Below are 57671 nucleotides of genomic sequence, written 5' to 3'. Positions count from 1 at the left end.
TGCTGCAAACTCAGATTCACGATGTGTTCCAGATCGGCAAATGACTTCGGCTTGCGTTTTTTCATCTGCTCGCGTATCCGGTCAAATGTAACAATCGTATCATTTATCGAGTAACCGATTATGGTGAGAATAGCGGCGATAAAGGTTACGTCAACCTCCAGCCTTGTAATGCTGAAAAACGCGACGATAAAGAAAGCGTCATACAGCAGGGATACAATTGCGGCGATAGCCATTCTGTACTCGAAACGTATTGATACGTAAATAATGATGCCGATTGATGCAATGGCGACAGCATATAAAGCATTACGGGCCAGTTCTTTTCCGACTGTCGGCGATACCGTGCTGACGTTCGGTTCAGATCCGTATTTGTCCTTAAAGTACGTTTTGATTTCAGCGATCTTTTCTTTAGATGGCTCTCCGACAAACCTGGCCGCGGCAACATGGTTCTCTTTACCCGAGAGCACGATGTTTTCCGGATCCATGCCGAGAGAGTCAAAGTCTTTTTCAACCTGCTGCGCCGTCAATGCATGATTGCTCTGCACGTCAATCCGCGCACCGCTTGCAAAATCGATTCCCAGGTTGAGCTTAAAGACCAGCAAGATGATAATTCCCGCAATGGTTACAGCGCTTGAGAAAATAAAGAAATATTTTCGCTTGCTCGTGAAATCCCATTTTTGGAATGCCGTATGCGGTTCAGTATTTTCATCCGTTTTTTGAATGTCCATAATATGTTTTTTCTTGACGCCGAACCAGCCTTTTTTCCGGTCAAGCCATCTGCTTTCCACGAGAAGGGAGAGCAGGAATCTTGAAAGGAAGACAGCTGTAATAAAGCTTGTCAGAATTGACAGAATCAGCATCGTCGCAAACCCTTTTACAGAGCTTGTCCCGAAAATAAAGAGCACGACCGCTGCGATGATCGTTGTGATGTTCGCATCGAAAATCGTCGCGAATGACCGTCTGTTCCCTGAACGGAAAGCTGAGCGTACGGATTTGCCGAGTTTCAGTTCTTCTTTTATCCGTTCATAGGTGATGATGTTGGCGTCAACCGCCATCCCGACACCCAAAATGAGAGCCGCAATACCCGGAAGCGTCAGCACCGCCTGCATCCAGTCAAACACTTGAAGCGTAATATACACGTATACAGAAAGCGTAATGACCGCTATGAGTCCAGGCAGTCTGTAATAAAGCAGCATAAATAAGAAAACAATTGCAATACCGATGATGCCGGCCTCTACCGTATCATGCAAAGCCTGCTGTCCGAATTGCGCCCCTACTGAAGTAGAGTATTTTTCGGTCAGTTTCACAGGCAGCGCGCCCGCGTTTAAAATATTGGCCAAGTCCTTCGCTTTTTGAACGGTGAACTGGCCTTCAATCGTGACATCCTTCGTGTTTAATTCCTGGCTCACATTCGGAGCGGATACATATTTCGGATGTTTTTTACCGACTTCTTTTTTAAATGAATCGCCTTTTTGGTAATCAAGCCAGATCACAAGCTGATTATTTGGCGCCATTTTCTTGACTTTTTTCGTCACTTCTCCGAACTTATCCGCATCCTTCAGCTTAACGCTGACAATCGGTTCGTTCGTCGTCGGATCAAAGGTTTGCTTCGCGCCGTTTTCCACGAGATCAGAGCCGTTTAACAGCTCTTTATCATTCGTATCCCTGAACGAGAGCTGCGCTTCCGTTGACAGAATTTCGCGCGCCCTGTTCTGGTTCGTGACGCCAGCCAGCTGAACGCGGATACGGTTATTTCCTTCAATCTGAATGTTCGGCTCGCTTACGCCGAGAACGTTAGCCCGGCGGTTCAGCGCCTGCACCGTGCTGACGAGCACGTCTTTTGTGATTTTATCGCCTTTTTTGACGGGCTGCACATCGTACAGAACTTCAAACCCGCCGCGTAAATCCAATCCTAACGTAATATTATCGGCAGCCGGTTTTGTAAAATACCCCAGCCCTGTGCCGATCAATAATACGATCAGGAAAAACGCAATCAAGCGTCCTTTTTTCATTATGTATTTCCTCCTTAAACCTATGCCGTCAAATCATTATCTCAGCAGTTCATCCAAAGCTTCCTGACCCTCATCGCTTTCCAGCCAATTAGACGACTTAAAAGCTTCAACGGTTGCATAGTTCATAAAATCGCCAATTTTAACTGATAAAATATGACCGGCCAATTCATGCAGCGGCAGTTCCTTTTTCTGTTTCCACTTTTTATGTATTAAGTATGACCATAAACTCTCGTGCTCAACATCATCGTATCCGAGGATTTTGAACTCTTCAAGTTTACTGTACAAGAAAGGCCGCAAATGATCTTTGTACATTTCGGCGGGATGTTTCTCCACTGGGCGCTCGCTCCTTTTTCCATTTTTCTCGAAGACTTGTCATGCTCGGACGACATCGGCGCATATCTTTATTGTATATGATTCCAGGTAGTTTGAGAAGGCAGGGGTTTATAAAATGGCAAAACAGACTTTTTTAAGGGGCACTCTTATTCTCATCGCAGCCGGGATGATTACGAGAATGCTCGGCTTTGTCAACCGGGTGGTTATCGCCCGGTTTATCGGTGAAGAAGGGGTCGGTTTATACATGATGGCTGCCCCGACATTTTTCTTGGCCACCACTTTGACTCAATTCGGCCTCCCCGTTGCCATCAGCAAACTTGTCGCTGAAGCAAGCGCGCGGGGGGACCGGCAGAAAATGAAACACATTTTAGTGATGTCGCTTACCGTCACCGGGATATTAAGTCTCATCTTCACGCCGCTGTTTTTATGCTTTGCGCCGATTATGTCCGAAACGATGCTGACGGATCAGCGCACGGTTTACCCGCTTCTGGCGATTACGCCCGTCGTGCCGATTATCGCGATCTCCAGCGTGCTCCGCGGTTACTTTCAGGGCAGACAGAATATGAACCCGCTGGCGTTTTCCCAAGTGCTTGAGCAGATCGTGCGGATTTCACTTGTCGCAGTCTGCACGACGGTGTTTCTGCCGTACGGGATTGAATATGCCGCAGCAGGAGCCATGATTTCGTCTGTCATCGGGGAGCTTGCCTCTCTTATTTATTTATTCATTTGTTTTAAAGCAAATAAAACAATCAGAATCAGAAAACAATTTTTCAAGTCGATCGCAAATGGAAAAGAAACCTTCCGCCAGCTGATGAGCGTGTCGCTCCCGACAACCGGAAGCCGCTTCATCGGAAATTTATCTTGGTTTTTTGAACCTATTGTCGTCGCGCAGAGCCTTGCGATTGCAGGAGTGGCCACCGCTGCCGCCACCAGCCAGTACGGAGAGCTGACCGGATTTGCCATGACGGTTTTGACGCTGCCCAGCTTTATAACCTATTCTCTGTCAACAGCGCTTGTTCCTGCGATCAGTGAAGGAATGGAGCAAAAAAAGCTGCAAGTTGTCGAATACCGTCTGGAACAGGCGATGAGGCTGTGTCTTTTAAGCGGAGGCATTTCGGTGGTTATTTTATTCTCTTTCGCTGATGAACTGATGTCCGTCATGTACGGATCAACTAATGCGGCGGTATTTGTTAAAGTGATGGCGCCGTTTTTTCTGCTTTACTATTTTCAGGGGCCCCTTCAGGCGGTGCTGCAGGCTCTCAATTTAGCCGGGGCCGCCATGATGAACAGTTTTATCGGCGCCGCTGTCAAAACCGGCCTAATTTTTGTTTTGGCGACCAGGCCTTCCTTGGGCATCATGGGCGCCGCACTTGCGATTGTAACGGGGATGGTCCTTGTCACCCTGCTGCATGCGGCCACCGTAAGCAAGGTGCTTCCGATCAGCATTAAAATAAAAGAATACGCGCTCTGTTTTGCCGTCATATTCATTTGCGGTTATGTCAGCCGCATCATCAAGCACGCCGTTCATTTTTCAGGATCAGAGGCTGTTAATCTCACAGGCTGGATTGCAATGACCTCGATTTTGTACATTGCGCTTCTTCTGTTATTCAGGCTGATTAAAAGGGAAGAGCTGATCCGGATTCCGGTCATCGGCAAGTTCGTGACGCGGTGAAACCGATTTATGGCTCCCCTTTTTCATCTTTAAGATCAATAAAAAAAGCGCCGTCCGTAAACGTGCAGAATGATATAACCGAAAGATCGCGATATCCTCTTTTTGCTAAATTTTTTTCAAGCCAGTGTTTATCTTTCCCGATTCTGTCCAGATGCTCGTTCTGAATGACCCCGTCAACGATAAGCGATGTTTCCATCTGCTTATCCTTATTGTTTTTCTTTTTGACGATTGACAGTTTGCCCGAAGACTCCAAAATGGCGTACGACACGTCAGAGATTCTATCGATGTTATTCTCCCTCAGCTGCATAAGAAGATCGTCAAAATTGTAGCGCTGCGATCTCATCGCTCGTTCATCAATTTTTCCCTGTTTTATAATAATGGTGGGTTTTCCGTCAAGCAGCTGCCGTATTTTTTGGCTTTTGAGCGAAATAAAAGCAAGGCTTACTTGAATAATCATTAAAACGACAATCGGCACTATTGTGTGCAAAAGCTTATCTTTTACATTTTCAATTGCCAATACGGCAATCTCGGCAATCATAATGGAGACGACAAGGTCTAAAATGCTCAGTTCTCCGATTTCCCGTTTTCCCATCAGTCTGAAAATCACAAGAATGATAAAATAAAGCACAATCGTACGAAACGTAATAATGAAAATATCTTCCATATCGCACCTCCAACGGTCATAGCATTTGCCATCGGCTCTGAATTATGTAATAAACGGGCTGAACATCATGCATTTACGTCTAATTCGAACATTCAGAGAATACATTTAGAAAAAGACGGGCTCCGGCTTGTCATATATCAGGCCGCAGTGCGGAGAGGAGATAAAAATGGAAGAAACGAAACAAGTGGGAAGAGGCGTTTTGTACGGTTTAGTGGCTATTTTTGCGGTGATGCTTCTTACAAGTTTGGCGATTTCGCTTTTACTGACGGTTACCTCAATGGAAGAATCATCTTTCAGCTGGCTGATCACCGCGCTTTCTTTTCTTTCTTTATTTGCGGGAGGTTTTATATCGGGCGGCAAAGCGAAGGAAAAAGGCTGGATGATCGGAGCGTTAACCGCCGTCTGTTTTTCATTAATCATCTTGCTGTTTCAATATTTAGGGTTCGGAAAAACGTTTACATCCGGTCAGCTTTTGTTTCATCTCGGCTTTTTGGGAGTCAGTATGCTGGGCGGCATTTTCGGAGTGAATTTGAAAGGAAGCAGATCAGCGTAATAAAAAAAGAGCGGATTCTCCGCTCTTTTTTTGTATGTATGAGCTTCGCTGTTATTCAGCGGAAGCTTCTCTGATTGCGCGGCGGTCAAATGTTAAACGGGTGTTATCACCTGTTTTAATGACGACCTTGCTTTCATCAATTGAATCAACAGTGCCGTGCAATCCTCCGATTGTCACCACTGAATCCCCTTTTTTCAGCTCTTCCTGCATCTGGCGTACGGCCTTCTGCTGCTTTTGCTGCGGACGGATGAGCAGGAAATAAAGCACTGCAAACATTAAAATAATAGGAACGATTGTGCCTAAAGTACCCATCTGTTTCCCTCCTTTCAAGAATGGTTTTATTTAGAAGCTTTTCGCATTTGGCTTATTATAGCCGTAACGCTCAAAGAACTCTTCTCGGAAATCACCAAGACGATCCTCCCGGATGGCTTGTCTGACCTGCTCCATTAAGTGTAACAGAAAATGAAGGTTATGGTAAGTTGTTAATCGAATTCCAAACGTTTCATTACAGCGGATCAAATGTCTGATGTAAGCGCGGGAGTAATTTTTGCATGTATGGCAGCTGCACTCTTCGTCAATCGGACGGAAATCACGCTCATATTTGGCGTTTTTCATATTCAGACGCCCTTCATTCGTAAACACCGTGCCGTTTCGGGCAATCCGGGTCGGCAGTACGCAGTCAAACATATCCACGCCGCGGATGGCGCCGTCAATTAAGGCATCCGGTGAACCCACACCCATTAAATATCTCGGCTTGTCCTTCGGTAAAAGCGGAGTTGTAAACTCAAGCACTCGGTTCATGACGTGCTTCGGCTCGCCGACAGATAATCCGCCTATGGCATAACCCGGAAAATCAAGCGAAACCAAGTCTTTTGCACTTTGTGTCCGCAGGTCTTCGTATTCTCCGCCCTGTACGATCCCGAACAGACCCTGCTCATCTGAGCGCCCGTGCGCCTCCAGGCAGCGTTCCGCCCAGCGGCTGGTCCGTTCCACAGAGCGTTTCATGTAATCATACTCTGCCGGATACGGCGGACACTCATCAAACGCCATCATGATATCAGAGCCGAGGGCGTTTTGAATTTCCATCGCTTTTTCCGGAGATAAAAACAGCTTGTCTCCGTTTAAGTGATTGCGGAAATGAACGCCTTCTTCTTCTATATTACGAAACTTGCTCAATGAAAAGACCTGAAAACCGCCGGAATCTGTTAAAATCGCGCGGTCCCAGTTCATAAACTTATGAAGCCCGCCCGCTTCTTTTACAATATCGTGTCCCGGACGGAGCCATAAATGGTACGTATTGCTTAAAATAATGCCCGCATCCATAGATTTCAGCTCATCCGGAGACATCGTCTTTACCGTAGCAAGCGTGCCGACCGGCATAAATACAGGCGTCTCAAAGGAGCCGTGGGGCGTATGAACTCTGCCCAGCCGCGCTCCCGTTTGTTTGCATTCCTTTATAAATTCATAACGTATCGGTTGTTCAGCCACTTTGTATGAGGCCTCCTGTCATTCAAATTAGATAATCAGCATGGCGTCGCCAAAGCTGAAGAAACGGTATTCCTCTTCTACCGCATGACGGTAGGCGGAAAGAACATGCTCTCTGCCGGCAAGCGCAGAAACGAGCATGATAAGGGAAGATTTCGGCAGATGAAAATTGGTGATCATGCCGTCAATCGCTTTAAATTCATATCCCGGATAAATGAAGATGGACGTCCAGCCGCTTGAAGCGGTAAATACGCCGTCATGCTCGCCGGCAATGGTTTCCAGGGTGCGCGTTGATGTCGTCCCGACCGACACGATGCGCCCTCCCGCCTTTCTGACCTCGTTTAAAGAGGCGGCGGTTTCTTCCGTCATTTCATAAAATTCCGCGTGCATGTTATGCTCTTCCACATCATCCGCACTGACTGGGCGGAATGTGCCGAGTCCCACATGAAGTGTGATAAATTCAATCCGCACACCCTTTTGCTTCAGCTCGTCCAGAATCTCTTCCGTAAAATGAAGTCCGGCCGTCGGAGCTGCGGCAGATCCGATTTCTTTTGAAAAGACGGTCTGATACCGTTCTTTATCATCAAGCTGCTCTTTAATATAAGGAGGCAGCGGCATTTCACCGAGTGATTCAAGCACTTCGTAAAAAATCCCGTCATACCGGAATTCTATTTTTCTGCCTCCGTGATCAAGCTCCTCCGTGCAGACCGCTGTCAGCCGGCCGTCGCCAAATGTCAGGACCGTTCCTTTTTTTACGCGTTTCGCCGGCTTTACGAGCGTTTCCCATGTGTCATTTTCTTCCTGTTTTAATAACAGAAGCTCCACTTTCGCTCCCGTATCTTCTTTTGTGCCGAATAATCTTGCAGGCAGCACACGGGTATTGTTCAAGACGAGACAATCCCCTTCATTAAAAAAGCTTACAATCTCTTTAAATGAACTGTCCGTCAGCCCGCCCGTCTGTTTGTCGAGCACCATCAGCCGCGATGCGTCACGCTCTTTCAGCGGCACTTGGGCAATGAGGCGTTCAGGCAGTTCAAAATCAAATAAATCGACTTTCATCATTTCACCTTTATTCTGTCTATTGTTATTTCATTCTGCCGAAAAAATTAAGCAGAATGGATAGTATCACACTGATCACAATACAAGTGACAACAGGAAAGAAAAATGTAACATTTCCCTTCTTAACGAAAATATCTCCGGGCAGCCTTCCGACAAAGTGCCAGACTGCGCCGGCAATAAGCAAAACGGCACCAAGAACCATGAGAACCTTCGGAAAGTCAGTCACGGGCGGGCGCCTCCAATCGAAAATGTTCATACACAGCCGGAGTCACGACCCGTCCCCTCGGCGTCCTCTGGAGAAATCCGATCTGCAGCAGATACGGTTCGTACACATCCTCTATTGTATGCGGTTCTTCGCCGATTGTCGCGGAAATCGTATCAAGGCCGACGGGACCGCCGCTGAATTTTTCGATCATGCCCATCAGCAGCTTATGGTCGATATGGTCAAGGCCGAGCGCATCGACTTGAAGACGTTCGAGCGCGTCGTGAGCGATTTCTTCCGTGATGCGGCTGTCGCCGAGCACCTGGGCAAAATCTCTCACCCTTCTGAGAAGCCGGTTTGCAACCCGCGGCGTTCCCCTTGACCGTCTGGCGATCTCCAGAGCCGGAGCTTCTTCGATATCCACTTCAAAAACGTCAGCCGTTCTTGACACGATATCTGTCAGCTCTTCCTGCGTATAGTATTCAAGGCGCGACAGCACCCCGAACCGGTCTCTGAGAGGTGCGGTCAATAATCCGACCCTTGTCGTCGCTCCTACAAGCGTAAAAGGGGGAAGGTCGAGACGGACGGAGCGGGCGGACGGGCCTTTTCCAATGACGATATCAAGGCAGAAATCCTCCATCGCCGGGTACAGCACTTCCTCAATCGAGCGGTTCAGCCTGTGAATTTCGTCTATAAACAGCACATCCCCTGGTTCGAGCGCCGTCAAGATGGCTGCCAAATCTCCCGGTCTTTCGATGGCGGGACCTGACGTCGTCCGCATCTCCACCCCCATCTCATTGGCCACGATAGACGCAAGCGTTGTTTTCCCGAGACCCGGAGGCCCGTATAAAAGAACGTGGTCCAGCGTTTCCTGCCTCATTTTCGCCGCATCGATAAACACGCGCAGATTTTCTTTCACCTTCTTTTGGCCGATATACTGGGCGAGATTCTGCGGCCTGAGGCTTTGCTCGATTATTGATTCATGGCTGTCTGCTTCACTTGAAACGAGCCGTTCATCCATGAACATCACCTTACTTTAATAATTTTTGCAATGCTTTTTTCACATATTGATCTGTTGAAAGCGCCGTTTCCTCTTTTAAGTGAGGAAGCACTTTTTTAATTTCTTTTTCGGCGTAGCCGAGAACCCTAAGCGCTTCAAGCGCCTCGTCAAGCGCCGTTTCAGCCTCTTGTTTTTCAATGCGCGCTTCATGATTGAACAGGTTGTCAATCATTTCAGGCACGACGTCGGCCAGTTTGCCTTTCAAATCAAGAATAATCTGCCGCGCCGTTTTTTTGCCCACACCCGGAAATTTCACCAAAAAGGCTTCATCTTCCTGTTCGATCGCTTCGATGACGGCTCCGGGGTCACCGGAACCGAGGATGGCGAGGGCCCCTTTCGGCCCGATGCCGGTGACGTTCAGCAGCTTTGTGAAAAGCGCTTTTTCTTCCCGGGTTGAAAAACCGTACAAAGAAAAGGCGTCTTCTTTTATATGATGATACGTAAAAATGGTCTCTTGATTGCTTACCTTATAAATAAACGGGTTCGGAGTGAAGACCTGATAGCCGATTCCGCCGTTTTCAATCACGATGTATTGGGGAGATACATAATCAATCGTCCCCTTCACGAATTCAATCACACCTATTCACCTCTTTGACTGCTTATCATTGTAACACAAAAACAGCCAAAGTCTTATAGAAAAGTTAACGTATGTTCGCTTTGACACCTTCCATTCAGAAAAAAAAAGACATGTGTCACATGTCTTGCGTCAAAGTCAGCCGCTGTAAGTCTTAATATGATCGATCACGCTCTCAAACTCCGCTTTTGTCCTGTACGGTATGCCGTGTTCCAAGTGCTTTTGCAATCGGCTTTCCAGCCTTTCTATATCAATCTGGAAGAAAGATTGAATCGGCTCGGCCAGCGATCCGGGACGGCCGTGAAAAGTGGAGATGACGCCTCCGTCCGTGACGCCGATATAACCGTTAACCTTACTGAGCGGAGAAATGTCATCAACATGCTTACGGAAAAGGACGAAGCCTTTTTTCTGCTCAACGAGCGTCCAGCCCGCATATGCGGCCCAAAAATCCTCCATCGCCAAAACGGTTTCATCCGTATGTTCGATGCCGACATCACCGTCCAGATAGACCTTTTCCAGCTGGACGTGCACCCGAAGCGGCCCGTAATGCTCAACCTCCGCCCCGTATGCGCCTTTTCCTCCGCAAATCAGGACTGCAGCCGATAAGATAAGCATAAACAATAGACGAGCACCGCAAATTCGTTTCACCAATAACACCTCTTTATTCAATCAAACTCTTGATGCTAGTTTGACCAAAGATGCCGGTGCTTAACCGTTTTCTTTCATTTGTCTGTTTCAGCCGAAAAAAAGCAGCCTCTATATGAGGGCTGCCCCGATGATTATGCCCGGCCGGCTGAAATCAGTTTCATTTGTCCGGGCGTCAGTTTGAGCCGGTATCCCCTTACGGTCAGATACACAGTTTTTGCTCCGCGGCTTTTGTCATGCTCCGTTTTTTTCATTCCGGCCCCTCCGTTACGTTTTATTACTTTTATGTTACCACCGCAACATAAAGAGCGTTTTAAGAATATGTAAAGAAATGATGAAGCTTTATCCATAAAAATACTGCCGGATGAAATCATCCGGCAGTCCCGTTTAACGGCTGTTTCTGTTCATGTCTTGCAGCTTTGTAAAAGTAGCGTTGTCGGTAAACACTTGAATTGTACGGCCGTCCGCAAATTTTTTGGCCGCATGTTTGACATGTTTATCATCATTTTTCGTAAAAGGATGATTTGTTCTGACGGCAATGACGACTCTCGTGTCAGTCACGATGACCTGACTATCCTGTACGCCTTTTACTTTTTTCACGCGGTTTGCAACTTTTGCCGCCAGCCTGATGTTTTCGGCGTTGTCATACCCATTATAAGACATTGCTGCCGGCGGCGTATTGACATTTCGGCCGTTATATGTGCCGTCCGTCGTTAACGGAACCCCGTCATTAGGCGCATACTGGTCGGACACGTTTGTCGTATTATGACGGCCGTTTCGGTTTTCCATCATTTCAGAAACGGGTCCTTGATGGTCCATTCCGTACTGGCGTCTGCCGTTATCATTATCATTCGAATAATATCCGACCGGACGTGTTGACTGATTGTAGCGTCCGTCATTCATGGCATTATTTGCTCCGCATGCCGTTAAGCTTGCCGTCACGGCTAAAACGCCTGCGATCGTCATCAGTTTTTTACCCAATGGAAAAACCCCCCGTGGATTCATCGCTGTTTGAGCGTTTTCCGCTCATGTTTAGGATGTGCGGCCGACGGCGGGTTTAAGCTTGTCAGTTATGTCCATTCCTCAGTTGGACATAAAAAAAGGAACGACATACATCGTCCCGAAACATTAATCTTCTTCTTCCTCCGGCCGTCCGAATACTTGATTTGGACTCGGCTGATTCGGCGCGGCATTAGGATTTGTTCCGCCGTAAGGCATAAAATATCCGGCGTTTGCACCCACATTCGGATACGGCTGCACAGGCACATTTGCGTGATGGTGATGTGAACCGTGGTGATGATGGTGGTGGTGATGTGAATCATGGCAGCCGCAATCATCATCCTTATATTTTCCATCATGATGAGGCGCGTTTGCGTAATGTGACGAATATCCGCCGTAATACGGCATTTGACCGTACGGAGCACCGCCGAAACCTGATGCAGAACCATCATAATGCTCTGCATTTTCATGGGCCTGGTTCTCATATTCACCGTAACCCGCCTGCGGCCCAAATCCCGGATGATGGAATCCGTACGGTAACGGCATCGGCATTACCGGAAAGCCTCCAAAACCTCCTCCAAAACCGCCGAAACCTCCGCCTACCGGGAAGCACGGATGGCATAGTCCCGAACCCGGCAGCATCGGTGTCACCGGAACCGGACAAGGACAAGGCATGCACGGCATCGGGTAATGCATAAAAGGCGGTTCAACGGCCGGCATATTCGGAAACGGGACATTCGGAATGTTTGGCATGTTCGGCAGATGATAAGCGGCGTTTTCTTCTTCCATCTTACCGGCTTCAGGCGCCTTCGGCATATTCGGGTAATTCGCGTTTTCCATGTTGATCATTTCCTCCTGTTGTGGAATGTTATTGTCATGCTCTTTTTCTTTCGGCTCGACAAAATGTGTCACCGGTTCCTCCGGCTTAGGAGGCGACCACGGCTGAAACAGCTGATTGGACGGATAATATTGGTTCATATCAGCTTCCGGCAGCACATTTTCATGCTTTTCAGGGATTGGCGGCACATACGGAATTGACGGCTTCGGTTCTTCCGGTATGGTGTCTTCAATGTCCACAACTGATTTCGGTTTTTCTTTGGCATATGGATGCTCATGCTTATGCGCAGACGTTCCGAAGCCGGCCTTGGGCTCTTTTCTGACCGGAACGGCTTCTGAAGGCACCTTTATCTTCATTCCAGGCATAATTAAGTCTGGATTGCTAAGCTGATGATTCAGTTTTTTTAACTCTTCAAGATCAACTCCGTATTTTTCAGCTATTTTCCAGAGCGAATCGCCTTTTTGAACGATATGAATTTTCAACGTTTTCCCCTCCTATGCACAAAACGTGAACGGTACATTTGTCATTACAATACGTTTCTTCACACTATATGCCGGTGGACTGGGCATGATGATAAAAAATTTGGGAAGGAGGGGAAATTTTTATGATTACGTATGACTCAGCATTCTGTTCAAAGCACGAAGCGCTTCTGTCCGAACCGCTTCCGGAACTTTAATGACACCCTTCGGCTCGCCTTTTTCAAGCTGCTCAAGCGACCACAATAAATGCGGCAGGTCGATTCTGTTCATTGTCAGACACGGACACATATCGGGATTCAATGATTCAATCTGTTTATCCGGGTGCGAGTGAATGAGGCGCTGAACAAGATTCATTTCCGTGCCGATCGCCCACTTGCTTCCCGGTTCTGCCTGTTCAATCGTATCAATAATATATTTGGTAGACCCGCTGTCGTCACTGAGCGAGACCACTTCCCGCGAACATTCCGGATGAACGATAATGCGGATGCCGGAATCCCGCTGCCGCAGCTGAGAAATATTTTCCGCTGTAAACTTTTCGTGTACGGAGCAATGCCCTTTCCAAAGGATGACTTTAATGTTTTCCGGATGGTCAGTAAGCAATCGGTTCTGCCCCGGGTCCCATACAGCCATTTCTGTCAGCGGAATGCCGAGGTCATAGGCCGTATTTCTGCCTAAATGCTGATCCGGCAAAAATAAAATTCTTTCTTTTTGTTTAAAAGCCCATTTCAGCACACTCCGGGCATTCGAAGAGGTGACGGTCGCTCCTCCGTGCCGTCCGACGAATGCTTTAATTTCCGCCGTCGAGTTAACATATGTTAACGGAATGATGGTGTTACCGTACAGTTCTTGAAGCTCTTGCCATGCTTTGTCCGTCTGCTGAATATCTGCCATATCAGCCATCGAGCATCCGGCGCGCATGTCGGGCAAAATGACGGTTTGGTTATCATCAGTCAGCATATCAGCGGTTTCCGCCATAAAATGCACGCCGCAAAACACAATATATTCCGCCTCTTTATTTTTTTCTGCCACTTGAGCAAGCTGCAGGGAGTCACCTGCCGTATCGGCGAATTGTATCACTTCGTCTTTTTGATAGTGATGCCCCGGAATGAATAAGCGCTTTCCGAAAGCCCGTTTAATGGCGGCGACACGCTTTTCCATTTCTCCGGTGCTCATGTCTTTATAATGGCTCGGCATCATTTCGGCTGATGCAGTTAACACGTCAAAAATAGACATCTTATAAATCCCCCTGTTCCGCAGCCTCAACATCCATGCTGATGTCGGCGCTTTTTACTGAATGAGTCAGAAATCCGAGTGAAATATATTGGACGCCCGTCCCTTTATAAGCGGGCAATGTATCGAGTGTTATGCCTCCGGATGCTTCCGTTTTGATATGACCCGGTGTCATGCCTGCAAAACGCCGGACGGACTCAGGCGGACAGTTGTCAAACATAATAATGTCTGCGCCCGCTTCTATTGCCTCGAGCAGCTGCTGTTCGGATTCGATTTCGACTTCCACCGCAAGCATCTGCCCCGCCGTTTTTCTTGCCCGCTCCACAGCTGCCTTTATCGATCCGCAGGCGGCAATATGATTATCTTTAATCATGATGCCGTCATATAAGCCGAAGCGATGATTAAAGCCGCCTCCGATGCGCACAGCGTATTTTTCCAGCATTCTGAGCCCGGGTGTCGTTTTTCTCGTATCACAAAGCTTGATGGACGGATCATCAAGACGCCTTTTGGCCTCATCCGTCATGGTCGCAATGCCTGACATTCTTTGTATGAGATTCAGAATGACCCGCTCCCCCGTAAGAAGAGCTGCCGCCCGGCCTTCCATTTCAGCGAGCACGTCTCCTCTTTTCATCCGTTCTCCGTCTTTTTTCAGGGAGCGGATGCGGATATCATCGTGTAAAAGCTTCCATCCTTCACGGATAACGTCTTCTCCGGCAAACACGCCGTCTGTTTTTGCGATGATCCGCGCTTTACATTGCTGATCAGAAAAAATCGCTTGTGACGTCGCATCACCCGTTCCGATATCTTCCTGAAAAAAATGAGTCAGCATTTGTTTCAGCTGCAGAATGTCCATAGTTCCCCAATCCTTTCGTTTTTTCTGATAACCGTTCCAGATGTTGAATGAATGATTTGTTTTCCGTGCCAATCATTCTCCGTCCCGGGAAAATCAGTGCGAAAATGAGCGCCTCTGCTTTCTTCACGAATAAGGGCTGAGGTGACAACAAGTTGCGCAGTCTTCCATAGGCAGGATAGCTCGGCTTGTTCCATTGTGATATCCTTCACATTTATATGACGCACAGATACGTTGTTAAGCCAGGATGCCAGCGCCTGCAGGTTTTCTTTATCCCTGACGATGCCCGCTCCGGTTGTCATTTTGGCTTGGAGCACATGAAGCGTTGTGTCCGGCACTTGTAAGATGACATCAGATTTCTTCGGGGTTTTTTTATATCTTCCGTTTAACGGCGTTTGAGTGATATGTTCAGCACATCGTTGCCCGCTTGCCAGCGCTTCCAGCAGTGAGTTGCTCGCAAGGCGGTTCGCCCCGTGCAATCCTGTGCAGGCTGTCTCGCCTATAGCGTACAAATCAGGCACGGACGTTTTCCCCCAGGTATCGGCTTTTACTCCGCCCATTAAAAAATGCATTCCGGGTGCTACAGGAATCCCGCTCTCAAGATCAACGCCGGCTGTTTGACAAATTTCTGTTATGGTCGGAAAACGTTTGTTAAAATCGGCTATTCGGCTGCAATTTATAAAAACAGGATTTTCTTTCATCATTTCTTCATAAATCGCCCGTGAAACCACATCCCGGGGCGCCAAATCCTCAAGCGCGTGTCTGCCAGCCATGATCCTGCGCCCGAAGCGATCCGCTAAATATCCGCCTTCTCCTCTCACTGCTTCAGAAATCAGGCCGTACACAGTCCCGTTTTTCACAAGGAGGGTCGGGTGGAACTGGGTGAACTCCATATCCGTGATCTCAGCTCCCGCGCGGAAGGCAAGAGCGATGCCGTCTCCTGTTATGGCGGAATCATTTGTGTGATATTGGTACAGACTGCCGCAGCCGCCTGAAGCAAGCACTACACAATCCGCTCTTCTGTAAGAAACGGCGCCTGAAGCATCCTTTACGGCAACGCCTGCGCATCGCCCGTGTTCAATCAGCAGATCAACAACCGTCTCGTGTTCAATGATCCGAATGCCGTCCCTCAGCTGCTGAACCAGAAACTCAACCAGCATCCGTCCGGTCGCATCTCCCCCGGCGTGCAGAATCCTCCTTTTGGAATGAGCGCCTTCCCTGCCGAGACAAAAGGTTCCATCCGACTTCGTATCAAAAGGGAAACGGCCTTCTATCAGCCTGTTTATCATGCTCTGTCCGCTTTTCAGCAAATGCCGCACGGCTGTCACGTCATTGTGTCCGCATCCCGCATACAGTGTATCGTTCACATGGGATTCTATAGAGTCATCTTTTGCGTATGAAACAGCAATCCCGCCTTGAGCATAATGCGAATTGCTGTTCGTTACGTTTCTCTTTGTAATGACGGTCACTTGGTATGACGGAGGAAATGAGGAAGCACAGGCAAGGGCCGCCGTCCCCGAACCAATGACGATAATTGTTTTTTCAGACATACATCACCCTCCCATTATATTTACACCTGTCTTGACACCTATATTTACACAACGATAAAATAAACTCAAGCTTTTTTTAACATAAACGGATAGGAGACGGGCTGTATGATTTATCTTGATTACGCGGCGGGAACGCCTTTAAGCAAAGAAGCCGCGAAAGTCTTTCAGCATCTCAGCACAGAGGTATACGGCAATGCAAGCAGCCTTCATGACGCCGGAGGAAGAGCGGCGGACGTGCTGGAATATTGCAGACATTCTGCAGGAAAATTGATCGGCGGAGCGGCAGACGGCATTTACTTTACAAGCGGCGGAACGGAAGCGAACATCTTGGCCGTCCAATCGTTGCTGCACGGTCTGCCCGACCACAAAAAACATTTTATTACGACCGCAATGGAACACCACTCGATCCATAATGCCGCGGCGTTTTTAGCTGACCGGGGAATTGATGTCACCATCATATATCCCGACGAAAACGGCCTTATAACCGAGGACATACTGGCGGCTCATATCCGTCCTGACACGGGGCTCGTATCCATACAGCACGCCAATTCAGAAACCGGCCTCATCCAGCCTGTGAATCGTCTGGCCGCTTTTCTTCACCAGAGAAACATTTTACTGCATTGCGATTGTGTTCAAAGTTTCGGCAAACTGCCGATTGATGCGGATCAGGCGGGAATCGACGCCCTTTCCGTCTCCGGTCATAAAGTATACGGCCCGAAAGGCACCGGGGCTGTTTACATTCGGCCGGGTGTCAGCTGGAATCCGGTTTATCCGCATACCGTGCATGAAAACGGGTTCAGGCCCGGTACGGTGAATGTGCCGGCCATCGGCGCTTTTACCGCTGCTGCGGAGTATGCAGTGAAACATATGGAGGAACACCGTGAGCATGCTGACAGGCTGAGGAATTATTTGTATGACCAAATTCGGCGTCAAGGCCTCCCCATTTCATTTTCAGAGGAAGAAACTGACGGTGAATGCCTGCCCCACATTGTCGGGTGTTTTTTTCACTCCTTTGAAGGACAATATATTATGTTAGAATGTAATCGTAACGATATTTGCATCTCAACCGGGAGCGCATGTTCCGCCGGCAGCCACGGCCCTTCTTCAGCTATGAAGGCGCTGAGAAAAACCGAACGGGAAGCACGGCAGTTTTTCCGGATCTCATTCGGAAACGAAACAACATGTGAACAGCTCGATATGCTGATACATACATTTACGGCGCTGTGGGAGCAAAAGAAAGGAGAATCAGCAATTTGACAGAAGGAACGAAGCTTACTGGGGCGAAAAGACGCGACATGCTGCTTCATTGGCTGAAAGAAGCCGGCTCGCCATTAACAGGAGGCGAATTGGCCAAAAAAGCAAATGTTTCAAGACAGGTGATCGTGCAGGACATATCGCTCTTGAAAGCAAAAAGCGAACCGATTATCGCGACGAGCCAAGGCTATTTATACATCAGCATGAATGCCGGCGGCGAAAAAAACGCCGAACGGATTGTCGCCTGTCTGCACGGCCCGGAGCGGACGGAAGAAGAGCTTGAACTCATTGTCGATGAAGGCGTCACCATAAAGGACGTCATTATTGAACACCCCGTATACGGCGATTTAACCGCCGCCATAAGAGTCAGCACACGGAAAGAAGTCAAACAATTCATGGATCACATTAACTCGACAAATGCCGCTTACCTTTCACAGCTGACCGGAGGCGTGCATCTCCATACGTTAAGCGCCCCGACAAAAGAGCGGATTGACCAAGCCTGTCAAGCGCTGGACGACGCGGGTATTTTAATAAAAGATTAAAAAAAAAGCCCCCTGAAGGGGAGCTTTTTTTATATCGAATAGGATTGATATGTTCCCAGAAGCTTGACCCGGCAGCCGAGGGCTTCCATCTCTTGAACGGCACCGGGAATGAGAACCTGATCCATCGCCTGTTCAATATCAATAATAAAGAAATAGTTGCCGAGACCCGTTTTGGTCGGGCGCGATTCGATCTTTGATAAATTCAGGTTTCTCCATGAAAAAGCGGACAGCACCCTGTGCAGCGCGCCTGATTGGTCATCTTGGGGAAGCGTTACCATCATCGTCGTTTTCGGCCGTGAAGACAGTTTCGCATTCACTTCGAATGAGACGTCTTTTTCAGGCGAAAGAATGACAAATCTCGTGTGGTTGTCCTGATAATCCTGAATATCCCGCTTCACGATGCTCAATCCGTATGTAGCGGCCGCCATTTCATTTGCAATCACGCCGATCGGAAGGTCCGAATGCTCACTGACATACTTGGCAGCCGCACCTGTTGACTTCGCATACTCATAAGGAACGGACGAAAAATGCCGGTGAAGAAATTTGTGACATTGCGCAATCGCATGGGAATGAGAATAAATTTTCTCAAGCTTTTTCCACTCATTTTCTCTCGAAGGGTGAACGAGCAGATGCTGGTGAATCGGCAGCGTCATTTCCCCCACGATCGCAAGAGGCTGCTCATGAATCAAGTAGTCAATCGTTAAGTTAACCGAGCCCTCCAGCGCGTTTTCCAAAGGAACAAATGCAAGATCAACTTCTCCCGCAACCGCCGCATCCATGCATGCCGGTATTGTTTGATAAGGTGCTTGTGTCACGCTGTTTTGAAAGCAGGAACTGACTGCTAGATGTGTAAATGTGGCTTCTGGCCCTAAATAACCGACTTTCATGTCTCTTCTCTCCTTACGCGCCTGACCCTAAGATCTCAACTTTTTCTATAAAATCAAATTTTCTCAGTTTATTCATTAACGTATGAATGTTTTCTTCCATTGCGGACGTACTGATTGAGAGCGTGACATTCGCCCTGCCCTGAAGCGGAATCGTCTGGTGAATGGAAAGCACGTTGCTTCCTGAGTCAGCCACCGCCTGCAAAAGCTGGGATAACGCGCCTGACCGATCCTCCAAATGAAAGAAAAGTGTGATTATTTGTTCTTTAACCATCGTGTAAAAAGGGAAAACCGCATCTCGGTATTTGTAAAAAGCGCTTCTGCTTAAATCAACTTTCTGCACGGCATCTGCAACCGATTCAGCCTTTTTTCTGTCGAGCAGCTTTTTGACTTCAAGGGTTTTCCGCATCGCATCAGGCAGAACGTCTTCACGCACTAAATAAAATGTCTCTTCTTTCACCTGCACCCCTCCCTTTTACATCAGAGAGCCTGCATTGCAAGCTCTCCGTCTTTTTAATCAATAAATTCAAATTCAAATTCCAGCAGCCGGATGATATCGCCGTCTTTAGCACCGCGTTCTCTGAGCGCTTCATCAACGCCCATACCGCGCATCTGTCTTGCAAAACGCTTGACGGATTCGTCACGGGAGAAGTCAGTCATTTTAAAGAGACGTTCCAGACTGTCACCTGAAAGCACAAACGCGCCGTCCGGATCACGGGTAATGTCAAATGGAATTTCTTCATCTTCCATCGTGTACATTACACGGTTTTCCGCCAGTTCTTCTTCATCATACAGCGGGAATTCAGGCGTTGTTTCCAGCTGGTTGGCGACTTCAAACAGAAGATCGCGGAGTCCTTCTCTCGTCACCGCGCTGATCGGGAAGACAGGATGGTCATCCTGAAGCTTTTCTTTAAACGCTTTTAGATTTTCAGCCGCTTCGGGCATGTCCATTTTATTCGCAACGATAATTTGCGGACGCTCCGTCAGCCGCAGATTATATTCACTGAGCTCCTGATTAATGGTCACATAATCCTCATACGGATCACGGCCTTCCATCGCTGACATGTCAATGACGTGAACGATGACGCGCGTCCGTTCGATATGGCGGAGAAATTGGTGGCCTAAGCCGACTCCTTCGTGCGCTCCTTCAATCAAACCGGGCAGATCCGCCATGACGAAGCTTCTTCCGTCATCCGTTTCCACCATGCCCAGATTCGGAACAAGCGTTGTAAAATGATAATCGGCGATTTTCGGCTTTGCCGATGAAACGACAGACAGAAGCGTAGATTTTCCGACGCTCGGGAAGCCGACGAGACCTACGTCTGCAAGCACTTTCAGTTCAAGCACGATATAGCGCTCTTTTCCGGGCTCTCCGTGCTCTGACAGCTGCGGTGCCGGGTTGGCCGGTGTCGCAAAGCGGGTATTTCCGCGTCCGCCGCGTCCGCCTTTTGCGATGACGGCGCGCTGCCCGTGCTCAGTCAGATCGGCAATGACCTGTTTTGTATCGTCATCCGTTACGACTGTGCCGGGCGGAACTTTAACAACCATATCGTCCGCATTTCTGCCGTGCTGGTTTTTAGACATGCCGTGCTCGCCGCGTATCGCTTTGAAATGGCGCTGGTACCGGAAGTCCATAAGCGTGCGCAGTCCTTCATCAACCTCAAAAACGACGTCGCCTCCATTACCTCCGTCACCGCCGGCAGGCCCGCCTTTCGGCACATATTTTTCACGGCGGAACGCAACCATTCCGTTACCGCCGTCGCCGCCTTTTACATATACTTTCACCTGATCTACAAACATAATATCCTCCGTTCTAAACCGTAAAAAACCGCTAGTTCATTCCAATTTCGGCCACACATTCATGGCCGGTCAGCTCAAATTGCATGACATCAAAGTCCTCATACCGCGATTTGCGAAATTCATCAAACACATCTGCATTTGCAATCGTTCCATGAAAATCGAGATATACAATAAGCTGTCTGTCAGGGTGATCTGTCTGCAGCGATACGGTCAGATGATTTTCACTTTCATTGCTTACCGCCAGACCGAACAGATGAAACAGTTTTCTCATCAGGTTCGACAGCTTTTGATCATATGCCGATAAATCTTTAATTTCTCCGAGCACTTCGTATTCGAGCCTCATATAACGGGACTTCCAATTAAATGTCAGAAAGTCAAACGCCAAGTGCGGGGTTTTCAGGTTTGAGAGCTTTGATTCGTGCTTTGCATCTATGACCATTTCGTCAATAATTTCAACGACCCTGTCATACTTCTGCAAACTTAAGTTTCCTTTTATCAGCTGCAGCTTATTCATCCAATCATGACGGAAATGGCCCATTAATTGGATCAGTTCATTGATCAGAGCCGCATCGCTTACAGGTTCTTCTTGTTTCTTCGATACATCCTTCATTTTCGCACTCCCAATCGTTTAATTTCTTTTTAGGAGTCTTGATAAGTGTGTACTATGAATTATAACAGAGAAGGCTTTGTTAAAAAAACACTTGTTTTTCCTGGTTCATCATGTTCCTTTTTCGGATCGCATACAATGCGGATGCCAGGCAGAAACATTTTTGGTATCACTGCTTGGGGAACATATCCAGTGGGTATGAGAAGCTGATGTCCTCATTCAAGGCGGGGTTCACTCACGCATCCTCTGCTTTTCATTCTTGATGTTACTCCGCTTACTGCAAAAAAAACTCCAGTCAACGACCGGAGTTTTTTGTGTCATTATTGAGCTACAGGATATACGCTCACTTTTTTGCGGTCACGGCCGAAACGTTCGAATTTAACAGTTCCGTCGATTTTAGCAAAAAGAGTGTCATCTCCTCCGCGGCCCACGTTTTCACCTGGGTAGATTTTCGTTCCGCGTTGACGGTAAAGGATAGATCCGCCTGTTACGAATTGACCGTCTGCACGTTTAGCGCCTAAACGTTTAGATTCAGAGTCACGTCCGTTCTTTGTAGAACCTACACCTTTTTTAGAAGCGAAAAACTGAAGATCTAATCTAAGCATGTAACTCACCTCCTATATTTGGTTTGCAGTCAACCGTAAGTGTTCACTGTAATCCCGCTCGATCGTTTCAAGAGAAACAATCATGCCTTCAATCAGCAGCTGCGCTTTTTGCAAAGCTTCCTGATCAGCGGCTTCAGGGAATTCAAAGTAGAAATAACCCCCGTCCTCGCCTATATCAAGAATCGGTTCGAGAGGAGCCAGCGCGATAACCGCATTGACCGCTCCGAAAACGACAGCCGTGACCCCGGCGCAAACGAGATCTCGTCCATGTTCAGCAAAATCGGCATGTCCCGTCATTTCAAAGGACAAAATGCCCCCGTCATCCCGGGATCTTCGAATTGTTGCCTCAATCATGCTTACGCGTTGATTTTTTCGATTGTCAATTTAGTATAAGGCTGACGATGACCTTGTTTTTTATGAACATTTTTCTTTGGCTTGTAACGGAAAACAGTGATTTTTTTCGCACGGCCTTGTTTTTCAACTTTAGCTGTAACTGTCGCGCCTGCAACTGTTGGGTTGCCGACTTTCACGCTGTCTCCGCCAACAAACAATACGTCTTCAAACGTCACTGTTTCACCTGCTTCAGCAGCAAGTTTTTCGATGTAAACAGTTTGACCTTCTTCAACTTTGATTTGTTTTCCGCCTGTTTTAATGATTGCGTACATTCTCTGCACCTCCTATTAGACTAAGACTCGCCAGCAACAGGGGGCTTTAAAGCTCTTATCACCTGTCCCGAGCGGTTGTAGCATTGGTGCTACATCCATAACATTAAAAAATATATCAGAACCAAAAGGATATGTCAATCTATTTCTAGTAAGGCAGCAGCAGGTCTTCCATAGAGGAATCTGTCCGTTTATCGGCAAAATACGCATGAAGCACTTCATTTTCATCGAGCTGGCTGAGCTTTTCTCCGGCTTTTTCAATGATAATGGGGTGCTTGCATCCCCGTTTGAATTCGGCCATGACATGCTTTACTTTGGCATCGGCCGCGACCGTCAAAGGATGCAGCATGGCGACATCGCGGTTTTTGCCGTAGTATCTCTCCAAAAGAAACCTCAGCTGAATATAATGCCGCTTCCGGTATTCATCCCATAAAGAAGCGGCGAGAAAGACGAACAGCACCCATGCGCTGACCTGAAGGGGGACGGCCAGCACAATCCAGCAGCAGAGCAAAAGAGCGGCAACGGCCGATGTCTGCAGGCTGAGGAGATGCGCTTTTTGAAAAGCCATTTGTTTAGAGAAGTATAAAAACACGAACTTGCCGCCGTCAAGCGGCCAGATCGGCAAAAGATTGATGAAAAGAATGGAGAGATTATAAAAGGTAAACATCTCAAATGTCTGCTCACTTGCAAAGCCTGACATGAAAAAGAGCCAGGCTGCCGCCTGAAGCCACACATGCTGAAGCGGGCCCGCCAAAATGACCGCGAATTCCTCTTTTAGCGGCCGGTTTCCGTGCTCCTCCACCTCAACCGTCCCGCCGAAAGGGAGCAGAAAGATGCGTTTAATGCGCCACGAAAAAAACACAGCCAGAGCAGCATGCCCCAGCTCATGAACGGATACGACCAGCAAAAGACACAGCAGCGCTTTGATGTGCCCCGTCATAAGACCGAGCCCCATGATAATCCAAAGAAAAGGATGGACATGAATTTTAAAAAGGAGGATGAGCCATTTATTCATCAAATGTGATCACCTGGATCGGATCTATGAATTTATCGCCATCCTGGATCGCGAAATAGTACTGGCCTTTACTTTTATCGTTGAGCTTGATCGAACCGATCTTTTTCCCTTTATCGACAAAATCGTACAATGAAACGTTAACATCTTTCAGCCGGCCGTAAATGCTGCTTGTATTGTCGGCGTGCTGCACCTTCACCGTCAGCCCTGTTTTTTTATCTTTGCTCACTTCCATAATGTAGCCTTCTTTTACGCTGTCAATGGCTTCACTGGCGGTTTCGACGACGACGCCCTCTCCGTTATTTTGAAAGTCCTGCTGGATTTTCCCCGCGGCAGGAACGGCCATATCCTGACTGACCGCCACCTGACCGTCCTTCTTTTTCGTTCCCGGCGTAAGAAAAGCGAGCGGGTTTCCGAAGGAAGATACGAACCAATTGCTTACGGCAGCAAACTGAAATTCCTTTTGAAAGGTTTGTGCGATTGCCGGTTTGATCTGACTCAGCGGCTGTTTGTCAGTTTTATAGGCAATAGCGGAGATCAGTACGAGACAGGCGGCCAGCAGGCATTTTAAAATAATAGAATGAGCGCTGATCAATGGATGCCGCCCGTTAAATTCGGGCGGGTGTTCCGTTTGATATTCGTAGTCCGGAAGAAGCTTGTGCTTTTCCTGCTCCTTGACCGTCTGCCACGCGGGAAAATTCTGCGTTTGAGCGTTTTGAACGAAAGTCCGTTTTGCTTCAGGCCGCTGTTTTCTTCTTTTGGCCAGTCTTTTTCTAATTTCATCAGCTCTGTGACTCATCGCCATCATCCTTTGCAATCGTTGGGTTTGTACATCCTATGTCTTGTCCATTGCAAATATGCGCTCTTACAAAACAAAAAAGACCTGATAAGCTGGGCTTCATCAGATCTTTGTATTCTGGTATATATTATGAACGCACGCCGAAAAATGACTTGATTTTCGCCATCATCCCTTTTTGCTGCTCTTCAAGCACCTGCAAAGGAACGGATTCTCCTAAAATGCGCCGGGCGATATTGCGGTACGCAATGCTGGCGCGGTTTTTGGAATTCATGGCAATCGGTTCGCCGATATTTGAAGCCCTGATCACTTCATCATCGTCAGCAACGATTCCGAGGAGATCAATAGACAGATGATGAACAACTTCATCCACATCCATCGTGTCACCGTTTTTCACCAGGTGATTTCTGATACGGTTCACGATAAGGCGCGGCGGTTCGATATCTTCCTGCTCCAAAAGTCCGATAATGCGGTCAGCGTCCCGCACCGCTGATATTTCCGGCGTCGTCACAACAATCGCCTTATCAGCTCCGGAGACGGCATTTTTATAGCCTTGTTCAATTCCGGCCGGACAATCAATAATGACATAATCAAATTCCTGCTTAAGCTCCTGCACAAGCGATTTGATCTGCTCAGGGACAACAGCCGTCTTGTCGCTTGTCTGGGCAGCCGGCATTAAATGAAGCAGATCATCAAAACGTTTGTCTTTGACAAGCGCCTGATGCGTCTTGCATCTGCCTTCAATTACATCTACTAAGTCGTAAATAATTCTGTTTTCAAGACCCATTACGACATCAAGGTTGCGCAGTCCGATATCTGTGTCTACCAAACAGACGCGCTTCCCTAAAATGGCTAAGGCGGTACCGAGGTTTGCAGATGTTGTTGTTTTACCTACTCCGCCTTTTCCCGAAGTTATTACGATAGCCTCACCCAATTTCACATTCCTCCCTCAAGCCTTGTTAGATCAGGTCTTAAATGAGCCAATTGCTGAAGGCGTTCAATGACCATATTTCCGTCAGTATCTAAATAAGCACATTCCATGTCGTTCCCTTTTTGAATGTGGTCTGGGGAGCGATTTAACACGTGATTGATCCTCAATTGTGTCGGCATCATTTCGGATGCGGCGATCACAGCCCGGTTATTTCCGTTATAACCCGCGTGGGCAATCCCTTTTAATGAACCGAGAACAAATATATTTCCTCCGGCTCTGATCGTACCGCCGGGATTCACATCTCCGATTAAAAGCAAATCTCCCGTCACGTGAAGCACCTGGCCCGAACGGACGATTTTGGAAACCGAAACAATTTCCTGCTCCTCTTTCATCCGCTGCGCTTCTTCTTTGGCGATGACTTCACTGTCAATTGAATGCACGACTAAATCTTTCTTTGACGCGATCAGATCAGTCAGCTGCTCTGCCTGTTCCTGATACAGATACCGATGCCCGAGTTTAATATGAACACTGATTTTTTGGCCTTTGCCATCAGTATATTGTTCAATCGACAGCATGTTTTGAAGACCATCGAGAAGCTCATCAAAAGAACACGCATCATCCAGATGCAATGTTAAGCCGTTTTTTGTTCCTTTTATTGTTACATATTGCTGCTTTTTGGTCTTCATCAATGTTCACCTCAACAACATACTCTTTTCGTCAAAAAAAGATAAAATCCTTTTTACTCATCTCTTAATTCTTTCTTCAGACTTATATAAAACAGCCTAAAGGGCAGGACTAATATAACGGCTCCCGCGATATTCAGCAAAGCGGTCGGCAAGAACCGCTGAATGACAAAATCGTTAAACGTCATAGTGCCGCTGCGGATTAACGTCTGAATGCCGTAGACGTAAAATTCAAGCACACATACGCTCAGCACCGCGACCAGAATAACCATCAGGGCGTTTGTCTGCAGCACTTTAAACGCTTTGGCCGCCAGATAGCATAATCCGGCAAAACCAAACATATAAACGCCTAAAACACCCGTATAATTGATGTCATAAAGAAATCCGAAAATGAAACCGTAGATCACCGCATGCTTTTGGTTGATATAAGCCGACATAAAAATCAGCGCAAGCAAAAGAAAATGCGGAACGACCTGCTGCTCGACGGAAACGAAAGGAAAACGCACCAGATCCGTATAGATGCTTTCAGCACAAAAGACCAAAATCATAATCAAAGGGAGAAGGAAACGTTTCACGATCCTTCCTCCCCTGTTGCTACGCTTCGGTTCACGACGATGACATGGTCAAGATCGTACAAGTCAGCAGCCGGTTTCACGTAAGCGATTTTCGTCAGGCCGTAAGCATCTGATTCTACATCGGTCACTTCGCCGACCGTCAGCCCTTGAGGAAATACGCCGCCCGTTCCGGAGGTCTCCACGAGGTCGCCTTTTTTCACTTCACGTTTTTCATCCGGTTCAAGGATGGTCATTTTCAGGGTCTGTTTCTTTTTATCATACCCTTCAATTAAACCGTAGCCTTTGCTTCCCTTTTTGCCGGAGATTTTGGTGGCAACTCTGTTATTGCGGTCAACATCGCTCAGCAGCTGAACGGCGGATGTGAAACTGTTGAGTCCGCTGCTTTTGATCTTCCCGACCAGCGCACCCTTTTCGTTCGTGACAGCCATGTCTTTGGCCACTTTGTGCTTCGTTCCCTTATTGATCATGATCTGCTTGTACCATTGATCAGGGTTTCTGGCGATAACGGTCGCTAAAATCGGATCATAGTCGGAAATTGATTTGACATGCCCGAGTTCATCACGCAGCTTCTTGTTTTCATCTTTGAGTTCTTGGAGCTTCGCTTCATATTGTGTCTGTCCGTCCAGCTTTTGTCTTAAGCGTTCGTTTTCTTTGTACGTGTTTTTCAGGTCTTTTATGTCCCCGAAGAACCCTGCAAAATATTCGGCAGGCGTGTGAAAAATGTTTTGAAATACTCCCGTCGTATCACCGATCAGCTTTTCAGGCCAGGTGGTATTACGGCCGTTCTTCAGCGAGAATCCAATCATAGCCACCAATATGATAATACACAGAAGTAATAGCATTAACCGTTTGTTCGGCATCGTGATACACCTCTTCTATTTAACTCCTGATTATCTTGTTTTTCCTTTGAAAAGATGGATGTGCTCCAGTGCTTTTCCAGTGCCGATCGCAACACAATCCAGCGGATCTTCAGCGATAAGAACAGGCATTTTCGTTTCGTCGCTGATGACTTTGTCGAGATTGCGGAGCAGGGCGCCTCCCCCTGTTAATACAATACCTCTGTCCATAATGTCAGCGGCCAGCTCAGGCGGTGTTTTTTCAAGCGTGCTCTTCACCGCATCAACGATTGAGAGAACTGTATCACGCAGTGCATTTGCAATTTCCGTTCCCGTGATTTCGATCGTTTTCGGCAGACCTGTCAGAAGATCGCGGCCGCGGATTTCCATTGACGCATTTTCTTCACCGGTTTCTGCTGAACCGATTTCCATTTTAATGGCTTCCGCCGTACGGTCACCGATCATCAGATTATATGTTTTTCTGATATAGCTGATGATTGAGTCGTCCATTTCGTCACCGGCTACGCGGATTGACTGAGACGTGACAATGCCGCCTAAAGAAATGATCGCCACTTCAGTTGTTCCGCCGCCGATATCAACGACCATGCTGCCCGTCGGCTCCCATACCGGAAGATTCGCGCCGATTGCTGCCGCAAACGGTTCTTCAATCGGATAAGCGTCACGTGCGCCCGCTTGTCTTGTCGCGTCGATGACCGCCCGTTCTTCAACGGCCGTAATACCTGACGGCACACACACCATAACGTACGGCTTTCTCGCAAACAATCCTTTATTTTTCACAGCCTGATTAATGTAGTATTTCATCATTGTCGCAGTTGTTTCATAGTCAGCGATAACGCCGTCTTTCATCGGACGGAGCGCAACCACGTTGCCCGGAGTTCTTCCGATCATGTTTTTCGCATCGTTACCGACCGCAACGATTGACTTCGTATCCGTTTGCAGAGCAACGACAGACGGCTCTCTCACTACGATTCCTTTACCTTTAACAAACACAAGCGTATTCGCGGTTCCCAAATCTATACCAAGGTCTCTTGTACCAATTCCGAACATATGTATGTATCTTCCTTTCTTAAAGCAAAAATACCCTAAAGGGAAAAACTCATAAAATCTATTATATCTTAAATCAACGAAAAAAAAAGTGTTACAAATATCCTTTTTCCTTTAAACTCACAAATTTTTTATCACCAATGACCAAATGATCCAGCAGCTCGATGCCGATTAAATTTCCGCACTCAAAAAGCCGCCTGGTTACCTCTATATCTTCCCTGCTCGGTGTAGGATCTCCTGAAGGATGATTATGAACGCAAATGAAGGACGCGGCGGATCGTTTGAAAGCTTCTTTAAACACCTCCCGCGGGTGGACAATAGATGAATTCAGACTTCCGATAAAAACGGTGCGTTTATGAATGACTTGATTTTTGGTATTTAAATATAAACAGACAAAATGCTCCTGGGATAAAAAGCGCATATCCTCCATCACATACTTCGCCCCGTCTTCCGGAGAGCGGATGACGCAATGCTCCCCGGCGGATGTCTTATGAATGCGGCTCCCCAGCTCAATTGCGGCAAGAATCTGAACGGCTTTCACCGTGCCGATTCCCGGAATGCTGGAAAGCTCCTGGGCAGAGGCGCCTTTTAACAGGCGCAGCCCGTCAAACGTCCGCAGCAGCCGGTGAGCGAGGTTCATGACGGACTCATGTTTCGTTCCCGTCCGCAGCAGGATGGCGAGCAATTCATTGTTAGAGAGATGTTCGGCTCCGAAGTGCAGAAGCCGCTCTCTCGGTTTTTCTTTTTCGGGGAAATCTCTTAATTTTAACGGCAGATCACGGATGATCAACCCCTCCTTGTTCCCCTTCCCGGTTTGAACATCAAGCTTTTATATTAAATTCTTTCAAGGCTCTCATTGTTTTAGCGACAGGAAGCCCGACGACAGAATAAAAATCACCGTCTATTTTTTTCACTAAAAGCGCGCCTTTTCCTTGGATGCCGTATGCACCTGCTTTATCCATCGGTTCTTTTGTTTCAATGTAGAGCTGTATGTCGTCTTCACTGAGCGGCCAAAACGTCACTTCCGTCGTGTCACAGAATGTTTCTTTCCGGTCATGCGTCTGAATGCTGACCGCCGTAATGACTTGATGGCTTCGGCCGGAAAGCCTCCGCAGCATCTGTGCCGCTTCTTCCCTGTCACGCGGTTTGCCGAGGCACTCGCCGTCTATGCACACCATCGTGTCAGCCCCGATAACGACTGCATCGGGATTTTCGGCCAATACAGCACCGGCTTTTTGCTCGGCCAAACATTGGACGTTTTCTTCCGGCGAAAGGTTTCGATTTAATTTTTCTTCTGTGCGGCTCGCAATAATGCTGTAAGGAATCTGAAGAAGATTAAGGAGTTCTTTTCTTCGCGGAGATTGTGATGCGAGTATTAAGCGTTTTGTCATGGTTGTCATCCTTTCAGGGTTTGCTTAAGAAAAAAAGATACTTGTCTATCCTACCAAATCAAACGGGCAACCACAATTTCAGAAAAATAACTTTTTGATGACAAAATAAAAAATCCCGCCGGATGACGGGAAATGAGATACTATTTTACAACACTTAAAAGCTCTTTTTGGGCTTTCCAGCCGGATTCTGCCCCCGACGTTTCCAGCTCTTTCAGCGCTTGAAGCACGGCCTCTTTCTGCTTTTTGTCAGCGGCGTCTGCGCCGTCTGCCGCTTTTGCCGCTTCAGCCACTTCCGTTTTTGAAAGATCTTTGCCGGTAATCGCTTTGGCGGAGAGCTCAGATGCCTGTTTAAAAGAGTCTTCCAGCCCTGAATCGACCGCAAAGCTGAGCTCTTTTCCGCCCCAAGCCTCAAAATCATGGTCTATCAGTGTCTGACCCAATTGCTGTGATAAGCTTTTTTCCGCTGCAAGCCCGGCGATCACGTATGTGTATCCGTCTTCTTTTGCCAGAGAGACGGCCGAGTATCCTTTTTCAGTCAGCTGGTCAACAAGCGTTTGCGCTCCTTTTTCTGATGAAAATTTTCCGGCCTGCACCGCATATGTTTTATAGTTTCCCACTGAAGATTCCGCATCTCCTGTGCCGGCTGTTTCAGATTTGTCTTTAGAAACATCTCCCGCTTTCACCGTCTGCCCTTGTGAACCTTTGTCAGCTGATGCCGGAGCGGAGGCTTCTTTACTTCCCGACATATTTAAGGCGACAAGGCCGAGCCCGGTGCCTAAAACAGCCGCAACGGCAATTGTCGTGACCGCTTTTTTAACTGGAGAAGACGGCTGCTTTTTTTTCGGAAAATGAGGGCCTGTTTTTTTCTTCTGGTATGGCGGAACGACTTTCGGGTCATCTTCAAATACCTCAGAATTCTTCTCATGATCCCAATTGAAATCTTCTTCTTTCGGATCTTCATGGGAAGCGGCGGTCTCCTGTTCCGCCTTTTTTGTTTCTTCCCAATTGGAAAATGTGACGGTCTTCTCCCCGCCTTCATTCACATCTTCTTGTCCATACATCGTTTCTTCTTGTCCGTTAATGGTTACTTTAAGGGCATTGTTTTTAGCTTTGCTGTGCTTTTTGCTCTTCCTTTTTTTCAACGTCTCTTCCCCCTTGCATTCGTCTTGGCCGTACCTTGAACTGATCATGGTTCACACTTTAGCATAGGCGAAAAAAAAAAGAACAAGACTTTTGTCGTCTTGTCCAAAAAACGTTCGCCAAATTTTTCAAGCTCCGCCTGAAGCGAGCTTGATGTAAAACGAAAACAGCTCATCACCGTATAAATAACTCAAAGCGCTCCCGGCTGAGATGGCCGGCGCAAACGGAAATGGCTGCTTTTTACCAAGCCTGCCCCGGGCTGCGGCGCACATACCGTATACGGCTCCGATCATAACGGAAAGAAAGAATGCAATGAGCACGAGCTTCACGCCGAGCGTCAGGCCGATCACCCCAAACAGTTTCACATCACCTGCGCCGATGCCTCCTTTACTGACAAACATGATAAAAACAAGCAGAGCAAATCCGCAAACAGCTCCGGCAAACCCCGCATACCATGAATCCAGCGGAGAAAACATACGGCCGGCGATGAAAAGCGGAAGAAAAAACAGCAGAACCTTGTCAGGAATCAGCATATATTGCAGATCCGTCACAGTAACAATCATCAGCAGAGACAGAAATAACAGCGCGGTTAGCAGCTCTTTTGAGAAACCGAAATGGATACCGGCAGCCGTGAATAAACATGCCGTCCAGCATTCCGCTGCCGGATACATCACTGACAGCTTCGCACGGCAGTTTCTGCACCTTCCTCTTTGCAGGATATAGGAAACAACGGGCACAAGCTCCCCCCAGGAGAGCGGCAAGCCGCAGAACGAACAGGATGAACGCGGCGAAATAACCGAGATTCGAAGCGGAATACGGCATGCGACTGTATAAAAAAAAGAACCGAAAATCAGACCGAGAACAAACAGAATGAAAAGCATTCAGACCACACCTTTTCTATCAATCTGGCTCAGATTGTAGCATAGAAAAATATCATGCCTGAAATGGCTGAAAATGTGTTTTCCTCATAAAAACACCCGGCAAAACCGTAAAATGGCTTGCCGGGTGTTCCAGGGGCTGTCAGATCAGCCGCTTTCTCATTTCTGAAATAAAATATAAGGAGCCGGTAATGATGATGACATCATCCGCCCCGTCTTTTTGTTCTATCCATTCTTTCACACTGTCCGGGTTCTCATCGAAGCTCTTAGACGCATGACTGCTTGCATTGTAAAGAGCTTCGGCGCTTGAAGCACGCGGAAAGTCAAATGATACAAAGTGAATGGAATCTGCTTCGGTTTCAAGCTTTTTAATCATTTCCTGATACGGTTTGTCTTTTAATGCGCTGAATACGACATGGACGTTTTTATCGGCAAAGCGCTGCCTGATCGTTTCTGTCAGCGTTTCAACGCCCTCTTCGTTATGCGCGCCGTCCGCAAACACTAAAGGGCGGCTTTGAAGACGTTCAAACCGGCCCGGCCAGGAAGCTTTTTTCAGGCCGTTTCGCATCGCTTCTTCTGAAATGACTGCGGCTTCCAGGCGATTCAGCCATTCAGCGGCCAATATCGCCAATGCCGCATTCTGCCTTTGGTGAATGCCGATCAGCGACGTTTGAATGTCTTCATAGCATTTCGTTTCTGTTTCCAGCGAAAAGCTTTCGCCGGACGGAAGCGCCGCTTCATTAAACAGTCTGCACGTTTTATAAAGTGACTGATACGGAGCCTGCTTTTTTTCGGCTTCCGCTTCAATAACGCCGAGTGCTTCCGGCTGATTGACACCCGTAATGACCGGAATGGAATTTTTAATGATACCGGCTTTCTGCCCGGCGATCTCCTCGATGGTATTGCCTAAAATGGCCATATGGTCATGTCCGATACTTGTAATGACCGACAGAAGCGGTTTCACAATATTGGTTGAATCAAATGTGCCGCCGAGCCCCGCTTCAAAAATAACAAAATCGATATCAGCCCGCTTCGCAAAATATAAAAATGCACACGCTGTAATGATTTCAAATTCTGTCACCGTTCCGGCATCAGTCTTATCGAGCTCATCAACTATCGGTTTTATGTCATTAACGAGCGTTCTCCATTCCTCATCGGTAATCGGCGTGCCGTTGACGCTGATACGCTCATTAAACATAATCATGTAAGGCGATGTGAACGTGCCGACCGTATAACCGGCTTCTTGAAGCACGGAACGGATAAAAGAGACGGTTGATCCTTTGCCGTTTGTGCCCGCCACATGAATGGCGCGAATGTTCTTTTCCGGGTGTTCCAGTTTTTCCATCAGCTTTTCCATACGGAGAAGGCCCGGCTTAACGCCGAACTTGAGTCTGCCGTGAATCCAACTGATCGCTTCTTTGTACGTATTAAACAATGAAATCCCCTCTTTTATACGACAAGGCGGTTTCTTAGGAAACCGCCCCGCTGTTTTATCAGCCTTTCAGCTCTGCAATCCGCTGCCGGACAGCTTCGCGTTTTGCCGTGTAGTCTTTCTCTTTTTCGCGTTCTTCTTCAATGACATGCTCAGGAGCTTTTTTAATGAATCCTTCGTTGCCGAGTTTTTTCTGAACGCGTTCGACTTCTTTTGTCAGCTTGTCGAATTCTTTTTGCAGACGGGCGATCTCCTCATCAATGTTAATCAGCCCTTCAAGCGGCAGAATGACTTCCGCTCCGGTGACGACCGCTGTCATCGCCTTGTCTGCCGCAGTGATATCCGTCCCGATTTTCAGCGTGCTCGGATTCGTGAAGCGTTCAACGTAAGAACGGTTCTTCTCAAGGCGGCCGGCAATGTCTTCGGTAGATGTTTTAATGTAAAGTTCAACCTGCTTGCTCATCGGCGTGTTGACTTCGCTCCGGATATTGCGGACAGAACGGATTAATTCAACGAGCAGTTTCATATCCGCCGCTGCCTCTTTATCCGTATGTTCCGGCACCGGAACCGGCCAAGAGCTGATCGTGATTGACTCGCCTTCATGAGGAAGGTGCTGCCAGATTTCTTCCGTTAAGAATGGCATAAACGGGTGAAGAAGACGCATCGTCTGGTCAAGCACGTATGCCAGAACAGACCGGGTTGTTTTCTTCGCCGCTTCATCTTCCCCGTACAGCGGAAGCTTCGCCATTTCGATATACCAGTCGCACACATCGTCCCAGATAAAGTTGTACAGGTGGCGTCCGACTTCACCGAATTCATAACGATCCGCAAGCTGTGTCACGTCTTCTATCGTTTCATTCAGTCTTGTGAGGATCCACTTATCAGCAACTGATTTTTCACCGGACAGATCAAGCTCGTCATACGTCATGCCGTCCATGTTCATTAATGCAAAACGGGAGGCGTTCCAAATTTTATTTGCGAAGTTCCATGTGGATTCCACTTTTTCATAGCTGAAACGGAGATCCTGTCCCGGTGAACTTCCGGTTGCCAGGAAATAGCGCAGGGAATCCGCTCCGTACTTGTCGATGACATCCATCGGGTCCACGCCGTTCCCAAGGGATTTACTCATTTTTCTGCCCTGCTCGTCACGGATTAAGCCGTGAATCAGCACGTCTTTGAACGGACGCTCGCCGGTAAACTCAAGACCTTGGAAAATCATCCGGGATACCCAGAAGAAAATGATGTCATATCCCGTTACAAGAACATCGGTTGAGTAATAACGCTTAAAGTCTTCAGCGTTTTCATCAGGCCAGCCCATTGTAGAAAACGGCCAAAGCGCGGAGCTGAACCATGTATCAAGCACGTCTGAATCCTGTTCCCAATTTTCGCTGTCCTCAGGCGCTTCAAGGCCGACGTACACTTCTTTTGTTTCTTTATGATACCAAGCCGGGATGCGGTGGCCCCACCACAGCTGACGGGAAATACACCAATCACGGATATTTTCCATCCAGTGCAGGTACGTTTTCTCGAACCGGTCAGGAACGAAGTGAACCTTCTCTTCTTTTGCCTGAAGGTCAACCGCAGCATCGGCCAGCGGCTGCATTTTGACAAACCATTGTGTGGACAGGTACGGCTCAACAACGGCGCCGCTTCTTTCACTGTGGCCGACAGAATGCATATGGTCTTCGATTTTAAAGAGAACACCGGATTCCTGAAGATCTTTGACGAGTTTTTTGCGGCATTCAAACCGGTCCATGCCGTTATATTGCAGCGCTTTTTCATTCATTGTTCCGTCTTCATTCATGACGAGAATCCGCTCTAAATTGTGGCGGTTTCCGAGTTCAAAGTCATTCGGGTCATGGGCAGGCGTGATTTTAACAGCGCCTGATCCGAATTCCATATCAACATAATCATCGCCGACGATCGGAATTTCGCGGTTTGTAATCGGCAGAATCACCGTTTTGCCGATTAAGTGTTTGTAGCGCTCATCTTCAGGATGAACCGCGACAGCCGTGTCGCCAAGCATCGTTTCCGGACGGGTGGTCGCGATTTCAATTGAGCCTGAACCGTCTGCTAACGTGTAGCGCAAATGATAAAACGCGCCCTGTACGTCTTTGTAAATCACTTCAATATCGGATAAAGCCGTTTTTGTGGCAGGGTCCCAGTTGATGATATATTCGCCTCTGTAAATCAAGCCTTTCTCGTACAGCTTGACGAATACTTCACGCACGGCTTTGTTCAGCCCTTCATCAAGAGTAAAACGTTCGCGTGAATAATCGAGTCCGAGTCCCATCTTGGCCCATTGGCTGCGGATGAAATCAGCATACTCTTCTTTCCACTTCCACGTTTCTTCTAAAAACTTTTCACGGCCGAGGTCATAACGGCTTGTGCCCTGTTCGCGGAGTTTCGCTTCGACTTTTGCCTGAGTGGCGATGCCGGCGTGATCCATGCCCGGAAGCCAGAGCACGTCATAGCCCTGCATGCGTTTCATACGCGTAACGATATCTTGCAGCGTCGTATCCCACGCATGTCCGAGGTGCAGCCTGCCCGTCACGTTCGGCGGCGGAATGACGACAGAATACGGCTGTTTCGTTTGATCGCTGCCCGCTTCAAAATATTTTCCTTTCAGCCAAAAATCATAGCGGCCTTTTTCAATCGCAGACGGATCATATTTTGTCGGCATTGTTTGTTCGTTTGTATCCATGATAACCCTCCAGCATGTTTAGAAATGGCTGAGCAACTAAAAAAGAGCCTTCATCCTGATAAAGGACGAAAAGCTCTTTCGCGGTACCACCTTTTTTCATGAACAGATTTGTTCATGCACTTAAACGGATAACGGGTGCGGCCCGAATTTCTCTACTGTATGTTCAAGAAATTATGCTCCCGGGCGACCTTCCAATGAGACGGCATAAGAAGCCTTTCAGCACAGTAGCTTCTCTCTCTTCATGCGTCTTTCTTGTACTCTTCCCGTTCAAAGCAGGTGTATTTATATCAGCTCATGATCTTATTTATTATGTTCTTTATTATAGTAAAAGTGTTTTTGATTCGTCAATCATCTTTTCCAAAAACCGCTGCCGTCATACATAAATGGGCATGCACCCCGCCCTTTCCCTTACATACGATACATAGAAAGGCGAATGTGAGGAGGAATTGCCCGTGAGAAAAAAATTCAATTCTTATTCGCTCCCCCAGTGGGCCAGACAGGTCCGCCTTGTATCCGTGCAAGTCATTATCCCGATTACGATCTTTCAGGGGATCAGGACGATTTTCTTCCCGACGACTTTTGATGTCCTGCTGCTTGCCATCCTGCTGTTTTTAGCGTGCGCCCTGCATTTGGAATGGATATAAAAAACGAGTCCCGTTATGAAGAGGACTCGTTTTCCGCTTTTATTTTTTTCTCCCGCTCAATCTGATGAACCTTCATGAGAAAAGGCTCAACATTTTTCATCTGCCAAAACGCTCTTAATAATTGCGTGCACTCTTCTTTTTCAGAGCCCCTTTGGCCGGTCTGATACCGTTTCAGCACTTTGTACATGGCGGACGGATAAGCCATATAGCTGAGAAACAGGCTGATTTCCGCTTCACGGAGCGGGAATGATTTGTGATACGTATAAAACCAGTCCAGACACTCCGGGCATGCTTTCGGATAGCTTCTGAACATTCTGGAGTAAAAGCCGAGCAGGTCGTTTTGCGGAGGGCCCAGCGCAGCTTTCTCGAAATTCGTGAAAAAGCCCGATCCCGCATCATTATACAGAAAGTGGCGGCTCGATAAGCTGCCGTGGTTGATCACCGCTCTCGTCTTGTCATGGTCCTTTGCCGCCTCAAACCATTCTTCCAGACGTTCCAGAGCAAAATTGACGGCGGAAACCGTTTCTGTAAGATACGTAACAGCCTGCAGTTCAAAAGGTGAAAGGTACCACTCTTTTTCCGCCCGGTCGGCGAATTGTTCATAGACAAGCTTATCATTTTCCCAATCTCTTTTCGTTGCTTCATAAAAGCCGCTGATATCTTCAGTCCGGATTTGGATGTCCCGCACAGTCGCGGAATGGAGCTTCGCGACCTCTTTAAAAAGGTAAACATGTTTTTGATCCCGTTCCTCTTCCTGATCGTACTGAAGCCAAGGCATTAAATAATAAGAATTCTCCGTCTGTCTTCCCGCAAAAAAATCGCCGGCATACGTGCGGCAGATCGGCACAAATGATCGGTAGCCCTTCTCCTCAATCTCAATCATAAGATCCGTAAATTCACTGCTGCGGGCCGGCTTGAGCTGTTTCAAAGCAAAAATGCCGTAGTTTGAGTAGACCTTCCAAACATGCGGGCTGACAGGCTCAATATACTCTGCCGCCAGCCCGTATTCCTGAAGCACTGATTGGACTGCTTCCATTCCATTCACCACATTTTTACGGCCTCTTTGTGCTTACGCATGGCTGTTATTATATTCAGGTATATACAGAAGCTGACCTTCTTCAAGCTCGTCATCAAACGATAAAGCATTCGTTCTGATGAGCTGCTGGGATGTTATGTCATATCGTTCACACACCCGGTCGATAGTATCTTGCTGCTGTACGATACAAATTTTCATTCTTGAAAACTTTTCTTCTTCCCTTGTAAATAATTTTGTCAAGTAATGAGAGTTGTCATTTTCCTTCTGCTCGGTTCCCGGTGCCGCTTCTTTATTCTTTCTTTCAGACTTAAGCGGCTCAGGCGGTTCAGCTTGCGCCGGCTCCTCAGGCGGCAGTTTGGAAAACTGAAAAGACAAATCGAGAGGCTTCCCGGTTTCCTCCTCCGGCTGCGCCATCTTCCTTACCTCAATTTCAAACCCTTCTTCATCATGAGCCTCTTCTTCAAGCAGCTTAGGAGCGCTGTAAAACTCCTCTTCCTGCCGTTCCGGAACGAACTCGCGATAAACGGGCGCCTGCTCTTCTTGAAAAACCGCAGGCTCATCTTCGTCTTCTGCCGCCTCATGATCACTCTGACGGAGAAGCGGCTCGGCCTCTGGCTGTTCTTCTTTTTGAAGGAAGGGCTGTTCCGCAATTTTTGGTTTTTCCGCATGCGGAGTCAGAGTGAACGCAGGGAAAACCGGCTCGTTATCATCTTTTGACTCTTCCTGCACTTCTGCTGAATCATCCTCAAATACAGGTTCATTCCTCACAGCCGACATGATTGCAGGCTCCTCAGCTTCTTCCGGCTCTTCTTCGTGTTGAAAGGAAACGGGAGGAGGAGGCTCAGTAAAGGAAACAGGTTTCGGCACCTCTTCCTGCTCCCTCAGAATCGGGGCAGTCTCCGGCTCTTCTTCTTCCTGCTCCCTCAAAATCGGGGCAGTCTCCGGCTCTTCTTCTTCCCGCTCCCTCAAAATCGGGGCTGCTTCCTGCTCTTCTTCCCGCTCCCTCAAAATCGGGGCTGTTTCCTGCTCTTCTTCTTCCCGCTCCCTCAGAATCGGGGCTGCTTCCTGCTCTTCTTCCTGCTCACTCAAAATCGGGGCTGTTTCCTGCTCTTCTTCTTCCCGCTCCCTCAGAATCGGGGCTGCTTCCTGCTCTTCTTCCCGCTCCCTCAGAATCGGGGCTGCTTCCTGCTCTTCTTCTTCCCGCTCCCTCAGAATCGGGGCTGCTTCCTGCTCTTCTTCTTCCCGCTCCCTCAGAATCGGGGCTGCTTCCTGCTCTTCTTCCTCCCGCTCCCTCAGAATCGGGGCTGCTTCCTGCTTTTCTTCTTCCTGCTCTCTCAGAAGCGGGGCTGTTTCCTGCTCTTCTTCCTGCTCCCTCAGAAGCGGGGCTGTTTCCTGCTCTTCTTCCTCCTGCCTGAGTAAAGGCGGGATTTCTTCCTCGTTCTTCTCTGTTTCTTGTGCTGCTTCTTCTGATACAGTCAAAGGTATTTCAGGCTCATGGCGTATCATTAATTCTGGTTCATTTTCGTCCTCAGAATGATGTCCGGCAAGATTGATCATTTCTTCTCTGGCAAATTCAGGCGCCACGTACAAAGGGATCTCCGGCTCTTTCGGCTCGGATTCCTCAAGCAGCCCTTCAATTGCCAAATCAGCTTGAATGGTTAAGATCCTTGAATCCGTCAGCTGATAATCAAAGGCATCAATAAATACGAAAACATCATTGAGGTGGCTCACTTTATTTTTCGGAATCGTGATGTCCACCGGGAAACAATGAATGAGCTCGGCCGTGCCATCCTCCCTCGCCCTCACTTCCTCTACATGCCTCAGCTCCCTATCAAGCTCTTCAAAATGACTGCTGTGATCTATGTTGTACTCGCCAGTAAGTTCTAATGATCCTTTAATTGAGACATAATCATTTACTTCCTGCACCCTGATGTCAGGGTCTAATGAAATCGAAAGTAATTCAGAAACTTCCTGTCCTTTTTGGAAACAGATTGATTCTTCAACAGAAAATTGCAATCGGTGATTATGCGGCAAGTTCATATCCTCCTTTCATCTAATCCATACAATTAGATGTCACTAAAGGTGTATGCCGCAATCCGGGAAAATATGATAATGGAGGCATTGAAAAAAGCCGATACAAGTCTTGCTTGCATCGGCTTTTCGGTATCAGCGGCTGATCGCCTGGAACACTTTCTCAGCGGCTTGAATGGTATTTTCAATATCCTCCATTGTATGCGCAGTGGAGAGAAACAATCCTTCAAATTGAGACGGCGGCAGAAATACGCCTGCGTCGGCCATCCCTTTATAATACTTGGCGAACAGCTTTAAATCAGAAGATTTGGCTGCTTCATAGTTAATGACAGGCTCATTTGTGAAAAAGAAGCCGATCATTGACCCCGCCCGGTTAAACGTGTGCGGAATGCCATGTGCTGCAGCTGCTTTTGAAATGCCTTCTTCAAGCATATCGCCTTTTTTCACAAATTCTTGGTAAGATTCAGGTGTGAGCTGCTGTAACGTCTCAAGTCCCGCTGTCATGGCAAGCGGATTTCCCGACAATGTTCCCGCCTGGTAGATCGGACCGCTCGGCGCGATTCGTTCCATAATGTCAGCTTTTCCGCCATACGCACCGACAGGAAGACCGCCGCCGATGACTTTGCCGAGACACGTTAAGTCAGGCGTCACGCCGAAATACCCTTGCGCGCAGTTATAATCCACGCGAAAACCGGTCATGACCTCATCAAAAATGAGCAGCGCGCCATACTGTTCCGTAATGTCGCGAAGTCCTTGTAAAAAGCCTTCCTGCGGCGGAACAACGCCCATATTGCCTGCTACCGGTTCAACAATGACCCCGGCAATATCTTCACCGTACTCCCGGAATGCGAGTGCAACGCTTTCCAAGTCGTTGTATGGAACGGTAATCGTATTCATTGCTATTCCTTCCGGCACGCCCGGGCTGTCCGGCAGCCCGAGTGTCGCCACTCCGGATCCCGCTTTGATCAGCAGCGAATCACCATGGCCGTGGTAACAGCCTTCAAATTTCAAAATTTTGTTGCGGCCGGTGTATCCTCTTGCCAGACGCAGGGCGCTCATTGTCGCCTCTGTGCCGGAGCTGACCATCCGCACGATTTCAACAGACGGCACACGGTCAATGACCAATTTGGCCAGTTCGTTTTCCACTTCAGTGGATGCCCCGAAACTTGTCCCGTTCTCGGCTACTTTTTTCAGGCTTTCAACGACCCGGTCGTTCGTGTGACCCAAAATGAGCGGCCCCCAGCTCAGGACGTAGTCGATATATTCATTGCCGTCAATATCAAAAATTTTCGATCCTTTTCCGCGCTGCATAAAGATCGGGTCCATATCAACTGATTTAAACGCGCGCACCGGGCTGTTCACTCCGCCCGGCATCAGTTTCTGCGCTTCTTTAAAAGCGGCTTTTGATTTTTCATAGCTTCTCATCTGCCTCAGCTCCCGTCAAATGAAATCGTTACTCAGCAAGCCATTTTGCTGCGTCTTTTGCATGATACGTCATAATCAGATCGGCTCCTGCACGTTTCATGCCCGTTAAAATTTCCAGCACCATTTCTTTTTCTTTAATCCAGCCGTTTTGGGCTGCCGCTTTCACCATGGAATACTCCCCGCTCACATTATATGCGACCAGCGGCAGGTGATGGCGGTTTTTCACATCACGCATAATATCTAAGTATGACATAGACGGTTTGACGATTAAAAAGTCAGCGCCTTCTGCCGCGTCTGATTCAGCCTCACGTAGCGCTTCCAGGCGGTTGGCCGGATCCATCTGATATGTTTTTCGGTCACCGAACTGCGGCGTGCTGTCAGCCGCGTCGCGGAACGGACCGTAAAATTCACTTGAATATTTCACGGCATAAGACATGATCGGAACATTCGTGAATCCTTCTTTGTCGAGCGCTTCCCTGATCACTGTGACAAAACCGTCCATCATATTTGAAGGAGCGATGATGTCAGCGCCGGCTTTAGCCTGGCTGACGGCTGTCTGCGCCAGCAGTTCAAGCGACTCGTCATTCAGGATTACTCCGTCTTTCACGACGCCGCAATGGCCGTGATCCGTGTATTCACAAAGACATGTATCAGCGATGACGATCATTTCAGGATAATGCTTTTTAATCTCAGCAATCCCTTTCTGCACAATGCCGTGGTCGTGAAAAGCCTGGGTTCCGCAGGCGTCTTTTTCTTCCGGCACGCCGAAAACGATGACCGACTTAATGCCGAGCGATATCAGCTCAGCCATTTCATCCTTTAACAAATCGAGTGATACATGATAAACCCCCGGCATGGAAGGAACTTCTTTTTTTCCTTCGAGTCCTTCAACGACAAATAACGGGTAAATAAAATCTGAAGGGTGAAGACGTGTTTCTTTTACTAAATCTCTCATCGCAGCGTTCGCGCGCAAACGGCGGTGTCTGTTAAATGTTTGATTCATCATTATCTATCCTTTCCCGACATGCTGCACATGACGTCCAGCATGCCTTCAATCGTGTAGGTGTCAGGCACATGGGATGAGATCCCGTATTCCAAGAGCGCTTTCTCTGTCAAAGGGCCGATGCTGATATAGCTCGCACCGCTGTTTTCCCACGCTTTTTCTCCGTCTCCGACCGCATGCATAAACGTATGCACCGCCGATGAGCTGGTAAACGTAATAAAATCAAAATGAGAGCGGGATGCAGCCCGTCTCAGCTCGTCCATGCCTTTTTCATCCTGAATGGTATTGTATAACACCCATTCCCTTATTTGATAGCCAAGCGGCTCAAGCTCCGCTTTTATGACATCGCGTGATAAATTGCCCTTTATCACTGAAATGGGTTCGGCAGCTGATGCGTGCCGTTTTAAAGTATCAGCCAGACATTCCGCCACATACTCGTCAGGCATCGCATCCGTCCGGGCTCCCCGCTCTTTCAGGGCGCGCGCTGTCTTTTCACCGACGGCTGCGATTTTTTTCCGTCCCGAAAGCGCAAGGCCGTGCTGATCAAGGTAGGAAAAAAAGAACCGGACACCGTTTACGCTTGTAAACACAAGCCAGCCCGGTTCAGAAAGGTCTTCCCGCAGACTGTCCGCACATTCATCCGGGAGCGCTTCCTGAAAAGCGATCAGAGAGGCGGAAACAGCCGTTCCGCCGAGCGCCTCCACTTTTTTTCGGAACGGTGCTGCCTGTCTTTTGTTCCGGGTGACGAGCACGGTCTTTCCTTGTAAAGGAAGGTCAATTGCCATCCTGATCGAGCTCCTGTTTCACGCTGTCGATTAGTGCTTTGGCTCCTTTTTCAGACATCATCGCCGCACAGCGTTTCCCGATTTCTTCCGGATCATGTCCCGCCGCTGTTTCTTTATAAATCGTCTTTCCGTCCGGAGACGCGACAAGACCGACCAATTCAACCTCATCCCGGTCATTGACGGACGCATACCCGGCTATCGGCACTTGGCAGCCGCCTTCCATCGCGTGTAAGAAAGCCCGTTCGGCTGCCACCGTGCGCTGCGTATACTCATCGGTAAATTGCGCAAACAGCTTCAAAAGCTCCTCATCCGACTCTCTGCATTCAATGGCAAGAGCGCCTTGGCCGACCGCAGGCAGACAGCGGTCCGGTTCGAGGAATTCAGATACGACATCATCTTTCCAGCCCATTCTCGAAAGCCCCGCAGCCGCTAAAATAATAGCATCGTAATCTTCCGTTTCAAGCTTTTGAAGTCTCGTATCGATATTGCCTCTGATCCACTTAATTGTAAGGTCAGGGCGTTCAGCAAGAATCTGGGCGCTTCTTCTTAAACTGCTGGTGCCGATGATGCCCCCTTCTTTTATGCCGTCCAGCTTTTGATGCCCTTTTGAAATGAGCGCATCACGCGGATCCTCACGTTTCGGTATGCAGCCTATGACAAGACCCTCAGGCAAAACGGCGGGCATGTCTTTCATGCTGTGAACCGCCATATCAATCTCCTGATGCAGCAGCGCCTGTTCAATCTCTTTGACAAACAAACCTTTGCCGCCCACTTTTGACAGTGTAACATCGAGGATGCGGTCGCCTTTTGTGACAATCTCCCGGATTTCAAAGTCATAGGAAGGATTCAATTCCTTCAGTTTGTTAATCACCCATTTTGTCTGGGTCATAGCCAGTTTGCTCCGTCTGGAACCTACCTTAATCGTTCTCATTTTCTTTCCTCCCGAATCTGTTTGGGCGCGTGCGTTAACTGAACCAATGGAATTGTGACAGGCTTCCGAGCAGGAAGTAATTAATCATCAGCACGAGAAAACATGCTGAATTCCATAACGCCGCCACTTTTCCCTGCAGTTCCTTAATCATTCTGATATATAAATAGTAGCTGTATAAAAGCAGCACAATAAACGAGCCGAGCACTTTTGAATCAAACCAGTACAGCGTTTCTAGCGACACATACGCCCAGATCACGCCTAATATCAGGCTCAACAGCAGCATCGGAACCCCGATGACATTTAAAACGTAAGCCATATAATCAAGTTTTGACAAATCTTCAATTCTCAACAGCCATTTTCCCCATTTTTTCTTCTTTAATAAAGAATATTGAAACTGATAAAGAAGCGAAAAGACAAAAGAAAGGGAAAAAGCGCCGTAAGACAGAATCGCCATTGTAATATGAATGACCAAAAGCTCTGAGACCAGCTGGCCGGAAAAGGCGGCCGAATGCTGATCCGTCGGTGAAAACGTATGGATCGCAATCATCGAGAAACCGATGACATTCGTGAAAAACACGATAAAATCAACCCGAAGAATCTGCGTGACCACAAGTGAAAGCGTGACAAGCACCCACGCATAAAAGTAAAGGGCCTCTGTAATATTCAAGACCGGAAATCTGCCCGTCTGCCACATGAAATAAGAAAGATAGACGGTTTGCAGAGTCCAGACAATAGAAAGCAACCAGAAGGCTATTTTTCCAGCCTTCCGGTTGTGTTGAAGAAAATCTATAAAGTAAAAAAGGACGCTTACTGCATAAATAACAATTGTCGCTTCATTAAGTCTTGCCATTGCTGTATCAATCATACAGCCCTCACTCACTTACAAGCGGACGTAAGCCCGTTTTTGCTTCTGCCTTTTGAAACGAATGAACCGTCTGGCGGTTATCCAGGCTTTTGTCCAGCTGGCGGCCGGCCTCTTCCTCAATATCGAAAATCTGCATAAACAGCTTCAGCTTTTCATCTGAATCCGCTTCAGCCGCAAGCTCTTTCGCTTTCAGAATCGGGTCGCGCAGCATTTGGTTAATGATGCTTTTCGTATGTTTGCTGAGAAGTTTTTTCTCTCTTACCGTCAGATGAGGCAGCTTGCGCTCAATGCTCTGCATCGTATCGGACTGGATGGACAGCGCCTTTTCACGCAGCGCCGAAATGACCGGCACGACCCCGAGCGTATTAAGCCACTGCTTAAACTCAACAATTGCCGCTTCAATAAACAGCTCGACTTTTTCAGCGGTTTCGCGGCGTTCTTGTAAGTTGGCTTCAACGATTCCTTCAAGGTCATCAATATCGTACAGAAAAACACCTTCAAGATCGTTCAGCGCCGGATCGAGGTCTCTCGGCACAGCGATATCCACCATAAATAACGGACGGCCTTTACGCTGTCTGCCCGCTCTCTCCATCATTTCTTTAGACACGACGAAATCACTTGCGCCTGTCGAACTGATTAAAATATCAGCTTCAGCAAGTGCATGTTCAAGCTGGTTTAAGCTGCGCGCTTCTCCGGAGAAACGGTCAGCAAGCGCTTTTGCCTTCAAAAACGTTCTGTTGATGACCGTTACTTTGCCGATACCCTGACCGTGCAGGTTTTCTGCGGCGAGCTCGCCCATTTTTCCCGCACCGAGAATCAAAATGTGCTTATTTGACAATGAGCCGAAGATTTTTTTCGCGAGTTCAACGGCGGCGTAACTGACGGAAACGGCATTGGCGCCGATATCGGTTTCGGCATGCGTGCGTTTGCCGACGGTCACCGCCTGTTTAAACAGCTCATTGAAAATGGTGCCGATCGTCTTTTCTGCCTGCGCCGTTTTAAAGCTCGAGCGGACCTGGCCGAGTATTTGCGTCTCTCCGATGACCATGGAATCCAAACCGCACGCCACACGGAATAAATGCTCGATCGCCGCGTCGCTCTCATAAAATTTCAGAAACGGAGACAGCTCTTCTTTCGGCAGCGAGAACCATTCGGATAAAAATGTCTTTATATAATAACGGCCGGTATGAAGCTGGTCGACCACCGCATATATTTCGGTGCGGTTGCAGGTTGACACGATAATGTTTTCAAGAACGCTTTTTTCTTCTTTTAAACGGAGCATCGCTTCTGCAAGCTCATCCGGCTGAAAACTTATTTTTTCGCGTATTTCAATAGGGGCGGATTTATAATCTACTCCCACAACAAGAATATGCATCGCTTTCATGCACCCCCGTACATCGCAATTTATTTATAATCATTCTAACATAGAATTTATTATTTATAATAATTATAACATAGTTTCTTCGGGAAAATGTGAACAGATTTCAAAAATGTTATGCTATAGTATAAAAAGCTCGTTTCCACTGTAATCATCATACTAAAAATCCTTTACTGCGGGTAGGTGACAGGATGAAAAAAACATCAATTTTATTACCGGGACTTCTGCTTGCCGCTTCATTATTCGCATGGCTTCAGAGCGGACAGGTTCACCTGTTTGCGAATCAGGGGGAATGGCCGGTGCTCCTTATGCTCTTGGGGGCCGTGCTCTTGTATCAGGGCAAAAGGGAAGCGGCCGGGCCTCACGTCCTGATCGGCATGCTTCTTTTCGGCATAGGTTTACACTTTTTCGCCAAACCTGAGCTCTCATGGTGGCCGGGAGATTTTGAAATGATTCTCTTCGTCTTCGGATTCTCCTTATTTGCGGCAGCCAGAAAAGAATATGTATACGAAGCGGCTGCCATGATTGGTTTTTCCCTCTTTTTATACTTCTTTAAACAAATTACGGCGTGGCTGGAGTCCGTCCATATTCCGACGGAACACTTCAAAACATACTGGCCGTATGTTTTCATCGGAATCAGCCTTTTATTATTATTTATCAAGCGGAACAAAACTATACGATAAAACCCAAAACGCACTGCGTTTTGGGTTTTTCATTACCGGCTGATCATTTTTTTAATGGCTCCCCATGCTTCATCTTTGCCTTTTTTCGTTTCAGAGGAAAATAAAATCAGCTCATCTTCAGGATCCATATCAAGCGTCTGTTTGACAACCTTTAAGTGCTTGTCCCATTTTCCTTTTGGAATCTTATCCGCTTTTGTCGCGATAACGATGACGGGAATGCCGTAATACTTCAGGAATTCATACATGTTCACGTCTTCAGCAGACGGCGCGTGCCTGAGGTCGACAATCTGCACGCAGGCTTTCAGCTCTTCGCGGGTCGTCATATAGGTTTCAATCATTCTCCCCCATGCTTCCCGCTCGCTTTTAGAAACCTTCGCAAATCCGTACCCGGGAACGTCGACAAAATGCAATTCATCATTGATGATGTAAAAGTTTAAAGTCTGTGTTTTCCCCGGTTTTGATGACGTTCTGGCCAAGTTTTTCCGATTGATTAATGAATTGATAAAAGATGACTTTCCTACATTTGATCTTCCCGCCAGCGCGATTTCCGGAAGCCCCCCATCTGGGTACTGCTCAGGTTTGACCGCGCTGATCACGATTTCTGACTTTGTGACTTTCATTTCTTCTCTCCTACTAAGGCATGTTCCAAAACGTCATCCAGGTGAGAAACGAATATAAACTTCAGTCCTTCTCTGACGCTTTCTGGAATATCCTCTATATCTTTTTCGTTATCTTTAGGGGCAATAATCGTGGTCAGGCCCGCTCTGTGCGCGCCGAGCGCCTTTTCTTTCAGTCCGCCGATCGGAAGCACGCGGCCCCGCAGCGTGATTTCTCCCGTCATACCGACTTCGCGTTTTACCGCACGGTCCGTTAATGCTGAAACGAGCGCCGTGGCCATCGTAATTCCGGCAGAAGGGCCGTCTTTCGGCACCGCTCCTTCAGGGACATGGATATGAATGTCATACTTCTCATGGAATTTCGGGTCGATTCCGAACTGTTCCGCTTTCGAACGGACATAACTGAAAGCGGCCTGCGCTGATTCCCGCATGACATCTCCAAGCTTCCCGGTCAGAATCAGCTTTCCTTTTCCCGGTGACAATGACACTTCGATTGACAGCGTATCTCCGCCGACCGTCGTATACGCGAGCCCCGTGACAACCCCGATTTGATCTTCGGTTTCCGCCTGTCCGTATCTGAATATCCGTTTTCCGAGATAGTCGGCCAGATTTTTCTCTGTAACCGTAATGCGTTTTCTCTCCTCAGACACAATGGCTTTCGCAGCCTTTCGGCAAATGGCGGCAATCTGGCGTTCAAGCGTTCTCACGCCGGCTTCCCTCGTATAGTAGCGGATGATGTCCGTAATCGCCTGATCCCGAATCTGCAGGCTGCTCTTTGTGAGGCCGTGCTCTTTGATTTGTTTCGGAAGCAGGTGGTCTTTCACGATCTCCAGCTTTTCGTTTTCAGTGTAGCCTGACAGGCTGATAATCTCCATTCTGTCTCTGAGAGGGCCCGGGATGGAAGCAAGGTTATTCGCAGTCGCGATAAACAGCACTTTCGATAAATCGAACGTCTCTTCAATATAGTGGTCGCTGAATGTGCTGTTTTGTTCCGGATCCAGCACCTCAAGCATCGCCGAAGACGGATCGCCTCTGAAATCAGATGACATTTTGTCGATCTCATCCAGGAGAAAAACCGGATTTTGTTTGCCGGCTTTTTTCATTCCCTGGATAATCCGGCCCGGCATCGCCCCGACGTATGTGCGCCGGTGCCCGCGGATTTCAGACTCATCGCGCACTCCGCCCAGTGAAATTCTCACAAAACGGCGCCCCATGCTCGTACTGATTGATTTTGCAAGAGATGTTTTACCGACTCCCGGAGGTCCGGCGAGACAAAGAATCGGCCCTTTCAGCGTTTTCGTCAGCTGTTTCACGGCCAAATACTCCAAAATCCGCTCTTTCACTTTCTCTAAGCCGTGATGCTCTTTATCTAAAATTTCCCCGGCTTTTTTTATATCAAGTTTATCTTCTGTTTCATCCGACCACGGAAGGGCGATGAGCCAGTCGATATAATTGCGGATAACAGAGCTTTCCGCTGAGCTTGACGGCACTTTTTCGTAACGGCTTAATTCCTTAAGCGCCGTTTCTTTGACACGCTCAGGCATGCCTGCTTCTTCTATCTTTTCCGTGAGCGACTGAACTTCGCCGGTTTTTCCTTCTTTGTCGCCAAGTTCCTTCTGAATGGCTTTCATCTGTTCACGCAAATAGTATTCTTTTTGAGTGCGTTCCATCGAACGTTTGACGCGCTGACCGATTTTTTTCTCAATCTCCAGCACTTCTTTTTCATTATGAATGGAACGAATGACCTTATTCAGACGTTCTTTAATATCCGCCGTTTCTAAAATGTCCTGCTTGTCCTTTAATTTCAGCGGGAGATGAGAAGCGACGATATCCGCCATTCTGCCGGGCTCTTCAATATCAGTCACAGCCGCATACGTTTCTGCGGAGATTTTTTTAGAAATTTTTATGTACTGGTCAAAATGGTCCAGCAGCGTCCGCATAAGCGCTTCGTCTTCCACGTCTTTTGAATCATCCTCATGCATCAGCTGTATATCGACCGAAGTATAATCTTCGAGTTCGGTGTATTCAAGGATCTGCGCCCGCTGAATGCCTTCTACAAGCACTCTGATCGTACCGTTGGGCAGCTTCAGCATCTGTTTAATTTTTGTATAAGTGCCGACGGCGAAAATATCCTCTTCACCCGGTTCGTCTATCGAAATATCCTGCTGAGTGGCTAAAAAAATCATATGATCATGCATCATTGCCTGTTCAAGAGCCTGAACCGACTTGTCACGGCCTACATCTAAATGTAAAACCATTGTCGGGTATACCAATAAGCCTCTTAAAGGGAGGAGCGGGATGCTGCGTTTTGTATCTTCTGCCATGTGACTGACACCTCCGTGACTTTAGTATGAACCATTATAATACAACTTTTTCATCGTTGTACAATTCCGGGATCGGGCTTTAATCGGCTTATCCGCCTGCCCTGTATATAAAACAGTCTCTTCGTAGTATACCCTTTCTTTCTGTTCTGAAAAAGGAAAAGATGTCCTCCATAAAAAAACCCCATTATAAAAATGGGGTTTATACAGATTCTTTATTCATTTGGATATCAAACGGTTTTTGTTCTGAAGGAGGGTCAACCAATATGACGTCAAGCACTTCCTGGAACGTTTTTACCGCTTTAATGGTGATTCCGTCTATTCGTTTCAGAATGGACTGCTGATTTTCATATGGGATAATGACCGTTTTTGCTCCGGCCTGTTTTGCGGCTTTAATTTTCGGAATGACGCCGCCGATCGGTTTGACAAGCCCCGTCAGGCTGATTTCTCCCGTCATCGCCACCGTATGGTCGATCGGGATGCGGTGAATCGCGGAAAAAATCCCCGCGGCCATCGCGATACCTGCTGAAGGTCCGTCAATCGGGCCTCCGCCCGGAAAATTGACGTGAATGTCATAGTCTGAAGGTTTGATGCCCATTGTGCGGAGAACCGTCAGAACATTTTCCACAGATCCCTTCGCCATGCTTTTGCGGCGGATCGACTTCGATTGGCTGCCGATGCTTTCTTCCTCTGCAATTCCCGTGATATTCAGGCTTCCTTTGTCCTGCGCAGGTGTGACATTCACTTCGATTTCCAGCAACGCGCCGCTGTTCGGCCCGTAGACGGCGAGTCCGTTCACGATGCCGACTTGCGGTTCATCGGCGATTTTCTGCTCATTTTTAGGTGTGAGCTGACTGGAATGAACAACCCATTCTATATCTTCTGTCGTGATTTCTTTTCTGTCCTCAGTCACCGCCATGCCGGCGGCGATCTGGATCATATTGACGGCTTCACGTCCGTTTCTCGTATATGCGGTCAGCACGCTGAGAGCTTCGTCAGAAATCTCTTTCTGAATTTTGTCGGCTGCTTTTTTCGCAACGATTTTAAGTTCATCCTTTTCCAGCTCGCGGAAAAATACTTCAAGACAGCGCGAACGGATGGCCGGAGGAATTTCAGTCGGCATTCTCGTTGTCGCTCCGATCAAACGGAAATCCGCCGGAAGCCCATTTTGAAAAATATCATGAATGTGATTCGGTATTTGCGTATTTTCTTCACTGTAATACGCACTGTCTAAAAATACTTTTCGGTCTTCAAGCACCTTCAGCATTTTATTCATCTGAATCGGGTGAAGCTCGCCGATTTCATCAATAAACAATACCCCGCCGTGAGCATGGGTCACAGCCCCCTGTTTCGGCTGCGGAATGCCTGCCTGGCCCATCGCACCCGCTCCCTGATAAATCGGATCATGCACTGAACCGATAAGCGGATCGGCAATCCCCCGTTCATCAAACCGCGCGGTCGTCGCATCAAGTTCAACAAAAACAGCCTGCTTTTGAAACGGTGACTGTTTATGTTTTTTCGCTTCTTCCAATACCAGCCGCGCCGCAGCCGTTTTACCGACTCCCGGAGGACCGTAAATAATGACGTGCTGCGGGTTCGGTCCGCAAAGCGCTGCTTTTAACGCTTTAATTCCGTCTTCCTGGCCGACAATGTCCTGAAAGCTTTTCGGCCGCACCTTTTCTGATAAAGGTTCTGATAAACTGATGGCGCGCATTTTGCGCAGCTGTTCCATTTCCTTTTTTGATTCTTTATCTATCGTCACTTTTTGTGTTCGCTGGTTTTTGAGCAGATTCCAAAAATATAGTCCGATGACTATCCCGAAAAACAGCTGTACAAATAATGCGATCCCTGTCCAACTCATGCTGGTCCCTCCTGAAAAAACGATTTATGTATCCAATTCATTCCTCTGTCCGCTAGTATCTCCCAGCAAAGCCCGGAATAAACATTTTCAGAAGGGTCAGGACAAGAAAAAAAACCTCCTGATCAATTCGGGTCAGGAGGTTTTGTCATGTTATGCTGATGTTTTATCTTGGCCGACAACAGTGCCGTCTTTTAATACAAGACGCGGCGCTTCACCGTCTGCGACTGTCGCTCCGGTAATGACACATTTTTCAATATCATCACGGGACGGCAGATCAAACATGACGTCAAGCATGATGCCTTCAATGATAGAACGCAGGCCGCGTGCGCCTGTTTTACGCTCGATCGCTTTTTTCGCAATTTCAGATAATGCCTCGCCTTCAAATTCAAGCTCGACATCATCAAGTTCTAACATTTTCTTGTATTGTTTGACGAGTGCGTTTTTCGGTTTAGTCAGAATTTCAACCAGTGCCGTTTCGTCAAGCTGCTCAAGGCTTGCAATGACAGGAAGACGGCCGATGAATTCAGGAATCAGACCGAAACGGAGCAAGTCTTCCGGAAGAACTTTAGAAAGCAGTTCTTCTTTTTCCAGGTCTGCCGCTTTATTATCTGAGCCGAAGCCGATGACTTTTTGTCCGAGACGGCGTTTGATGATTTGTTCAATGCCGTCAAATGCACCGCCACAAATGAACAGAATGTTGGTCGTATCGATCTGGATGAATTCCTGATGAGGATGTTTGCGTCCTCCTTGAGGCGGCACGCTTGCAACCGTTCCTTCAAGAATTTTCAGCAGCGCCTGCTGAACGCCTTCGCCTGATACGTCGCGTGTAATGGACGGGTTTTCAGATTTCCGCGCTACTTTATCGATTTCATCGATATAAATAATGCCTTTTTCTGCTTTTTCCACATCATAGTCTGCTGCCTGAATCAGCTTGAGGAGGATATTTTCTACGTCCTCACCGACATATCCGGCTTCAGTCAGAGATGTAGCGTCCGCGATCGCAAACGGAACGTTCAGAATACGCGCAAGCGTCTGGGCAAGAAGTGTTTTCCCGCTTCCAGTCGGTCCGATTAAAGAAATATTACTTTTAGAAAGCTCAACATCATCCACTTTACTGTTGGAATTGATGCGTTTGTAATGGTTGTATACCGCAACCGCAAGTGATTTCTTCGCCTGATCCTGTCCGATGACATATTCATTCAGAATCTCACGGATTTCCTGCGGCTTCGGAACGTCTTTAAATTCGACTTCTTCTTCTGTACCAAGCTCTTCCTCTACGATTTCTGTACAGAGCTCAATACATTCGTCGCATATATATACACCCGGTCCTGCAACCAGCTTACGAACCTGATCTTGCGTTTTTCCGCAGAACGAGCATTTCAATTGTCCTTTTTCCTCGTTGAATTTAAACATTCTTTCACCCCTTAATCTTGTCTCACTTTTTCTTTTACCTGAAGGGCAAAAGAAAACGGTTCTTGCTACGATCGAGTATGTATTGCATTTTACCATACTTTCCAGTAAGACGGTAACAATGTGTTTCGCACTTGCACATTCTATATGTATGACGAAAAACAGCCCGGCAATGACTATCTTGCCCCAAGAAAAAGAGTTATATCATAATTGTACAAAACAAGGCACGAATTAATCGCGCCCTGTTTTATTATGTCTATTATTATGAACCATATTAACGGTTTTCTACAAGAAAATCAATTGCTTTTCGAACTTTTAAATCTTCTTTCATCGCGTCAGTTGAACCGATTGCCTGCTTGATGTTTTCAACCGGCATGTTGTAAGCTTCAGCCATTTTAGTCAGCTCAGCTTCAACTTCTTCGTCCGTTACTTCAAGGTTTTCAGCTTGAGCGATCGCTTCAAGAGTCAGGTTTGATTTTACGCGTTTTGCGGCATCTTCTTTCATTTGCTCTTTTAACGCGTTTTCGTCTTGGCCTGAGAATTGAGTGTAAAGCTCAAGGTTCATGCCTTGCATTTGCAGACGCTGTTCGAATTCTTTCAGCATGCGGTCAAGCTCAGTGTCGATCATCGCTTGAGGAACATCAGCTTCAGCGTTTTCAGATGCTTTCAGAACAAGCTCTTCACGCAATTTAGCGTCAGCTTCGTTTTCTTTTGCTTCTTCAAGGCGTTTTTTTGTTTTCTCAGTTAATTCAGCAAGCGTTTCAACTTCTTCGTCAATGTCTTTTGCGAATTCGTCGTTAAGCTCAGGAAGCTCTTTCGCTTTGATTTCATGAATTTTCACTTTGAAAACAGCTGGTTTTCCGGCAAGCTCTTCAGCGTGGTACTCTTCAGGGAATGTTACTTCAACATCCTTTTCAGCGCCTGCTTCAAGGCCTGTTAACTGCTCTTCGAAGCCCGGGATGAATGAACCTGATCCTACTTCAAGTGAGTAGTTCTCAGCTTTTCCGCCTTCAAACGCTTCGCCGTCAACGAAACCTTCGAAGTCAAGAACGACTGTATCGCCGTTTTCAACAGCGCCTTCTTCTTTCACGACAAGCTCAGCCTGACGCTCTTGAAGCGCTTTAAGTTCGTTTTGTACATCTTCGTCAGTAACGGCAGTGTCATCTTTTTCGATTCCTAAGCCTTTGTAATCGCCAAGTTTCACTTCCGGTTTTACAGTCACTTTTGCAGTGAAAATTAAGCTTTCGCCTTTTTCGATTTTTTCAACATCGATTTCAGGGCGGTCTACAGGCTCAATGCCGGCTTCTTCAACCGCTTTAGGGTATTCTACAGGAAGTAAAATATCTAAAGCATCCTGGTAAAGAGCTTCAACGCCGAAACGCTGTTCGAATAAACCGCGGGGAACTTTCCCTTTGCGGAATCCAGGAATAGAAACCTGTTTTACTACTTTTTTAAATGCATCATCAAGAGCTGTTTTGAACGTATCCGCATCAACTTCAACCGTTAATACGCCTTCGTTGCCTTCTTGTTTTTCCCATTTTACAGACATGTGTTTCCCTCCAAAAATCTATTCAGGTTGTGTCGGTCTTCCATTCTAAAGCAATCCGCGGCTTTGTCAAAGAAAAAACCGCTTTGAATCAGAATCATTATGTAATGAACTGGCAGCCTGTCCAACCGTAATTCTCATTTCAGTTAAACCGCTATACATAAATACAACCACTATATTATAACATAACGCCTACCGCTTTCAACTATATGGTGTGATTTACAAATAAGAAATTTCTTCAATATCCTTAATCATCGTGCAGGCTTCTTCGAGTTCGCGGCTGTCAAACTCGTACATCATATGAAGTTCCTCCGGCTCAATGTCAATGCCGTGCATCTCGTAACCGACCTTATGAAGCGCAGCCGCCCATAAATCCGCGTTCAAAAACTCCGGCATAAAAGGGTGCAGAACGTACAGATGCCTTCTCCACAGCTCCTCGACGGCAGCGTATAATGTAGGGTTTTCATTGCCGAGCGTTTCATCAAGCACCCGGAGAACGCGGTGCAAAATCGGAGCCGCATCAGGCTGAACCGTTTCACTCGGAACCGCGGTCATTGAATCGCCGAATTTTGTAATATGGACCGGCTTGCTGTAGTCGTGCTCCGCCATCAGTGTCAAAATCATTGTCTTAATAAGAGGATGCGCGCCCGGATCTTGAAGAATCGTTTTTAAGAGACCCGTGTATTTTGCAATATTGCGGTCTTTAAGAGAATGAATCAGATTCATTTGTTCAGCGGGGCTGTTCAGCACTTTTTCCGCATCAAGAATGTCCTCGTATTCCTCCTCCCACGCCTCATCCTGCTGATCGGGATCGGTCATTTTGCGGCTGAATTCGAGCAGCCGGTAGAATTGCTCCGCACTTTCTGCGGGCAGCTGGTTTTCTTCCAGCACAGCTTCAATTGTGCTTTTGACTTCTTCATATTGTTTCAGCTGAATTAAAATGGTCATGTACACCTGCAGCACGGTGAAATAATGGCCGTACCCTTCATTCAGCATTTTCTCGCAAACTTGTTTTGCTTCTTCCAATTCCCCGAGTTCCAGAAAACAAATCGCCATGCCTAAATGTACGTCGGACTCGGTATCGCCGTGGCTTACCGCCTCTGAAAACAGTTCGAGGGCCTCCTCATACTGTTTATCCTTCATGGCGGCCATCCCTTTATCAACCAAGCGTTCTTTCAGACGGGGGAAAGGAATGATATCAGCTTTTTTCTTGTCATGCGTCATACTTTATTTCCTTTCAGGCGCTATTTTGTTCAAGTGTATCAACACGCGTCATGAAACACAAGAAAGGATGATGCACACGGTAAAAAAAGCTGCCGGACAGATGCCGGGCAGCTTTTTTCAGGCTTGAAGCCATGAACTCCTTTTCGATTCAAACTGCTGAATGTCGTCCTCCAGCAGAAGTGTTAATGAAATTTCATCATAACCGTTAATCAGCATTTCCTTCCAGTGAGGATCGACTTCAAATGAAATCTCTTTTCCTTCACTGTCATGAATGAGCTGGTTTTCCAAATCAACCGTCATGTTAAGAGACTGATTTTCATATTGGCCGGCGAGTTTTTTCCACTGATCATACGGCATACGGATGGGAAGCATACCGTTTTTAAAACAGTTTTGATGAAAAATATCGGCAAATGACGGAGCAATGATGATTTTGAAGCCGTAATCATCCAGCGCCCAAGGAGCGTGTTCACGGGATGATCCGCAGCCGAAATTCTCTCCGGCAATTAATATGGACGCGCCTTCATAGACTTTACGGTTTAATTCAAATTCAGGGTCAGGCTCACCGTTCTCAAGGTATCTCCAATCAAAAAACGCGAATCTGCCGTATCCGGTTCTTTCAATTCTTTTCAAAAACTGTTTCGGAATAATCTGGTCCGTATCGACGTTGATCCGGTTTAAGACGGCCGCTTTTCCCGTATGCGTTTTTAAAGGTTCCATCTTTTCGCGCACTCCTTACACAACTGTTTTTTCTTGATAAAACTTTCTTACATCGACGAAATGCCCGTGAATGGCCGCCATTGCCGCCATCGCCGGGCTGACAAGGTGTGTTCTCGCGCCTTTTCCCTGTCTGCCTTCGAAGTTGCGGTTGGAAGTGGAAGCGCATCGTTCCCCTTCAGGCACGACATCATTATTCATACTGAGGCACATGCTGCAGCCTGATTCTCTCCATTCAAAGCCGGCCTCGAGAAACACGCGGTGCAGCCCTTCTTCCTCGGCCTGCTGTTTCACGCTTTGAGAACCCGGCACCACAATGGCTCTGACGCTGTCGGCGACTTTTCGGCCTTTGATCATATCCGCAGCCTGGCGAAGATCGGTCATCCGCGAATTTGTACAGGAGCCGATAAACACATGCTCGACTTTAATATCTTCAATTTTTTGATTCGGTGAAATTCCCATGTATTCGTACGCGCGGATGGCTTCTTTTTTACCGTCTTCAGAATCAATCGTTTCCGGCGCCGGTATTTGGGCATCGACCGGAAGAACCATGCCGGGATTGACGCCCCATGTTACCATTGGAGAAATCTCGCTGCCGTCTAACACGATGGAATGATCGTATACGGCGCCCGGATCGGTTTTTAACGCTTTCCATTCTGCGGCGGCTTTTTCAAATTCCTCGCCTTTTGGCGCGTATTTACGGTTTTTACAGTATTCAATCGTCGTGTCATCTGGAGCGATCAGTCCCGCCCGTGCTCCCGCTTCTATTGACATATTGCAGACGGTCATGCGTTCGTCCATAGACATGTTTCTGAATACTTCCCCGGTGTATTCAATGACATATCCGGTACCGAATTTCACCCCGTATTTTCCGATGACCGACAAGATGACATCCTTCGCGGTCACTCCTTTTTGGAGCGTTCCGTCAACGCGGATTTCAAGCGTTTTCGGCCGTTGCTGCCATAATGTCTGTGTGGAAAGAACATGTTCCACCTCACTTGTGCCGATACCGAAGGCAAGCGCTCCGAACGCGCCGTGAGTCGATGTATGGCTGTCTCCGCAAACGATCGTTTTTCCCGGAAGTGTCAGACCAAGCTCAGGCCCGACCACGTGAACGATTCCCTGGTCTGCGCTGTGAAGATCCGCAAGACGGACGCCGAACTCCTCACAATTCCGTTCAAGCGCGGTTACTTGGCGC

Annotated in this window: 58 protein-coding genes and 2 other annotated features (2 of these 60 running past the window's edge); of the genes, 6 read left to right on the top strand and 52 right to left on the bottom strand. The window is 47.6% G+C overall.

What is annotated here, in order from left to right:
- Together secDF and MJQ52_RS18340 are read right to left on the bottom strand one after the other, a co-directional pair.
- Window positions 1-2009 carry the 5' portion of a protein translocase subunit SecDF gene (gene secDF / locus MJQ52_RS18345; protein ID WP_070082161.1) on the bottom strand. The gene continues 211 nt to the left of window position 1, outside the view, so only the first 2009 of its 2220 coding nucleotides appear in the window; the start codon lies at window positions 2007-2009; its stop codon lies beyond the left edge, outside the window.
- A 36-nt stretch (window positions 2010-2045) separates the two neighbouring features.
- Window positions 2046-2342, bottom strand: coding sequence for a post-transcriptional regulator (locus MJQ52_RS18340; RefSeq protein WP_007408189.1), 297 nt, complete (start codon window positions 2340-2342; stop codon window positions 2046-2048).
- A 115-nt stretch (window positions 2343-2457) separates the two neighbouring features.
- Here MJQ52_RS18340 and spoVB point away from each other — a divergent pair, with 115 nt between their 5' ends.
- Window positions 2458-4014, top strand: coding sequence for a stage V sporulation protein B (gene spoVB, locus MJQ52_RS18335; RefSeq protein WP_025649680.1), 1557 nt, complete (start codon window positions 2458-2460; stop codon window positions 4012-4014).
- Window positions 4015-4021: 7 nt separating this feature from the next.
- On the opposite strand, the gene MJQ52_RS18330 is transcribed toward spoVB, so the two are convergent.
- Window positions 4022-4678 carry a DUF421 domain-containing protein gene (locus tag MJQ52_RS18330; protein WP_003152699.1) on the bottom strand — a complete coding sequence of 219 codons (657 nt, stop codon included), beginning with the start codon at window positions 4676-4678 and terminating at the stop codon, window positions 4022-4024.
- 166 nt (window positions 4679-4844) lie between these two features.
- Between MJQ52_RS18330 and MJQ52_RS18325 the strand changes: the two genes are divergently transcribed.
- The gene (locus MJQ52_RS18325) at window positions 4845-5231 is read left to right on the top strand and encodes a TIGR04086 family membrane protein (protein WP_003152697.1); all 387 of its coding nucleotides are present in this window, start codon (window positions 4845-4847) and stop codon (window positions 5229-5231) included.
- Window positions 5232-5282: 51 nt separating this feature from the next.
- On the opposite strand, the gene yajC is transcribed toward MJQ52_RS18325, so the two are convergent.
- The 13 genes from yajC to nadB form a co-directional block, all read right to left on the bottom strand.
- Entirely contained in the window at window positions 5283-5543 is a 261-nt protein-coding gene (gene yajC / locus MJQ52_RS18320) for a preprotein translocase subunit YajC (RefSeq protein ID WP_003152695.1), read from the bottom strand.
- 30 nt (window positions 5544-5573) lie between these two features.
- On the bottom strand, window positions 5574-6719 hold the full coding sequence (gene tgt, locus MJQ52_RS18315; protein WP_007408186.1) for a tRNA guanosine(34) transglycosylase Tgt: 1146 nt from the start codon (window positions 6717-6719) through the stop codon (window positions 5574-5576).
- 27 nt (window positions 6720-6746) lie between these two features.
- Entirely contained in the window at window positions 6747-7775 is a 1029-nt protein-coding gene (gene queA, locus MJQ52_RS18310) for a tRNA preQ1(34) S-adenosylmethionine ribosyltransferase-isomerase QueA (RefSeq protein ID WP_003152692.1), read from the bottom strand.
- Between the two features lie 25 nt (window positions 7776-7800).
- Window positions 7801-8001 carry a DUF2905 domain-containing protein gene (locus MJQ52_RS18305; protein ID WP_003152687.1) on the bottom strand — a complete coding sequence of 67 codons (201 nt, stop codon included), beginning with the start codon at window positions 7999-8001 and terminating at the stop codon, window positions 7801-7803.
- The gene (gene ruvB, locus MJQ52_RS18300) at window positions 7994-8998 is read right to left on the bottom strand and encodes a Holliday junction branch migration DNA helicase RuvB (protein ID WP_003152685.1); all 1005 of its coding nucleotides are present in this window, start codon (window positions 8996-8998) and stop codon (window positions 7994-7996) included. The genes MJQ52_RS18305 and ruvB overlap by 8 nt, the downstream gene beginning before the upstream one ends.
- Before the next feature lie 10 nt (window positions 8999-9008).
- On the bottom strand, window positions 9009-9614 hold the full coding sequence (ruvA, locus tag MJQ52_RS18295; RefSeq protein WP_003152683.1) for a Holliday junction branch migration protein RuvA: 606 nt from the start codon (window positions 9612-9614) through the stop codon (window positions 9009-9011).
- Between the two features lie 135 nt (window positions 9615-9749).
- Window positions 9750-10259, bottom strand: a complete 510-nt coding sequence (locus MJQ52_RS18290; protein WP_012118093.1) for an intercompartmental signaling factor BofC — start codon at window positions 10257-10259, stop codon at window positions 9750-9752.
- A gap of 131 nt (window positions 10260-10390) precedes the next feature.
- Window positions 10391-10510 (bottom strand): hypothetical protein, encoded by a 120-nt coding sequence (locus MJQ52_RS18285; protein ID WP_007612850.1) that lies wholly within the window; start codon window positions 10508-10510, stop codon window positions 10391-10393.
- 133 nt (window positions 10511-10643) lie between these two features.
- A complete protein-coding gene (locus MJQ52_RS18280; protein ID WP_069013531.1) occupies window positions 10644-11237 on the bottom strand; it encodes a YhcN/YlaJ family sporulation lipoprotein in 594 nt (197 codons plus the stop codon).
- 147 nt (window positions 11238-11384) lie between these two features.
- Window positions 11385-12575, bottom strand: a complete 1191-nt coding sequence (gene safA, locus MJQ52_RS18275; RefSeq protein WP_434181845.1) for a SafA/ExsA family spore coat assembly protein — start codon at window positions 12573-12575, stop codon at window positions 11385-11387.
- A gap of 126 nt (window positions 12576-12701) precedes the next feature.
- A complete protein-coding gene (gene nadA, locus MJQ52_RS18270; protein WP_025649684.1) occupies window positions 12702-13805 on the bottom strand; it encodes a quinolinate synthase NadA in 1104 nt (367 codons plus the stop codon).
- Window position 13806: 1 nt separating this feature from the next.
- A complete protein-coding gene (gene nadC / locus MJQ52_RS18265; RefSeq protein WP_094247694.1) occupies window positions 13807-14655 on the bottom strand; it encodes a carboxylating nicotinate-nucleotide diphosphorylase in 849 nt (282 codons plus the stop codon).
- The gene (gene nadB, locus MJQ52_RS18260; protein WP_070082164.1) at window positions 14637-16202 is read right to left on the bottom strand and encodes an L-aspartate oxidase; all 1566 of its coding nucleotides are present in this window, start codon (window positions 16200-16202) and stop codon (window positions 14637-14639) included. Before nadB ends, nadC begins: the two co-directional genes overlap by 19 nt.
- A 105-nt stretch (window positions 16203-16307) precedes the next feature.
- Here nadB and MJQ52_RS18255 point away from each other — a divergent pair, with 105 nt between their 5' ends.
- Together MJQ52_RS18255 and MJQ52_RS18250 are read left to right on the top strand one after the other, a co-directional pair.
- Window positions 16308-17459, top strand: a complete 1152-nt coding sequence (locus MJQ52_RS18255; RefSeq protein WP_094247693.1) for an IscS subfamily cysteine desulfurase — start codon at window positions 16308-16310, stop codon at window positions 17457-17459.
- Window positions 17456-17998, top strand: coding sequence for a transcription repressor NadR (locus MJQ52_RS18250; protein WP_014305508.1), 543 nt, complete (start codon window positions 17456-17458; stop codon window positions 17996-17998). Before MJQ52_RS18255 ends, MJQ52_RS18250 begins: the two co-directional genes overlap by 4 nt.
- 29 nt (window positions 17999-18027) lie before the next feature.
- Here the strand turns inward: MJQ52_RS18250 and pheA are convergent, their stop codons facing one another.
- From pheA to MJQ52_RS18150, 20 genes are all read right to left on the bottom strand, one after another.
- Window positions 18028-18885, bottom strand: a complete 858-nt coding sequence (gene pheA, locus MJQ52_RS18245; RefSeq protein ID WP_003152668.1) for a prephenate dehydratase — start codon at window positions 18883-18885, stop codon at window positions 18028-18030.
- Window positions 18886-18898: 13 nt separating this feature from the next.
- Window positions 18899-19342 (bottom strand): transcriptional regulator ThrR, encoded by a 444-nt coding sequence (gene thrR / locus MJQ52_RS18240; RefSeq protein ID WP_007408173.1) that lies wholly within the window; start codon window positions 19340-19342, stop codon window positions 18899-18901.
- Between the two features lie 53 nt (window positions 19343-19395).
- The gene (gene obgE / locus MJQ52_RS18235) at window positions 19396-20682 is read right to left on the bottom strand and encodes a GTPase ObgE (RefSeq protein ID WP_003152665.1); all 1287 of its coding nucleotides are present in this window, start codon (window positions 20680-20682) and stop codon (window positions 19396-19398) included.
- Between the two features lie 31 nt (window positions 20683-20713).
- Entirely contained in the window at window positions 20714-21292 is a 579-nt protein-coding gene (locus MJQ52_RS18230) for a sporulation initiation phosphotransferase B (RefSeq protein ID WP_003152664.1), read from the bottom strand.
- A gap of 317 nt (window positions 21293-21609) precedes the next feature.
- Window positions 21610-21894 (bottom strand): 50S ribosomal protein L27, encoded by a 285-nt coding sequence (gene rpmA, locus MJQ52_RS18225; protein WP_003152662.1) that lies wholly within the window; start codon window positions 21892-21894, stop codon window positions 21610-21612.
- A gap of 12 nt (window positions 21895-21906) precedes the next feature.
- The gene (locus MJQ52_RS18220; RefSeq protein WP_060674727.1) at window positions 21907-22248 is read right to left on the bottom strand and encodes a ribosomal-processing cysteine protease Prp; all 342 of its coding nucleotides are present in this window, start codon (window positions 22246-22248) and stop codon (window positions 21907-21909) included.
- Window positions 22249-22250: 2 nt separating this feature from the next.
- A complete protein-coding gene (gene rplU, locus MJQ52_RS18215; RefSeq protein WP_003152660.1) occupies window positions 22251-22559 on the bottom strand; it encodes a 50S ribosomal protein L21 in 309 nt (102 codons plus the stop codon).
- 13 nt (window positions 22560-22572) lie between these two features.
- Window positions 22573-22646: a sequence feature (ribosomal protein L21 leader region), on the bottom strand.
- Between the two features lie 58 nt (window positions 22647-22704).
- The gene (locus tag MJQ52_RS18210) at window positions 22705-23571 is read right to left on the bottom strand and encodes a M50 family metallopeptidase (protein WP_191073197.1); all 867 of its coding nucleotides are present in this window, start codon (window positions 23569-23571) and stop codon (window positions 22705-22707) included.
- On the bottom strand, window positions 23564-24367 hold the full coding sequence (locus tag MJQ52_RS18205) for a M23 family metallopeptidase (RefSeq protein WP_003152657.1): 804 nt from the start codon (window positions 24365-24367) through the stop codon (window positions 23564-23566). The genes MJQ52_RS18210 and MJQ52_RS18205 overlap by 8 nt, the downstream gene beginning before the upstream one ends.
- 127 nt (window positions 24368-24494) lie before the next feature.
- Window positions 24495-25298 (bottom strand): septum site-determining protein MinD, encoded by an 804-nt coding sequence (gene minD, locus MJQ52_RS18200; RefSeq protein WP_003152655.1) that lies wholly within the window; start codon window positions 25296-25298, stop codon window positions 24495-24497.
- A gap of 2 nt (window positions 25299-25300) precedes the next feature.
- Window positions 25301-25981 (bottom strand): septum site-determining protein MinC, encoded by a 681-nt coding sequence (minC, locus tag MJQ52_RS18195; RefSeq protein ID WP_003152653.1) that lies wholly within the window; start codon window positions 25979-25981, stop codon window positions 25301-25303.
- Window positions 25982-26034: 53 nt separating this feature from the next.
- On the bottom strand, window positions 26035-26553 hold the full coding sequence (mreD, locus tag MJQ52_RS18190; protein WP_003152650.1) for a rod shape-determining protein MreD: 519 nt from the start codon (window positions 26551-26553) through the stop codon (window positions 26035-26037).
- Entirely contained in the window at window positions 26550-27413 is an 864-nt protein-coding gene (gene mreC, locus MJQ52_RS18185) for a rod shape-determining protein MreC (protein WP_003152649.1), read from the bottom strand. Before mreC ends, mreD begins: the two co-directional genes overlap by 4 nt.
- A 30-nt stretch (window positions 27414-27443) precedes the next feature.
- Complete coding sequence (gene mreB / locus MJQ52_RS18180; RefSeq protein WP_003152647.1) at window positions 27444-28457, bottom strand: cell shape-determining protein MreB; 1014 nt, start codon at window positions 28455-28457, stop codon at window positions 27444-27446.
- A 91-nt stretch (window positions 28458-28548) separates the two neighbouring features.
- Complete coding sequence (radC, locus tag MJQ52_RS18175) at window positions 28549-29244, bottom strand: RadC family protein (protein ID WP_007408165.1); 696 nt, start codon at window positions 29242-29244, stop codon at window positions 28549-28551.
- Between the two features lie 31 nt (window positions 29245-29275).
- Window positions 29276-29845 carry a Maf family protein gene (locus tag MJQ52_RS18170; RefSeq protein ID WP_070082167.1) on the bottom strand — a complete coding sequence of 190 codons (570 nt, stop codon included), beginning with the start codon at window positions 29843-29845 and terminating at the stop codon, window positions 29276-29278.
- A 140-nt stretch (window positions 29846-29985) separates the two neighbouring features.
- On the bottom strand, window positions 29986-30987 hold the full coding sequence (locus MJQ52_RS18165; protein WP_146277259.1) for an SPOR domain-containing protein: 1002 nt from the start codon (window positions 30985-30987) through the stop codon (window positions 29986-29988).
- Between the two features lie 126 nt (window positions 30988-31113).
- Window positions 31114-31866 (bottom strand): prepilin peptidase, encoded by a 753-nt coding sequence (locus MJQ52_RS18160; RefSeq protein ID WP_094247691.1) that lies wholly within the window; start codon window positions 31864-31866, stop codon window positions 31114-31116.
- 139 nt (window positions 31867-32005) lie between these two features.
- On the bottom strand, window positions 32006-33298 hold the full coding sequence (locus MJQ52_RS18155) for a bifunctional folylpolyglutamate synthase/dihydrofolate synthase (protein WP_094247690.1): 1293 nt from the start codon (window positions 33296-33298) through the stop codon (window positions 32006-32008).
- A gap of 58 nt (window positions 33299-33356) precedes the next feature.
- Window positions 33357-35999, bottom strand: coding sequence for a valine--tRNA ligase (locus tag MJQ52_RS18150; protein ID WP_434181844.1), 2643 nt, complete (start codon window positions 35997-35999; stop codon window positions 33357-33359).
- A gap of 58 nt (window positions 36000-36057) precedes the next feature.
- Window positions 36058-36279: a binding site (T-box leader), on the bottom strand.
- 172 nt (window positions 36280-36451) lie between these two features.
- On the opposite strand from MJQ52_RS18150, the gene MJQ52_RS18145 reads away from it, so the two are divergent.
- Window positions 36452-36643, top strand: a complete 192-nt coding sequence (locus MJQ52_RS18145) for a hypothetical protein (RefSeq protein WP_003152639.1) — start codon at window positions 36452-36454, stop codon at window positions 36641-36643.
- 13 nt (window positions 36644-36656) lie between these two features.
- Here MJQ52_RS18145 and ysxE read toward each other — a convergent pair whose 3' ends face one another.
- The 8 genes from ysxE to hemA form a co-directional block, all read right to left on the bottom strand.
- Entirely contained in the window at window positions 36657-37679 is a 1023-nt protein-coding gene (ysxE, locus tag MJQ52_RS18140; RefSeq protein WP_029973368.1) for a spore coat protein YsxE, read from the bottom strand.
- Between the two features lie 33 nt (window positions 37680-37712).
- Window positions 37713-39713, bottom strand: a complete 2001-nt coding sequence (locus MJQ52_RS18135; RefSeq protein WP_434181843.1) for a LysM peptidoglycan-binding domain-containing protein — start codon at window positions 39711-39713, stop codon at window positions 37713-37715.
- Between the two features lie 132 nt (window positions 39714-39845).
- Window positions 39846-41135, bottom strand: a complete 1290-nt coding sequence (hemL, locus tag MJQ52_RS18130) for a glutamate-1-semialdehyde 2,1-aminomutase (protein ID WP_003152633.1) — start codon at window positions 41133-41135, stop codon at window positions 39846-39848.
- A 28-nt stretch (window positions 41136-41163) separates the two neighbouring features.
- Window positions 41164-42138, bottom strand: a complete 975-nt coding sequence (hemB, locus tag MJQ52_RS18125) for a porphobilinogen synthase (RefSeq protein ID WP_094247687.1) — start codon at window positions 42136-42138, stop codon at window positions 41164-41166.
- A 2-nt stretch (window positions 42139-42140) separates the two neighbouring features.
- Window positions 42141-42923 (bottom strand): uroporphyrinogen-III synthase, encoded by a 783-nt coding sequence (locus tag MJQ52_RS18120; protein ID WP_077722657.1) that lies wholly within the window; start codon window positions 42921-42923, stop codon window positions 42141-42143.
- The gene (gene hemC / locus MJQ52_RS18115) at window positions 42913-43854 is read right to left on the bottom strand and encodes a hydroxymethylbilane synthase (RefSeq protein ID WP_077722658.1); all 942 of its coding nucleotides are present in this window, start codon (window positions 43852-43854) and stop codon (window positions 42913-42915) included. The genes MJQ52_RS18120 and hemC overlap by 11 nt, the downstream gene beginning before the upstream one ends.
- A 34-nt stretch (window positions 43855-43888) precedes the next feature.
- The gene (locus MJQ52_RS18110; protein ID WP_003152629.1) at window positions 43889-44719 is read right to left on the bottom strand and encodes a cytochrome c biogenesis protein; all 831 of its coding nucleotides are present in this window, start codon (window positions 44717-44719) and stop codon (window positions 43889-43891) included.
- A gap of 7 nt (window positions 44720-44726) precedes the next feature.
- The gene (hemA, locus tag MJQ52_RS18105; protein ID WP_003152628.1) at window positions 44727-46094 is read right to left on the bottom strand and encodes a glutamyl-tRNA reductase; all 1368 of its coding nucleotides are present in this window, start codon (window positions 46092-46094) and stop codon (window positions 44727-44729) included.
- A 194-nt stretch (window positions 46095-46288) separates the two neighbouring features.
- On the opposite strand from hemA, the gene MJQ52_RS18100 reads away from it, so the two are divergent.
- On the top strand, window positions 46289-46780 hold the full coding sequence (locus MJQ52_RS18100; protein ID WP_094247686.1) for a hypothetical protein: 492 nt from the start codon (window positions 46289-46291) through the stop codon (window positions 46778-46780).
- Window positions 46781-46812: 32 nt separating this feature from the next.
- Here MJQ52_RS18100 and yihA read toward each other — a convergent pair whose 3' ends face one another.
- The 8 genes from yihA to leuC form a co-directional block, all read right to left on the bottom strand.
- Window positions 46813-47400, bottom strand: a complete 588-nt coding sequence (yihA, locus tag MJQ52_RS18095; RefSeq protein ID WP_003152626.1) for a ribosome biogenesis GTP-binding protein YihA/YsxC — start codon at window positions 47398-47400, stop codon at window positions 46813-46815.
- Complete coding sequence (gene lon, locus MJQ52_RS18090) at window positions 47397-49721, bottom strand: endopeptidase La (RefSeq protein WP_052827698.1); 2325 nt, start codon at window positions 49719-49721, stop codon at window positions 47397-47399. The genes yihA and lon overlap by 4 nt, the downstream gene beginning before the upstream one ends.
- 199 nt (window positions 49722-49920) lie before the next feature.
- The gene (gene lonB, locus MJQ52_RS18085) at window positions 49921-51579 is read right to left on the bottom strand and encodes an ATP-dependent protease LonB (RefSeq protein WP_003152622.1); all 1659 of its coding nucleotides are present in this window, start codon (window positions 51577-51579) and stop codon (window positions 49921-49923) included.
- Between the two features lie 150 nt (window positions 51580-51729).
- On the bottom strand, window positions 51730-52992 hold the full coding sequence (gene clpX / locus MJQ52_RS18080; protein WP_003152620.1) for an ATP-dependent protease ATP-binding subunit ClpX: 1263 nt from the start codon (window positions 52990-52992) through the stop codon (window positions 51730-51732).
- A gap of 271 nt (window positions 52993-53263) precedes the next feature.
- The gene (gene tig / locus MJQ52_RS18075) at window positions 53264-54538 is read right to left on the bottom strand and encodes a trigger factor (protein WP_003152618.1); all 1275 of its coding nucleotides are present in this window, start codon (window positions 54536-54538) and stop codon (window positions 53264-53266) included.
- A gap of 216 nt (window positions 54539-54754) precedes the next feature.
- Window positions 54755-55759 carry a DNA damage checkpoint antagonist DdcA gene (ddcA, locus tag MJQ52_RS18070; RefSeq protein ID WP_094247685.1) on the bottom strand — a complete coding sequence of 335 codons (1005 nt, stop codon included), beginning with the start codon at window positions 55757-55759 and terminating at the stop codon, window positions 54755-54757.
- Window positions 55760-55876: 117 nt separating this feature from the next.
- Window positions 55877-56476 carry a 3-isopropylmalate dehydratase small subunit gene (gene leuD, locus MJQ52_RS18065; RefSeq protein WP_007408146.1) on the bottom strand — a complete coding sequence of 200 codons (600 nt, stop codon included), beginning with the start codon at window positions 56474-56476 and terminating at the stop codon, window positions 55877-55879.
- A 15-nt stretch (window positions 56477-56491) separates the two neighbouring features.
- On the bottom strand, window positions 56492-57671 hold the 3' portion of the coding sequence (leuC, locus tag MJQ52_RS18060; protein WP_007408145.1) for a 3-isopropylmalate dehydratase large subunit. Its footprint extends 239 nt past the window's final position; only the last 1180 of its 1419 coding nucleotides appear in the window; its start codon lies beyond the right edge, outside the window — the gene reads right to left on this strand; the stop codon is at window positions 56492-56494.

The organism is Bacillus sp. jun7, from assembly GCF_051034795.1.
GTDB lineage: Bacteria > Bacillota > Bacilli > Bacillales > Bacillaceae > Bacillus > Bacillus velezensis.
This window is presented reverse-complemented; position numbering and strand designations above follow the sequence as displayed.

Excerpts from the sequence above, each read along its gene's own strand:
- MJQ52_RS18120 (WP_077722657.1), bottom strand. The coding sequence starts at position 42,923 with ATGGCAATTGACCTTCCTTTACAAGGAAAGACCGTGCTCGTCACCCGG.
- ysxE (WP_029973368.1), bottom strand. The coding sequence starts at position 37,679 with ATGGAAGCAGTCCAATCAGTGCTTCAGGAATACGGGCTGGCGGCAGAG.
- nadC (WP_094247694.1), bottom strand. The coding sequence starts at position 14,655 with ATGGACATTCTGCAGCTGAAACAAATGCTGACTCATTTTTTTCAGGAA.
- lon (WP_052827698.1), bottom strand. The coding sequence starts at position 49,721 with ATGGCAGAAGATACAAAACGCAGCATCCCGCTCCTCCCTTTAAGAGGC.
- rplU (WP_003152660.1), bottom strand. The coding sequence starts at position 22,559 with ATGTACGCAATCATTAAAACAGGCGGAAAACAAATCAAAGTTGAAGAA.
- mreB (WP_003152647.1), bottom strand. The coding sequence starts at position 28,457 with ATGTTCGGAATTGGTACAAGAGACCTTGGTATAGATTTGGGAACCGCG.
- MJQ52_RS18150 (WP_434181844.1), bottom strand. The coding sequence starts at position 35,999 with ATGGATACAAACGAACAAACAATGCCGACAAAATATGATCCGTCTGCG.
- pheA (WP_003152668.1), bottom strand. The coding sequence starts at position 18,885 with ATGAAAGTCGGTTATTTAGGGCCAGAAGCCACATTTACACATCTAGCA.
- hemC (WP_077722658.1), bottom strand. The coding sequence starts at position 43,854 with ATGAGAACGATTAAGGTAGGTTCCAGACGGAGCAAACTGGCTATGACC.
- MJQ52_RS18205 (WP_003152657.1), bottom strand. The coding sequence starts at position 24,367 with ATGAGTCACAGAGCTGATGAAATTAGAAAAAGACTGGCCAAAAGAAGA.
- rpmA (WP_003152662.1), bottom strand. The coding sequence starts at position 21,894 with ATGCTTAGATTAGATCTTCAGTTTTTCGCTTCTAAAAAAGGTGTAGGT.
- MJQ52_RS18285 (WP_007612850.1), bottom strand. The coding sequence starts at position 10,510 with ATGAAAAAAACGGAGCATGACAAAAGCCGCGGAGCAAAAACTGTGTAT.
- MJQ52_RS18100 (WP_094247686.1), top strand. The coding sequence starts at position 46,289 with ATGAAAAAAACATCAATTTTATTACCGGGACTTCTGCTTGCCGCTTCA.
- leuD (WP_007408146.1), bottom strand. The coding sequence starts at position 56,476 with ATGGAACCTTTAAAAACGCATACGGGAAAAGCGGCCGTCTTAAACCGG.
- ruvB (WP_003152685.1), bottom strand. The coding sequence starts at position 8,998 with ATGGATGAACGGCTCGTTTCAAGTGAAGCAGACAGCCATGAATCAATA.
- hemA (WP_003152628.1), bottom strand. The coding sequence starts at position 46,094 with ATGCATATTCTTGTTGTGGGAGTAGATTATAAATCCGCCCCTATTGAA.
- MJQ52_RS18160 (WP_094247691.1), bottom strand. The coding sequence starts at position 31,866 with ATGCTTTTCATTCTGTTTGTTCTCGGTCTGATTTTCGGTTCTTTTTTT.
- clpX (WP_003152620.1), bottom strand. The coding sequence starts at position 52,992 with ATGTTTAAATTCAACGAGGAAAAAGGACAATTGAAATGCTCGTTCTGC.
- MJQ52_RS18170 (WP_070082167.1), bottom strand. The coding sequence starts at position 29,845 with ATGACAAAACGCTTAATACTCGCATCACAATCTCCGCGAAGAAAAGAA.
- yihA (WP_003152626.1), bottom strand. The coding sequence starts at position 47,400 with ATGAAAGTCACAAAGTCAGAAATCGTGATCAGCGCGGTCAAACCTGAG.
- nadA (WP_025649684.1), bottom strand. The coding sequence starts at position 13,805 with ATGTCTATTTTTGACGTGTTAACTGCATCAGCCGAAATGATGCCGAGC.
- MJQ52_RS18330 (WP_003152699.1), bottom strand. The coding sequence starts at position 4,678 with ATGGAAGATATTTTCATTATTACGTTTCGTACGATTGTGCTTTATTTT.
- nadB (WP_070082164.1), bottom strand. The coding sequence starts at position 16,202 with ATGTCTGAAAAAACAATTATCGTCATTGGTTCGGGGACGGCGGCCCTT.
- mreC (WP_003152649.1), bottom strand. The coding sequence starts at position 27,413 with ATGCCGAACAAACGGTTAATGCTATTACTTCTGTGTATTATCATATTG.
- ddcA (WP_094247685.1), bottom strand. The coding sequence starts at position 55,759 with ATGACGCATGACAAGAAAAAAGCTGATATCATTCCTTTCCCCCGTCTG.
- obgE (WP_003152665.1), bottom strand. The coding sequence starts at position 20,682 with ATGTTTGTAGATCAGGTGAAAGTATATGTAAAAGGCGGCGACGGCGGT.
- yajC (WP_003152695.1), bottom strand. The coding sequence starts at position 5,543 with ATGGGTACTTTAGGCACAATCGTTCCTATTATTTTAATGTTTGCAGTG.
- hemL (WP_003152633.1), bottom strand. The coding sequence starts at position 41,135 with ATGAGAAGCTATGAAAAATCAAAAGCCGCTTTTAAAGAAGCGCAGAAA.
- queA (WP_003152692.1), bottom strand. The coding sequence starts at position 7,775 with ATGAAAGTCGATTTATTTGATTTTGAACTGCCTGAACGCCTCATTGCC.
- spoVB (WP_025649680.1), top strand. The coding sequence starts at position 2,458 with ATGGCAAAACAGACTTTTTTAAGGGGCACTCTTATTCTCATCGCAGCC.
- hemB (WP_094247687.1), bottom strand. The coding sequence starts at position 42,138 with ATGAATCAAACATTTAACAGACACCGCCGTTTGCGCGCGAACGCTGCG.
- MJQ52_RS18230 (WP_003152664.1), bottom strand. The coding sequence starts at position 21,292 with ATGAAGGATGTATCGAAGAAACAAGAAGAACCTGTAAGCGATGCGGCT.
- MJQ52_RS18110 (WP_003152629.1), bottom strand. The coding sequence starts at position 44,719 with ATGATTGATACAGCAATGGCAAGACTTAATGAAGCGACAATTGTTATT.
- MJQ52_RS18210 (WP_191073197.1), bottom strand. The coding sequence starts at position 23,571 with ATGAATAAATGGCTCATCCTCCTTTTTAAAATTCATGTCCATCCTTTT.
- MJQ52_RS18325 (WP_003152697.1), top strand. The coding sequence starts at position 4,845 with ATGGAAGAAACGAAACAAGTGGGAAGAGGCGTTTTGTACGGTTTAGTG.
- minC (WP_003152653.1), bottom strand. The coding sequence starts at position 25,981 with ATGAAGACCAAAAAGCAGCAATATGTAACAATAAAAGGAACAAAAAAC.
- lonB (WP_003152622.1), bottom strand. The coding sequence starts at position 51,579 with ATGAGTTGGACAGGGATCGCATTATTTGTACAGCTGTTTTTCGGGATA.
- MJQ52_RS18220 (WP_060674727.1), bottom strand. The coding sequence starts at position 22,248 with ATGATTGAGGCAACAATTCGAAGATCCCGGGATGACGGGGGCATTTTG.
- MJQ52_RS18255 (WP_094247693.1), top strand. The coding sequence starts at position 16,308 with ATGATTTATCTTGATTACGCGGCGGGAACGCCTTTAAGCAAAGAAGCC.
- tig (WP_003152618.1), bottom strand. The coding sequence starts at position 54,538 with ATGTCTGTAAAATGGGAAAAACAAGAAGGCAACGAAGGCGTATTAACG.